At 66.8% G+C, this 57,671-nt stretch carries 46 protein-coding genes, 1 tRNA gene, 2 pseudogenes and 1 other annotated feature (1 of these 50 running past the window's edge); of the genes and pseudogenes, 18 read left to right on the forward strand and 31 right to left on the reverse strand.

The genetic code is table 11. The annotated features are described in order from the left end of the window. Positions 1-137, reverse strand: a pseudogene (locus AC6EUL_RS16380) (PhnA-like protein); the annotation flags it as partial. Positions 138-184: 47 nt separating this feature from the next. After that, positions 185-514 (reverse strand): CsbD family protein, encoded by a 330-nt coding sequence (locus AC6EUL_RS16385; RefSeq protein ID WP_499871342.1) that lies wholly within the window; start codon positions 512-514, stop codon positions 185-187. A gap of 932 nt (positions 515-1,446) precedes the next feature. Between AC6EUL_RS16385 and AC6EUL_RS16390 the strand changes: the two genes are divergently transcribed. The 3 genes and pseudogenes from AC6EUL_RS16390 to AC6EUL_RS16400 all read left to right on the forward strand — a co-directional run bounded on the left by AC6EUL_RS16390 (position 1,447) and on the right by AC6EUL_RS16400 (position 5,927). Then, positions 1,447-2,223 carry a calcium-binding protein gene (locus AC6EUL_RS16390; RefSeq protein ID WP_499871344.1) on the forward strand — a complete coding sequence of 259 codons (777 nt, stop codon included), beginning with the start codon at positions 1,447-1,449 and terminating at the stop codon, positions 2,221-2,223. A gap of 339 nt (positions 2,224-2,562) precedes the next feature. Continuing rightward, a pseudogene (locus AC6EUL_RS16395) lies at positions 2,563-3,762 on the forward strand (IS3 family transposase). Then, positions 2,843-2,959 (forward strand) — a sequence feature (AL1L pseudoknot). It overlaps the preceding pseudogene by 117 nt. 494 nt (positions 3,763-4,256) lie before the next feature. Beyond that, complete coding sequence (locus tag AC6EUL_RS16400) at positions 4,257-5,927, forward strand: right-handed parallel beta-helix repeat-containing protein (protein WP_499871346.1); 1,671 nt, start codon at positions 4,257-4,259, stop codon at positions 5,925-5,927. A 414-nt stretch (positions 5,928-6,341) separates the two neighbouring features. Here AC6EUL_RS16400 and AC6EUL_RS16405 read toward each other — a convergent pair whose 3' ends face one another. From AC6EUL_RS16405 to AC6EUL_RS16435, 7 genes are all read right to left on the reverse strand, one after another. Beyond that, positions 6,342-7,727 (reverse strand): tetratricopeptide repeat protein, encoded by a 1,386-nt coding sequence (locus AC6EUL_RS16405; protein WP_499871347.1) that lies wholly within the window; start codon positions 7,725-7,727, stop codon positions 6,342-6,344. Positions 7,728-7,763: 36 nt separating this feature from the next. Beyond that, positions 7,764-8,084 (reverse strand): cupin domain-containing protein, encoded by a 321-nt coding sequence (locus AC6EUL_RS16410; protein WP_499871349.1) that lies wholly within the window; start codon positions 8,082-8,084, stop codon positions 7,764-7,766. Positions 8,085-8,088: 4 nt separating this feature from the next. Beyond that, on the reverse strand, positions 8,089-8,817 hold the full coding sequence (locus AC6EUL_RS16415) for a glycosyltransferase family 2 protein (RefSeq protein ID WP_499871351.1): 729 nt from the start codon (positions 8,815-8,817) through the stop codon (positions 8,089-8,091). Then, complete coding sequence (locus AC6EUL_RS16420; protein ID WP_499871353.1) at positions 8,814-9,443, reverse strand: HAD family hydrolase; 630 nt, start codon at positions 9,441-9,443, stop codon at positions 8,814-8,816. The genes AC6EUL_RS16415 and AC6EUL_RS16420 overlap by 4 nt, the downstream gene beginning before the upstream one ends. Then, positions 9,436-10,053, reverse strand: a complete 618-nt coding sequence (locus AC6EUL_RS16425; RefSeq protein WP_499871355.1) for a PI-PLC domain-containing protein — start codon at positions 10,051-10,053, stop codon at positions 9,436-9,438. Before AC6EUL_RS16425 ends, AC6EUL_RS16420 begins: the two co-directional genes overlap by 8 nt. Continuing rightward, a complete protein-coding gene (locus AC6EUL_RS16430) occupies positions 10,050-10,811 on the reverse strand; it encodes a glycosyltransferase family 2 protein (RefSeq protein ID WP_499871357.1) in 762 nt (253 codons plus the stop codon). Before AC6EUL_RS16430 ends, AC6EUL_RS16425 begins: the two co-directional genes overlap by 4 nt. An 857-nt stretch (positions 10,812-11,668) precedes the next feature. Then, positions 11,669-11,743, reverse strand: a tRNA-Val gene (locus AC6EUL_RS16435). A 421-nt stretch (positions 11,744-12,164) separates the two neighbouring features. Between AC6EUL_RS16435 and AC6EUL_RS16440 the strand changes: the two genes are divergently transcribed. From AC6EUL_RS16440 to AC6EUL_RS16455, 4 genes are all read left to right on the forward strand, one after another. After that, positions 12,165-14,354, forward strand: coding sequence for a glycosyltransferase family 2 protein (locus AC6EUL_RS16440; protein ID WP_499871359.1), 2,190 nt, complete (start codon positions 12,165-12,167; stop codon positions 14,352-14,354). A gap of 507 nt (positions 14,355-14,861) precedes the next feature. Continuing rightward, a complete protein-coding gene (locus AC6EUL_RS16445; protein ID WP_499871361.1) occupies positions 14,862-22,283 on the forward strand; it encodes an SDR family NAD(P)-dependent oxidoreductase in 7,422 nt (2,473 codons plus the stop codon). 25 nt (positions 22,284-22,308) lie between these two features. After that, positions 22,309-23,685, forward strand: a complete 1,377-nt coding sequence (locus tag AC6EUL_RS16450) for an aminotransferase class I/II-fold pyridoxal phosphate-dependent enzyme (protein ID WP_056221203.1) — start codon at positions 22,309-22,311, stop codon at positions 23,683-23,685. A gap of 218 nt (positions 23,686-23,903) precedes the next feature. Further along, positions 23,904-24,053, forward strand: coding sequence for a hypothetical protein (locus tag AC6EUL_RS16455; RefSeq protein ID WP_156389572.1), 150 nt, complete (start codon positions 23,904-23,906; stop codon positions 24,051-24,053). A gap of 22 nt (positions 24,054-24,075) precedes the next feature. Here AC6EUL_RS16455 and AC6EUL_RS16460 read toward each other — a convergent pair whose 3' ends face one another. The 3 genes from AC6EUL_RS16460 to AC6EUL_RS16470 form a co-directional block, all read right to left on the reverse strand. Beyond that, complete coding sequence (locus AC6EUL_RS16460; protein WP_499871364.1) at positions 24,076-25,452, reverse strand: Nramp family divalent metal transporter; 1,377 nt, start codon at positions 25,450-25,452, stop codon at positions 24,076-24,078. 165 nt (positions 25,453-25,617) lie between these two features. Continuing rightward, positions 25,618-27,315 (reverse strand): methyl-accepting chemotaxis protein, encoded by a 1,698-nt coding sequence (locus AC6EUL_RS16465; RefSeq protein ID WP_499871366.1) that lies wholly within the window; start codon positions 27,313-27,315, stop codon positions 25,618-25,620. Positions 27,316-27,628: 313 nt separating this feature from the next. After that, complete coding sequence (locus tag AC6EUL_RS16470) at positions 27,629-27,874, reverse strand: hypothetical protein (RefSeq protein ID WP_499871368.1); 246 nt, start codon at positions 27,872-27,874, stop codon at positions 27,629-27,631. A gap of 567 nt (positions 27,875-28,441) precedes the next feature. On the opposite strand from AC6EUL_RS16470, the gene AC6EUL_RS16475 reads away from it, so the two are divergent. Then, positions 28,442-29,113, forward strand: coding sequence for a DUF2865 domain-containing protein (locus AC6EUL_RS16475; RefSeq protein ID WP_162248661.1), 672 nt, complete (start codon positions 28,442-28,444; stop codon positions 29,111-29,113). An 86-nt stretch (positions 29,114-29,199) separates the two neighbouring features. Further along, positions 29,200-30,117, forward strand: coding sequence for an MBL fold metallo-hydrolase (locus AC6EUL_RS16480; protein ID WP_499871371.1), 918 nt, complete (start codon positions 29,200-29,202; stop codon positions 30,115-30,117). Positions 30,118-30,124: 7 nt separating this feature from the next. Here the strand turns inward: AC6EUL_RS16480 and AC6EUL_RS16485 are convergent, their stop codons facing one another. Further along, positions 30,125-30,904, reverse strand: a complete 780-nt coding sequence (locus AC6EUL_RS16485; RefSeq protein WP_056221188.1) for a DUF1499 domain-containing protein — start codon at positions 30,902-30,904, stop codon at positions 30,125-30,127. Between the two features lie 139 nt (positions 30,905-31,043). Between AC6EUL_RS16485 and AC6EUL_RS16490 the strand changes: the two genes are divergently transcribed. After that, positions 31,044-31,526: a MarR family winged helix-turn-helix transcriptional regulator gene (locus tag AC6EUL_RS16490; protein WP_056221185.1), complete on the forward strand. Its 483-nt coding sequence runs from the start codon at positions 31,044-31,046 to the stop codon at positions 31,524-31,526. On the opposite strand, the gene AC6EUL_RS16495 is transcribed toward AC6EUL_RS16490, so the two are convergent. Together AC6EUL_RS16495 and AC6EUL_RS16500 are read right to left on the reverse strand one after the other, a co-directional pair. After that, the gene (locus tag AC6EUL_RS16495) at positions 31,523-32,251 is read right to left on the reverse strand and encodes an HAD family hydrolase (RefSeq protein WP_499871374.1); all 729 of its coding nucleotides are present in this window, start codon (positions 32,249-32,251) and stop codon (positions 31,523-31,525) included. The genes AC6EUL_RS16490 and AC6EUL_RS16495 overlap by 4 nt on opposite strands. After that, entirely contained in the window at positions 32,241-32,780 is a 540-nt protein-coding gene (locus AC6EUL_RS16500; RefSeq protein WP_056221180.1) for a hypothetical protein, read from the reverse strand. The genes AC6EUL_RS16495 and AC6EUL_RS16500 overlap by 11 nt, the downstream gene beginning before the upstream one ends. A 102-nt stretch (positions 32,781-32,882) precedes the next feature. Between AC6EUL_RS16500 and AC6EUL_RS16505 the strand changes: the two genes are divergently transcribed. The 3 genes from AC6EUL_RS16505 to AC6EUL_RS16515 all read left to right on the forward strand — a co-directional run bounded on the left by AC6EUL_RS16505 (position 32,883) and on the right by AC6EUL_RS16515 (position 35,907). After that, positions 32,883-34,280 (forward strand): aminotransferase, encoded by a 1,398-nt coding sequence (locus AC6EUL_RS16505; protein WP_056350075.1) that lies wholly within the window; start codon positions 32,883-32,885, stop codon positions 34,278-34,280. Positions 34,281-34,569: 289 nt separating this feature from the next. Then, complete coding sequence (locus AC6EUL_RS16510; protein ID WP_056379443.1) at positions 34,570-34,785, forward strand: hypothetical protein; 216 nt, start codon at positions 34,570-34,572, stop codon at positions 34,783-34,785. Between the two features lie 168 nt (positions 34,786-34,953). Beyond that, a complete protein-coding gene (locus AC6EUL_RS16515) occupies positions 34,954-35,907 on the forward strand; it encodes a metallophosphoesterase (RefSeq protein WP_056379440.1) in 954 nt (317 codons plus the stop codon). Between the two features lie 55 nt (positions 35,908-35,962). Here the strand turns inward: AC6EUL_RS16515 and AC6EUL_RS16520 are convergent, their stop codons facing one another. The 7 genes from AC6EUL_RS16520 to AC6EUL_RS16550 form a co-directional block, all read right to left on the reverse strand. After that, complete coding sequence (locus tag AC6EUL_RS16520) at positions 35,963-36,091, reverse strand: hypothetical protein (protein WP_274534750.1); 129 nt, start codon at positions 36,089-36,091, stop codon at positions 35,963-35,965. A 113-nt stretch (positions 36,092-36,204) separates the two neighbouring features. Beyond that, on the reverse strand, positions 36,205-37,737 hold the full coding sequence (locus AC6EUL_RS16525) for an acyl-CoA carboxylase subunit beta (protein ID WP_056221169.1): 1,533 nt from the start codon (positions 37,735-37,737) through the stop codon (positions 36,205-36,207). Positions 37,738-37,853: 116 nt separating this feature from the next. Continuing rightward, complete coding sequence (locus AC6EUL_RS16530; RefSeq protein ID WP_499871378.1) at positions 37,854-38,648, reverse strand: ATP12 family chaperone protein; 795 nt, start codon at positions 38,646-38,648, stop codon at positions 37,854-37,856. 65 nt (positions 38,649-38,713) lie between these two features. Continuing rightward, positions 38,714-39,391, reverse strand: coding sequence for an HAD-IA family hydrolase (locus tag AC6EUL_RS16535; RefSeq protein ID WP_056221163.1), 678 nt, complete (start codon positions 39,389-39,391; stop codon positions 38,714-38,716). A gap of 630 nt (positions 39,392-40,021) precedes the next feature. Further along, positions 40,022-41,452 carry an RluA family pseudouridine synthase gene (locus tag AC6EUL_RS16540; RefSeq protein WP_056271736.1) on the reverse strand — a complete coding sequence of 477 codons (1,431 nt, stop codon included), beginning with the start codon at positions 41,450-41,452 and terminating at the stop codon, positions 40,022-40,024. A gap of 91 nt (positions 41,453-41,543) precedes the next feature. Continuing rightward, positions 41,544-42,791: an Hsp70 family protein gene (locus tag AC6EUL_RS16545; protein WP_499871381.1), complete on the reverse strand. Its 1,248-nt coding sequence runs from the start codon at positions 42,789-42,791 to the stop codon at positions 41,544-41,546. A 229-nt stretch (positions 42,792-43,020) separates the two neighbouring features. After that, entirely contained in the window at positions 43,021-44,517 is a 1,497-nt protein-coding gene (locus AC6EUL_RS16550; protein WP_499871383.1) for a carboxypeptidase M32, read from the reverse strand. A gap of 306 nt (positions 44,518-44,823) precedes the next feature. On the opposite strand from AC6EUL_RS16550, the gene AC6EUL_RS16555 reads away from it, so the two are divergent. Then, entirely contained in the window at positions 44,824-45,201 is a 378-nt protein-coding gene (locus AC6EUL_RS16555) for a hypothetical protein (RefSeq protein WP_156394290.1), read from the forward strand. 70 nt (positions 45,202-45,271) lie between these two features. Here the strand turns inward: AC6EUL_RS16555 and AC6EUL_RS16560 are convergent, their stop codons facing one another. From AC6EUL_RS16560 to AC6EUL_RS16590, 7 genes are all read right to left on the reverse strand, one after another. Next, positions 45,272-46,588, reverse strand: a complete 1,317-nt coding sequence (locus AC6EUL_RS16560; protein WP_499871385.1) for a replication-associated recombination protein A — start codon at positions 46,586-46,588, stop codon at positions 45,272-45,274. A gap of 140 nt (positions 46,589-46,728) precedes the next feature. Beyond that, a complete protein-coding gene (locus tag AC6EUL_RS16565) occupies positions 46,729-47,028 on the reverse strand; it encodes a hypothetical protein (RefSeq protein WP_499871386.1) in 300 nt (99 codons plus the stop codon). Between the two features lie 18 nt (positions 47,029-47,046). Beyond that, positions 47,047-47,358 carry an EndoU domain-containing protein gene (locus AC6EUL_RS16570; protein WP_499871388.1) on the reverse strand — a complete coding sequence of 104 codons (312 nt, stop codon included), beginning with the start codon at positions 47,356-47,358 and terminating at the stop codon, positions 47,047-47,049. A gap of 105 nt (positions 47,359-47,463) precedes the next feature. Next, positions 47,464-48,927 (reverse strand): Do family serine endopeptidase, encoded by a 1,464-nt coding sequence (locus tag AC6EUL_RS16575; protein ID WP_056221146.1) that lies wholly within the window; start codon positions 48,925-48,927, stop codon positions 47,464-47,466. A 119-nt stretch (positions 48,928-49,046) separates the two neighbouring features. Next, positions 49,047-49,730: a hypothetical protein gene (locus tag AC6EUL_RS16580; RefSeq protein ID WP_499871390.1), complete on the reverse strand. Its 684-nt coding sequence runs from the start codon at positions 49,728-49,730 to the stop codon at positions 49,047-49,049. 221 nt (positions 49,731-49,951) lie between these two features. After that, positions 49,952-50,314 (reverse strand): phasin, encoded by a 363-nt coding sequence (locus AC6EUL_RS16585; protein ID WP_056271717.1) that lies wholly within the window; start codon positions 50,312-50,314, stop codon positions 49,952-49,954. Between the two features lie 127 nt (positions 50,315-50,441). After that, entirely contained in the window at positions 50,442-51,695 is a 1,254-nt protein-coding gene (locus AC6EUL_RS16590; RefSeq protein WP_499871392.1) for a glycosyltransferase, read from the reverse strand. 142 nt (positions 51,696-51,837) lie between these two features. On the opposite strand from AC6EUL_RS16590, the gene AC6EUL_RS16595 reads away from it, so the two are divergent. Together AC6EUL_RS16595 and AC6EUL_RS16600 are read left to right on the forward strand one after the other, a co-directional pair. Beyond that, positions 51,838-53,112, forward strand: a complete 1,275-nt coding sequence (locus tag AC6EUL_RS16595) for a glycosyltransferase family 4 protein (RefSeq protein WP_499871394.1) — start codon at positions 51,838-51,840, stop codon at positions 53,110-53,112. A 211-nt stretch (positions 53,113-53,323) separates the two neighbouring features. Continuing rightward, the gene (locus tag AC6EUL_RS16600; protein ID WP_056221130.1) at positions 53,324-53,506 is read left to right on the forward strand and encodes a hypothetical protein; all 183 of its coding nucleotides are present in this window, start codon (positions 53,324-53,326) and stop codon (positions 53,504-53,506) included. 84 nt (positions 53,507-53,590) lie between these two features. Here the strand turns inward: AC6EUL_RS16600 and AC6EUL_RS16605 are convergent, their stop codons facing one another. Both AC6EUL_RS16605 and AC6EUL_RS16610 read right to left on the reverse strand, forming a co-directional pair. Beyond that, on the reverse strand, positions 53,591-55,273 hold the full coding sequence (locus tag AC6EUL_RS16605) for an acyl-CoA dehydrogenase family protein (RefSeq protein WP_499871397.1): 1,683 nt from the start codon (positions 55,271-55,273) through the stop codon (positions 53,591-53,593). Between the two features lie 213 nt (positions 55,274-55,486). After that, positions 55,487-56,359, reverse strand: a complete 873-nt coding sequence (locus AC6EUL_RS16610) for a DMT family transporter (RefSeq protein WP_499871439.1) — start codon at positions 56,357-56,359, stop codon at positions 55,487-55,489. A gap of 140 nt (positions 56,360-56,499) precedes the next feature. On the opposite strand from AC6EUL_RS16610, the gene AC6EUL_RS16615 reads away from it, so the two are divergent. Both AC6EUL_RS16615 and AC6EUL_RS16620 read left to right on the forward strand, forming a co-directional pair. After that, positions 56,500-57,384, forward strand: coding sequence for a YihY/virulence factor BrkB family protein (locus tag AC6EUL_RS16615; protein ID WP_056271704.1), 885 nt, complete (start codon positions 56,500-56,502; stop codon positions 57,382-57,384). A gap of 133 nt (positions 57,385-57,517) precedes the next feature. Beyond that, positions 57,518-57,671 carry the start of a transglutaminase-like domain-containing protein gene (locus AC6EUL_RS16620; RefSeq protein ID WP_499871399.1) on the forward strand. 671 nt of this gene lie beyond the right edge of the window, so only the first 154 of its 825 coding nucleotides appear in the window; the start codon lies at positions 57,518-57,520; its stop codon lies beyond the right edge, outside the window.

Consider the following 57,671-nt stretch of genomic DNA (forward strand, 5'->3'; position numbering starts at 1 on the left):
ACCATGTTGAGGATGACCTGGGTCACCAGGGCGGTGACGGCGCCGGCGAAGATGGCGCCCCAGGAGACCTGGTTCAGCAGCACGGTACGGGTGTCGGCCGAGACGGCCGGGGTCGCGAGAAGGGGGGACGTGGACACGGGATACTCCGAACGTTCGGTGGGTCTGGAAAAGCGGCGTGGACGGGTCAGAGCTTGCTGACGAGGAGGCCGAGGCCGAAGCCGACGAGGCCGGCCACGAGAAGCGAGGCGTGCGGCCAGGCGACGGACCGCTCATGGACCTCGTGCAACTGGCGCTTGCCCTGGTCGTAGGCGTCCTCGGCATAATCCGAGACCTCGTCGGCGACGTTTCGGACGACGTCCTTGGCCTGGCCGTAGAGGTCCTCGGCCGAGCCCTGGGCTTCGCGCAGGCGCCCCTTCACCGAATCATCCCGGGACCCCGCAAGATCGCCGATGGTGCCCTGCGCCTTGCCGGCGAGTTCCTTGGCGGTACCGGTCACACGGTGGGTGTCGATCATGATGGTCTCCCGTCGTCGTCTGCCGAAGTGGCTTCGCAAGCGTGGCTGCATCCCGGAAGACGATCGCCGGGTGCGTCAGCAACTGTGCGCAAACGGATCGTGCGCAATCCTGTTCCGGTCACGCTCGCGATTTCTGGTACGGACGCACTAGGGGGGCGGTCAGAGGGACCGCCGTGCGGGCCGACGTGCGGATCGGCCGAATGTCCTGTGCCGATCGGGTTCTCGGCATCCATCTGTTCCTCGAATGAGTCTCGGTCGCATCGACCTGCGACGCCACGCACCCAGTGTCGTGACACGGACGGAGTCGTGCGACGCGAGCCTCCGTGCAGGGGCGCGCGCGGCTGCGCGCCCGATCCTGCTGCAGGCTCCCCCTCCCCTCGCAATGTTGTGATCACATTCGCGTGGGCCCTTTTATTGATCGCCCGCCGCATGCAGCAACGCAGCAACGGGCCAGTCGCCGGAATGTCCGTCCGCGACCCTGGCCGGTTGATGGCCGGCGGCAGAAGATTGTCACCCGCCAAGTCTGATCGGGCACTGCGGCAAACGTCACAGTCTAAATGTTCATTCAGCGTCTCTTCCAGATCCTGTTCCGTTCATGTCTGGCTGATTGTGCGGAGAATTCACTTCGGAACTATCCGGCCAGATGAGGTCGCCCTTCGTCAAAAACTATCCGCTGGGCGCAGTTGGGAGCCAACATCCTATGCCAGTTCTCCGCCGTCTAAGTAGTTTGCCTATGAAAAGACAACTGCCGACACCAGATGCCTACGCAGCTTAAGTTCGCATGGCCGGCGTCAGGCCCTTTGGCTTTGGCTTAAAATTCTATTAAAGCTCCCGCCACAGCACGGGGTGCAATTGCTGCGAGGGTTAGTTCTCTCTCGGGCGGAGTATTACGTAGTCCGTGCCGTACAAGTTTTTCAGGTGGGAATTTGAGTATGGCTTTCGGATACTTCGATCGCGGCACCGACGGTGACGATGTTCTGTACGCCTCGCTGACCCAGGCCAGTCGTCTGGAAGGCGGTGCTGGTGATGACACCTACTATGTGTACCACCGGGACGATAGAATCGTCGAATTCAATGGTGAGGGTGGCGGAATCGACAACGTTCACTCGACCGTCACTTGGGCGCTCGGAGTCAATCTCGAGAACCTCTACCTGGAAGGGTCGGCCAATATCGGCGGTTCCGGCAACGACGGCGATAACATCCTCGTCGGCAACAGCGGCATGAACAGCCTGCGTGGGGGAGCCGGCAGCGACACGATCGACGGCGGCGCTGGGGACGACGTGATCTCCGGTGGGTCCGGTCGCGATGTCCTCGCCGGCGGTGCAGGTGCGGACAAGTTCATCTTCGGCGCGTCTCTGACGTCGGGTAACCTGGACCACATCACCGACTTCCAGGTTGGACTCGACAAGATCGTCCTCGACAGCTCGATCTTCGGTGTCTTCAACAACAGCACGCCGATCTACAATGGCTATGCTCAGCTGGTGGACGGCACCGGAGTGGACAATCACTTCATTCTGCGCCCCGGCAACGAGATCTCCCAGAAGGGAGCGCCGACGATTATCTATGACAGCACGAGCGGAAACGTTTCCTTCGATGCCGATGGGACCGCTGGGGCTGGCAAGGCGGTGGTCTTCGCGACGCTCGACACGAAGCCCGTCGAACTCCATGCGGACGATTTCCTGGTCTACACCGCTCCGCTCTACGCCTGATTGACGGCAGCCTGACCAAACGGCCGCACACTGGTCCGCGGACCGGTGTGCGGCCGCTCATCGACAGCCGTCGTCTCCCCTCGGGGGCGGCGGCTGTTCGCTTTCGTGAGGCCTCCCGCGATCGGATTCGCGCGCGCGTGTTCCGGGGGGGCGCCTGGTCGCGCGATGCTCGGGCGGGAAATGTCTGGGGGATGACGCGGTTTTCGCGGCTGCGTGATCGGACGCGCGTGACGCCTTGGTTCTTCCCCGGAGCCCCACCAGTCTCCAGGCGATCCGTCGTGCGGCTCCGTCAGGTGGAGCGGGCGCGCGGTCGTACGACGAACTTGAGAGGACGGAGCCATGACGAAGCAAACCGCATCCTTTTCGCCTGAGGTCCACGAGCGCGCGGTCTGGATGGTGTCCGAGCATTGGGGCGAGCATAGCTCGCAGTATGCGGTGATTCGCTCGATCGCGGCCAAGATCGGCTGTTCGGGCGAGACACCGTGGAACGGGGTTCGGCAATCCGAGTGGGACCAGGGCCGGCGGGCCGGACAAACGACGGGCGAGCGCGAGCGGGTCAAGGTTCTGGAGCGCGAGAATTGTGAGTTCGCCGAGCCAACGCGATCCTGCGCACAGCCGCGACATATCTTGCCATGGCGGAGCTCGACCGCCGGTCGCGGACATGATCGCCTTCATCAATGATGACCGGGAGGCTTACGGGGGCGAGGCGATCTGCAAAGTTCTGCCGATCGCCTCGCCGACATACCATGCTCATGCCGCGCGGCGTGCCGATCATAGCAGGCTGCCGGCCCGGGCTCGCTCGGATGCGACGCTGATGGCCGAGATCCGGTGCGTGTACGAGGACAACCTCTCCGGCTACGGCGTGCGCAAAGTCTGGCGGCAACTCGACCGTGAGGGGATCATGGCGGCCCGCTGTACCGTCACGCGGCTGATGCGAGCGATGGATCTGAAGGGCGTCGTGGGGGGCAAGACGGTTCGCACGCCGATCCCCCATCCGGCTGCGGCCTGCCCGCTCGACCGGGTCAACCGCCAGTTCAAGGTGGCCTGCCCTAACAGGCTGTGGGTCGCGGATTTCACCTGCGTAGCGAGTTGGGGCGGCTTCGACAATGGAAGCCGTCGTGATCGACGTCTTCGCCCGCCGAATCGTGGGATGGCGTGTATCGCGTTCGGCCCGGGCGGAATTCGTTCTCGATACCCTGGAATAGGCCCTGGTCGAGCGTCGGCCCTTCGCTGCCGATGGCCTCAAGTGTCGCTCGGACCGCGGATCGCAATATGTGAGCCTCCGCTACACTCAGCGCCTTGAGGAAGTGGGCATCGAACTCTCCGTCGGCACCGTCTGCGACTCGTTCGATCATACTTCGGGCTGAAACGTTCATCGGCCTATTCAAAGCCGCGGCGGTCCATCGGCGCGGCCCTTGGCGCTTATTCGAGACAGTCAAATTCGCTACGCTCGAATGGGTCGACTGGTCTAACACCCGTCGCCTGCTCGAATCCATCGGAAGTATCACTCCGGCCGAGGCGCAATCCTTGGCCCCCTGACCCAGACCAAATGGCCTTCGAGAAATTTCGGGGCGGTTCACGGCACGCCTTGAGCGTTCGGCTGACCACGCTCGCGATCACCCTGCCCGGCGCCGAGGTCGCGATGTCGTGCCTCGCCGACAGCTTGCCGAACCGGGCCTAAGGGCGCCTCCCGCGGCAGCCGCTCTGCTCAACGGCAGCGACTCATAGGGCTGGGTCACACCGCCGTTGCGGACAAGAACTATCCGGCGCTCGCCAACGACAGCTTCGGTCGGCTTCTGATCGCTCCGTGGGCTGCGCACCGTCACCCTGTTTAATGTCGACACTCTGCCGCTCACGTCGGTTCTCTTCAACACTGACGAGGGTGGCCAGAGCTCCGTCGACCAGACTATCACGATCGCGGTCGCCCCTGGTTCGGGCGATACCACCGCCGGCCTGCCGGCCATCCGGATTACGGACGCCCAGCAGGGCATCGGCCTGCGGAGCAGCGTCGCCAACGTGTGGATCACCGTTCGATGAAGATCACCGGCCTTTCTGTCGCGCTTTCACTCGCCTTCGTGTCAATCTCTCCAGCTAGTGCGTTTGACCGGCCGGTGAACAATGCTCGGATCAAAGACAACGGAGATGTCTGCCCGCCGGACAAACTGAAGATCGGCTGTTTCAAGGGTGGAAAGCTCAAGTTCGACGGAGATGCCTCGGACACCGTCGTCACACCGGACCCCATGCCCGCAGCCAATGTCCTCAGTCGCTCACTTTTCGAAAGCTTGCAGGGCACGACCTTCTACGTTCGCCCGTTTCTCACCGACCTTAACTGCAAGTCCGATCAGACCGCGAACATCAAGGCTGCTCTTCTTGCGGCACCTGCACGAGCGAAGATTCAATTTCCTCCCGGATGTATTGTCCTGACACAGACTCTTACGAATACATCTCAGCTATGGGAAGGAACTGGGAGTTTTGGCGGAACGACGATAGCGTACAGCTCGCCCAAGGGCGTTGCCTTCAAGCTGATGGGCGACGCCGCTACTCTGCGCGGCTTCCACATCTACAACAGCGTGGGCGCTGCGGATGCGACTGGCATCGTTCAGTCGAATGTAGCGGAGAACCCGACGCGCCAAGCGTTGGAAGACATCTATATCCACGACTTCACGACCAACATCTACGTCGAGAGTGGACATTTTTGGTCGTGGAAGAGGGTCTGGTCGCGGAATTTCAAGAAGTACGGCGGGCTTGTCCGTAACCTGAATTATTCGGATAACGGCGACTGGTCGATCTCCGACTATGTTGCGCAGTACGATGGCTCGACCCCCGCGGCCAACACGGCCGGATTGCGTGCGGAGAGCGGCGGTTCCGGTAAGATCTCGAATTCGAAATTCCTCGGTGCCCAATACGGTGTCGACTGGAGCCAGCAGGACGCGCAGATCAATGTCGCTCCGGGGACGGGCATTCTCCAGTTCACGAACAACTCTGTCGAGAACCAGAGCGTGATTGGTCTGCGGGCGAGAGGCGGTGACACATCGACCTTCGCTTCGATCAACATCGCGGCGAATGAATTCTTCGATCAGCCGACGAGCATCGAGATCGGGAATAACGCGTCGAATGTCTCGATCGCGGGTAACGTTTTCCCCCGGACCGATACGGGCATCAGTCTCGTGAGGGGCTCTGCCAGCATCTTCGTGGGCGGTAATACATTCCTCAACTTTGGAACCGCCGGTGTTTCGATCAGCGAAGGCGCATCGGCCGTCGTCGTTGGCGAGAACAACTACGGAAATGTTCTCAACAAGTGGCGTGTCGTCGATCAGCGTGACAGGTCGAACGGATCGATCCACAACAGCGAGATCCGGTCTGTTCTGTTGCCTGCGGGTGCGGCTGTGACCCCCATCTATCGTGTGGATACACGAGCGCTCCGCAGCGCACGCATGCGGCTTGTCCTTGAAGGGGTGACGCAAGGCGTGAGCGGAGGATCGAGGATCTACGAGGTTCTTCTCTCGAACACCGGCAGCGCGGTGACGATTACACCGATTTCGGATGTCTCCAGCCCTGGTTCGCTTCCTGTCCTGACGCTTGCTCCGGCCAGCGACGCTTCGACATCGATCGTCATTTCGGTGACCGGCGCAGCCAGTGCCTTCGACGGGTCGCTGTCGATCACCCTGGAAGGCAAAGCGGTCGGGCTGAAGTTACTTCGGTAGCCCCTCAAGGGCGGCCGCATCAATTCCCCACCCGCCTCCGGGCGGCGTCTCTATGGGTTGGTTCAGGTCGAGCGGAATCGATACTGTTTCGTTGGCTTCCGTGCGGGGGGATGAGGGCGTTTAGGGTCTTTTCATCGCACTCGCCCCCCATCACCTTTGAAGCGAGAGAACTCGACATGGCCGTCTTCAAAGACGTCGATCTCCAGACGCTCACTGAATAATGTGACGGTGATCACAAGCGCTGGACCTGTCAGCGATGCCTCCTTGGAGGGAATGATATAGTGAAAATAAACGCGGATTAACGGAGAGTAGCGCTAAATTTATACTCTATCTTCGAATTCGTGTTGGAGAATGATCATCGAGGCGTTCGCCTCTACTCCGCACCGAAGGGTCTCACAGCAGCATTCCGATACATCAGAAATTCTCGACAGGATTCAGAGTTTTAGCCTTCGCTAATAGTGGTTTGTCGTGATACCACCGGCCCGATATCATGTCCGAAAAATAATCCTTCCTAGCGGTGTCTTCGAAATGCATAGCGCAATTTAAGACGTGGTCGGCAACGGTACGATTTTCTCCATGGAATTTAAGCAAATCATTCAATATCAGGTACAGGGCAGCTTGATCTTTTAGCTCGACTAAAGCTGCAGAAAGATAAAACAGGTGATAAAACGTGCGCCCGCCATCTGAATGTAAACTTCGCAGAATTTCATAGGACCGGTTCATGTCTCCGGTCTTAAAATAAGAGATTCCGATACGCTCAAGTAGGTCCGGATCCCGCTCGTTACGGATGACTGAGGACTCAAATGTATTGATCGCTCCCTTATGATCTTCTTTTGAAAATTTTAACGCAACGAGTGACTTCAAATTTTCGATTTGCTCATAGGACTCGCGAGATCTGCCGTCGACAGGTTTCGATTGCCCGTTTTTAATTCTCTCAATCAGATTTGTGATAGCCGAAGTTGCCTCGGCCATGGTAGTCGGTCCAACATTTCCTTTCGCTTCTAGAATGTATTGTGTGAAATTAGATCTTTCCTGTACATCGGGAGCAATAGCATCTTCAAAAAATGAGATGCGGCTCGACAGAACGTCTCTGTAGCATTCCAACGCGACAACGAGTTGTGTGCGTGAAAGCCAACGGCCGATGTCGCGCATGTCATTCAATTGATAGCGAAGGCTCCGGACGTCAGTGCCAATCAGGCAATCGAGATCCTTCGATTCTTTCTGAAACAAGGGTGCGAAAAGTGCGAACTCCGGGAAAAAATTACGATGATGAAGTCCAAGTAGAGCAGAAAATGAAAATGATTTAAGCAAGGCGATGTGTTGGGGGGAAATGATATAAAGACGATCATCCAGAAAGCAAGGAACCTCCGCAGTTGAGGCTTTCACGACAGTTGTAATTTTACCAGTAGATCGCCAATAAGCATTGACAGAAGAAATAACATCCGTCAGATTTAGGCTCCCACATAGTAAATCATCCGCCCTAATACGTAGAATTGGGTGCCGATCGTTAAAATGGTCAATTCCCCGGAATAACTGCCGCGATTGAGCGAACACCCCGATAATATCGCGATTTAACACTGGTGAAATAGGAAGCAGATTACCTGCATCGAGTACATCCAGTATGTCCTCTGCCAACGTAATCTGATCAGCGTTCGACTGGATCTCCTGTGTCCAAGTAGAAAAAGCAAGCTTTTTGAACACCATCCGATGAGAATTAACGTTCGCTAGCAGACGCTCGAACGCAATGCGATCACGAATTTGCCCGGTTACCAAGAGGTTTACGTCACAGAATTCGGACAACACAGTCTCCGGGTTGGTGATGCAGCGTACGATCGGTCAGATGATGAATTTGTCGTTGGTAACAGACGGGAATTTGACAACAGCGAGGGTCACATCACTCAAAGCATGGAATTGGATAGTTTCATTTGGCTCAACGACAATAATGTCGCCAGCATTCCATTCCCGACCGCCCATGATAGCTCGTCCCGTGATGATCACGGTGATCTCGGTTCCAATCTTATGGAAATGTTCGGCGTCGGTATCACCCGCTTTGTATTTCTTGATACCGACTTCAAAGTCTTTTGTCCGGTGGACCGTTGGCTCAAAGTCTCCAACAAACCAGCCTCCAACCATATCCGCTAATTTCGCTTCTTTCATCAATTCAACCCTCAATCAGCGCATGCTCGAGATTTTCGACTTGTTTGTCAGACTTGAGCGGGTGATATTGTTCGGATGATAGGGGGAACACGGAAACCCTTTTTTGCCTAAGAATTAATTCGTTTAGCGCAGGACATATATAAAATCGCCCCTGAACATGGGCATCCTTGATTATCATCTCTTTTAGGCCATCATAGAAATCAGCGGCTTTCGAGAACCAGTAAAGACCTGTACTCGCCGATCTGCTTATCGGCCGCTTCTCGGAACTTTCCACCACCCATCCGTCGGCGTTTGTGCGAACGTAGGAATAACGCGGATGCAATGAAGGGAACGTCAGGACACCCGCGTCCGCGCCCTGTGACCGGAAACGCTCCACAACAGATCCGATTTCAATATCAATCTGATCGGTAGCGCTTGCAACGATGAGTTCGCTCGACAAGTCGATTTCATTAATTGCCAATAGCGCAGAACATGCTGCGCCAGCTGTTTCACCCCGAAGTCCAATGACAGCTGATCCCGGCGCGATCTGATCGACAATGTTATTTAAGTAGTATGTATCAACATCCTGCTGCCGAAACAAAAACACGAAACGCTTAGGGTTTGCCTTCTTTAAAGATAGTACCTGGCGCTCGATAAGTAGCGTGCCATCCATATCCGCTAACCAAGTTGGATAGGAATGAGCCTGCTTATCGCTGGCTGTTTGCTCTCCGGCGGCTAATATCAGAACGTTCAATTTGAGCTCCCGTTTATGATTGAAATATGATTGTCTATATTTGCAATATTGACTTCTTCAACTGATTTTACTACTAATACATGAGCGCCGGAATCCCGCGCAGCGCGGATTCCGTGTTCATTGTCTTCTACGACCAATGTTTCGCTCGGATCTATGCCCAGTCGCTGAACGGCAAGGGTGTAGATCTCTGGGTCGGGTTTGGCCTTCTTTACGTCCTGATTCGATAGCATCACATCAAAGTATTTTGTGAGACGCGAATATCCCATCATTGCTTCGACAGTCGGGCGAATCGAATTAGAGGCTACCGCAAGTTTGATGCCGCGACTCTTCAATGTAGAAAGCGCCATTTCGTGCATGAAGACTGGTTTGCACCGGACACTTACGAGTTCCATCGTGTAAACTTGTTTTAATTCGTTCAAAAAACCATGAAGTTCAGCCGGAAGATTTTCTGTCGTTGAGAGCAGCTCGAGCTTGCGTTTGGTCGGCAGTCCGTCGAAGGTCGTTAAATGATCGGCTCGGCTAATTTCCGTACCAAATAGGCGAAGGGCACGGTTGAGAGCGTCATAATGCCATTCCTTGGCATCTATGAGCACCCCGTCCATGTCGAACACGACTGCTTTAATCATGGCGGAATACCTGTCGCGCTATGTCTGGCTTGTCGGTACAAAGAATGACGCCCGGTACGTCGGCGAGCACCATGAGTTCCTGCCACAAAGAATGTGGATCTCGGCCGTGAAGCTCAGGTGACACGACACAGACTGATTTACCTTTGTCGAGGTGAGCAATGATGGTTCGCTGGTCGAACCATTGGCAATCAAATGCGTCGAGCCATACACCGCTAGCTTCGTCATATAGAATTGGATTTGGTTCAACGTCGCTGTGGCGAGTATAGTAAGGGAGCCTCGCCTTCCGATATCTAACCATCTCGGGACCAGACATGTCGAACGCAAACCAGTCGATGGTTCGGCCAGAGAATGCATCCCCCAGTTTTGTCGCCAATCCATCTGACTTTATGTTGACTGCTAACGTTAAGCCGCTGTGATCGAATTTATCTAGCAGTTCTTCCCATAACATTTCTCCGCCATGCGGAGGATCATGCGAAACTACAAGCTGTCCATTCAGATCACGGACGTCGGTTTCCGTTCCAAAGCCAGACAAGATCGTCCGTTGAAAGGCAGTCTCAGTATTCTTCTCCTCCGGCGTTTGCCAGAAGCCTCGATGGCTCAAGATCTTCATCGGATATTTTCTGTAGCGCGGAGTGCGACAGGCTGGCTTAGAAAGTAGTCAAGGTCACCTGGGGTACCTAAGCCATACATTCCCGTCGTATCGGATCCTACATTGAAGATTTCGATCTGGGCACTGTCTGCAATAATTTCATTGTAAACAGGTGCGACGTAGAATTCGCCATTGACGCGCTTATCGCTAGCGATCATGCGACGTGCGCCGTTAATAAAATCTTGGCCGTCGGAGAAATTGTATATGCCGACGGTCGCTTCGTTTGAGATCACCTCTTTTTCGACGACTGTCGTAACGAGCTTATTCTCATCCAAGCCTACGAATGACCACTTCGGATCGTTTGCAGTCATAGTCATTATTAGGCCGTCGCTCCAGGGTGACTGCTTCTGGAGGTAATCATCTATGCTGACATCTACATATTGATCGCTGTTGGCGATCATCAATGGATTTTGACCGATGTAATCGGCAGCTTCTAGCACAGTGCACGCGGCACCTTCTGTGACGCCATCGAGCTGTACGATTCCGCAGCCTGGTGCCCATTGAGGCAATAGTTCGGCTAAGCCGTAATCTGAAACGTGATCTCTTTGGCAGATGAAGACAAATTGGTGCTGTTGCTTCGGCCGCAAATTTTCGATCACCAGCCGAATCATCGGGACGCCGTTGATCGGGATCAAAGGTTTCGGGTCGGAATAGCCGGCAACCGCAAAACGGCTGCCTCTGCCTGCCATAGGGATGATGATCGTCAGAAGATCCGTCACATTCTGTTCCTCGGTTCGTCACGCGTTTAGCGTGTGGCCCATTACGAGGCAACACCATCTCTAGATGAGGCCCCGTTTCGGAAAGCCATGATGAGGCGTCCGACCAGGATTGTGGCAGTGGCCTGACAAATAAGGCGAGCGCGGACGAAAGGGGTGAAAACCGTAGGCGCTGGCAAAGCTTCGACAGTGGGCGATGTGATCGAGCGTGAGCTCAATCACGCGACGTCGGTGCTGGGTGGTCAGGCGATGATAGGCCTTATCCAGCGGAAGGATCCCCGCTGCGCTGGCGCTGGCCGAGCCGGTCCACTTTGCCTCATAAGCTTCTCAGCAAGGTGATAGCCATAGGCCGGGTGTCGTCAATGTCGGTGAGTGTGCGCAGCTTGCGACTAATGAGGCGCCGGACTGTATCGCAGTTGCGCTCGCCCTCGACGCCGGCGGCAACTCGAGATCGCAGACTGCGCATCGAGCTAAGGACGGCGCGGGCTGGCTTTGGACCCGGTGCGCTTGCGATCGGTCAGCTCAAGGGGGTAGGCTCTTCGCTCGGAAATGCCGACCTCCCACAAGCGCGGAAACCAGCTGTAAGCCGTGAGGTAAGGTGAAAACTCCGGCACGAAACGTCGCCGATAGGGGACGACGGTCGATCACAGGTCAACGAAGCCCTCGCGCCATCGCTGTGCGTCGGCAGGGGGGGGCGATCCTCGTCCGCGGCGGGCATCGGCTCTCGTGCGTCAGGTCCGGAAGGAACACGAACCTGCGGCAGAGCCATAGCGAACCTCAATCAGGTTCGCTGAACCTGCGATCAGTAACCGCAGGCCTATCTCCCGGCAGGTAAAAACCTGTGACATCAGAGAGATAGATGGTGGGCGCGACAGGGATCGAACCTGTGACCCCTACCATGTCAAGGTAGTGCTCTCCCGCTGAGCTACGCGCCCTCACCGGTGCCGCTCGGCGCCGGTGGAGGGGGCTATAGCCTGGGGTTTCGGGGTACGCAAGGGCCCGCGCCGCGCGAATGTTCGGCCTGCCGGTCGGGCGTCCCCGGCCCCGGCATCGGCCCTGTGTGACCCGCGAAAATGCGCTAAGCCGGGCCCGGTCGCCTTCCGGTGGCGCGGGTCGGTCCGGTGCGCCGACCGGGGCTGCCGGCCGGAACAGGCGGGTTGGGGCTTGCGGTGGAACGATGCGGGGCGGAAACGACGGTGGGCGCGGGAAGGCCGTTCGCGCTTGGGGCGGCGACGCCGACCGGGGGAGCGGGGGCGATGATCGGGCCCGCCCTGCGGTGTCCCGCCGTTCGATGACGCTCGCGGGAAGGTCCGGCCCTGCTGCCTCGGGTACGGTCCGCGATGGAGTGAGCCAGGGATGAAGACCCCGAACCGGTCCGGCTCGCTGCCGGCCGTCTCGCTCCCCCGGATTCGCAGGGGGCCTTCGACGCGGCGCTTCGTCCCGGATGGCCCCGGCTTCGACCTCGACCTCGCGGATGCCGGTCTCGGCGGGACCTGGGCGACGATCCGGTTCCGGGACGTCGGGAGCGCGGGCGTCTGCCGGCTGGTCCTCAGCGCGCGGGTCCTCGGCCCGGACGGTCGGCCCGGCATCGTGGCCCTCTCCGAGGAGGCGGAGGGCGGGGATCGCTTCGTCTGGACGGGGCGCTTGCCCGAAGGGCTGCGAGCCCTGCACCTGGCGCCCCTCGCCCGCGAAACGGGGTTCCACCTCGACGGTTTCGCGATCCGCCGGGTCCGGCGGATCGGCCTCGTCGCGCGCGCCCTGCGCCGGAGCCCGGCCCTCGCCGCGCGCGCCCTGTACTGGCGCGCCCTCGGCCTCAAGGTTCGCGGGCGGGCGCTGCTCCTGCGGGCCCTCCACGATCGGACGGAGACCGGCTACGCCACGTGGATCGCCCGATTCGATACCCTCTCCGAGGCCGATCGGCGGCGCATCCGCGACGCGATCGATGCTTGGCCGGACGCGCCGCGGATCTCGGTGGTGATGCCGGTGCACGATCCCGCCCCGCGCGTCCTGGACGCCGCCATCCGGTCGGTCCGCGCGCAGCTCTATCCGAACTGGGAGCTCTCGATCGTCGACGACGCCTCGACGGATCCGGCGATCCCACGCCTCCTGGCCCGTCACGCCCAGCAGGATCCCCGCATTCACGTCGTCCGGCGTGCGGAGAATGGTCACATCGCCCGCGCCACCAACGACGCCCTCGCGCAGGCGACCGGTCCTTTCGTCGCCTTCCTCGACCACGATGACGTGCTGGCCGAGGGGGCGCTCTACCACGTCGCGACCGCGATCCGTGCCGCGCCCGATCTCGTTCTGATCTACAGCGACGAGGACAAGATCGACGGGCGTGGGCGTCGCTTCGAGCCGCACTTCAAGTCGGGGTTCGATCGCGAGCTGCTCTACGGCCAGAACTACATCAATCACCTCACGGTGATCCGCACAGAGGCGATCCGGGCCGTGGGCGGCCTGCGCCCGGGCTTCGAGGGCAGCCAGGACCACGATCTCCTCTTGCGGATCACGGCGCGTCTGACGCCGGATCGCATCCGGCACATTCCGCGGATCCTCTACCACTGGCGTGCCGCCGGCGGCTCGGGGACGTTCTCGGACCGGGCCCTGGAGCGGAGCGAGATGGCGCGGCTGCGCGCGCTGGCCGAGGTGGCCGCTCCCCTGCGGGCGACGGCGGTGCGCGGCCCCCTCGGGTTCAACCGGCTCGTCCGTCCGGTCCCGGAGCCGGCTCCCCTCGTTTCGGTGGTCATTCCGACGCGCGACCGCGCGGACTTGCTCGCCGTGGCCCTCGCGGGTGTTCTCGACGCGACGGACTATCCGGCCATCGAGGTGCTCATCGTCGACAACGACAGCCGGGAGCCCCGCACGCGCGACCTCTTCGCGCGCTATTCGAACGACGCGCGCGTTCGTGTCGTGTCGGTGCCCGGACTCTTCAACTTTTCCGACCTTTCCAACCGAGGCGCGGCAGCGGCCCGGGGGCCGCTGCTCCTGTTCCTGAACAACGACGTCGAGGTCATCGAGCCCGGCTGGCTGCGCGAGATGGTGTCCATCGCGCTGACGCCGGACATCGGCGCGGTGGGCGCGAAGCTGCTCTACCCGGACCGCACGCTGCAGCACGGCGGCATCGTCCTCGGGATCGGCGGCGTGGCCGGGCACAGCCATCCCGGGCTGTCCGAGGACGACCCCGGGTACTTCGCCCGGATGGTCCTGACGCAGGAGGTCTCGGCCGTGACCGGCGCCTGCCTGCTCCTCCGGGCGTCGGTCTTCTCGGAGAGCGGGGGCTTCGACGCGGACGACCTCGCCGTCGCGTTCAACGACGTCGACCTCTGCCTCAGGCTGCGTGCGCAGGGGTATCGGATCGTGTGGACACCGCATGCGCGGCTGATCCACCACGAATCGAAGAGCCGCGGCGCGGAGGACACACCCGAGAAACTGGCCCGGTTCGAGCGCGAGGTCCGGGTGATGCAAGACCGATGGGGGGCGGTTCTGCGGGCGGACCCGTACTACAATCCCAATCTCTCGAAGATCGCCGCGCGCTATCGGCTCTGATGTTGCGGCGCAGCGTCATCCCCTCGCACCGCAAAGTCGCCGTAATCAGCCGGTCTATCCGCCTTCCCTGGATGGCTTCGGCACAGCGATGAACCGTTGCGAAACAGGGTGGCAGCGGGGTCTGAATCACAGGGGGCGACGCTGGTCCGCATCCTTCCTGCCTCCAGGTCCCTCCCTTGCCAGGATGCCGGCGTAACGGGCCGGTGACTTCGGTCGGCGATGGTCCATAAGTCAGGTCGGGGAAGCCGTCCCGGTTTGTGGCATTTGTTTGGAATTCCTGCATGTGATCGAGCAGTCGTCGTCGTGAGGCGCGGCACTTTGCTCCCTCATCTTGCCGGAATGATCGATGAATACGTGCAACAGGGTCCCTGTGTCCGGTCGGTGATTGCCCTGATTCCCGGCGCTCCGGTTGGACAGTAGCCTGGAGCCATACTAAGGATCGGGCTGGTTGCCACCGGTGGTACAAGTCGGTCCTGTCCCCCGTTCAAGAGCGTGTGCGAATCGAACGTGACACAACGTACAGACATCGCGATCATCGGCCGTGCCTGCCGGCTTCCCGGCGCTTCGAGCGTCGACGGGCTCTGGCAGCTCCTGACCGAGGCGCGATGCGCCGTCGGTCGCATCCCGGATGACCGCTGGTCCCTGGAGCGGTTCGGACACCCGCGCGCGCAGGAGCGTGGCAAGAGCTATACGTGGTCCGCCGGCGTCCTCGACGACATCTGGTCGTTCGATCCGGGTGTCTTCGGCATCTCGCCCCGTGAGGCCGAGCAGATGGATCCGCAGCAGCGCCTGCTGCTGGAACTGACCTGGGAAGCCCTGGAAGATGCCGGGCTGCGCCCCTCGGACGTGGCGGGGACCCAGATCGGCGTCTTCGTCGGCGCCTCCTCCCTGGATTACGGCAACCTGCGCGTCCTCGACACCTCGTCGGGCGACGCCTACGCGGCCACCGGGAACACGCTCTCGATCCTGTCGAACCGCATCTCCTACATCTACGACCTGAAGGGACCGAGCTTCACCGTCGACACGGCCTGCTCGTCCTCGCTCGTCGCCCTCGATGCCGCGGTGGCGGCCATCTCCAGCGGTCGGATCGACACGGCGGTCGTCGCCGGCGTGAACCTTCTCGCGAGCCCCTTCAACTTCATCTGCTTCTCGAACGCGCAGATGCTCTCGCGCACCGGCCTGTGCCAGGCCTTCTCGTCGAGCGCCGACGGCTACGTGCGCTCCGAGGGCGGTGTGGTGCTCGTGCTGAAATCCGCGAAAGCGGCCCTGCGCGACGGCAGCACCGTGCGCGGCGTCATCGCGGCCAGCGGCGTCAATTCGGACGGGCGCACCACCGGTATCTCCCTGCCCTCCGGCTATGCCCAAGGTGCGCTTCTGGAGCAGGTCTACCGCGAGGCCGAAATCGACCTCGACGCGGTGGTCTTCGTCGAGGCCCACGGCACCGGTACGCCGGTGGGCGATCCGATCGAGGCGAGTGCCATCGGCGGCAAGCTCGGTCGTCCCCGCAAGGCGCCGCTGCCGATCGGTTCGATCAAGAGCAACATCGGCCACACCGAGCCGGTCTCGGGCCTTGCCGGTCTCCTGAAGGCCAGCCTCGCTCTCGAGCACGACCTCTTCCCGACCTCGCTTCACGCGGCCGAACTGAATCCCGAGATTCCCTTTCGGGACCTGAACCTGTCGGTGACGAACAAGCCGCTGCCGCTGGCGCGCGATGGCAAGGCGCGCTTCGCGGGCGTCAATTCCTTCGGGTTCGGTGGCACCAACGCGCACGTCGTTCTCACGGACGGCCCGCCGGTTCGTGCCGCCTCGGTCGCCCCCGATGCGGCCCGGATGCCGGAAGTGCTCCTGCTCTCGGCCCAGAGCCGTGCCGCCCTCAACGAACTCGCCCTCGATTACGCCGAGCGCTTCGACGGCGCCGACAAGGCCGAGATCGCACGGATCGCCGCGGCCGCCGCCCATCGCCGCGAGCGTCTGTCCTCGCGCCTGGCCGTCTCCCTGGATGCCGATCTTCCGGGGGTCCTGCGCGCCGTCGGTGAGGCCGAGGATGCCCCCGACGCCCTTCTGGGGACCGCCGTGGACCGCGCGGCGGAGGTCGCCTTTGTCTATTCCGGCAACGGGAGCCAGTGGGCCGGCATGGGTCGTGAGGCCTATGACGAGAACGCCGTCTTCCGCGAGGCCTTCGACCGCATCGACGGCCTGTTCCACACCCTTTCGGGCTGGTCCCTGAAGGAGGCCCTGTTCGCCGAGGATCTGGAGGAGCGCCTCGCCCTCACGCGGGTGTCGCAACCCCTGATCTTCGCGATCTCGAGCGCCTCGACGACGGCGCTGCGGGCCCACGGCCTCAAGCCGAGCTACGTCCTCGGCCACAGCGTCGGCGAGATCGCCGCGGCGGAAGCCGCCGGGATCTTGAGCCTCGAACAGGCCGTGAAGGTCATCTTCTACCGGAGCAAGCACCAGGAGACGACGCGCGGCTTCGGAACGATGGCCGTGCTGCTCGCCCCTGCGGACGAGATCGAACTGTTCCTGAAGGATTACCCGAGCCTCGACATCGCCGCCTATAACAGCCCCAAGGCCATCACGGTGGCGGGCCCGGTGGAGGATATCGATGCGGCCATGAAGGCGCTGACGCGCAAGCGTCGTCGCGGGCGCAAGCTCGACCTCGAGTACCCCTTCCACGGCCGGTTGATGAACCCGACCGAGAAGCCGCTGCTGCGGGACCTCGCTGGGCTCAAGCCGCACGCTGCAACGACCGCGATGGTATCGACCGTCACCGGCAAGGTGCTGGCCGGAGATCAGTTCGGGGCCGGTTACTGGTGGCGCAACATCCGTGAACCGGTGCGCTTCTGCGAGGCCGTTCAGGAGGCGACCCGACAGGGCGCCCGCGTTTTCATCGAAGTGGGCCCCCGCGCGACCCTGCTGTCGCATATCGGCGACGCCATCGAGCCCCTCGGCATCGAGAACGCCACCATCGGCGTCCTCCACCGCAAGCCGGCGGGCGGCGATCCGATCGCCCGCACCGTCGCGGCCGCCCTCGTGCAGGGCGCCGCCGTCGATGAGGCGACGGTCTTCGGGGCGAATCCGACAGGCGACGTGTCGCTGCCGCTCTATCCGTGGCAGCGTCGCTCCTTCCGGCTCGCCGAGACCACCGAGGGTGTCGGTGCGGCGACGCCGCGTCCCTATCATCCGCTCTACGGCTCCCGCGTCGCACCGGACGGCCTCGAATGGCACGGCCACGTCGACATCGCGACGGTGCCGGACCTCGATGATCACCGCATCGACGGGCAGGCGATCCTGCCCGGCGCGGCCTTCATCGAGATGGCCCTCGGTGTCGCCCGCGAGGCGATGAAGACGGACAGCGTCACGCTCGCGGACTTCGAGATCCAGTCGCCGATGGTGTTCGGCGAGGAATCCCTGCGCGAGGTCGCGGTGCGGGTCGCCGGCTCGGGCAACGCCATCCAGATTCTCAGCCGCCCACGCCTGACCCAGGCCGCCTGGCAGCTCCACGCCGCGGCCAAGATCATCGATGGGACCTTCCCGGCGCCCGCCCCGGTGGACCTGCACGTTCCGGCCGAACACGCGGTGGCGGGCGAAGGCCTCTACCGCCTGGCCGCCGCCTCGGGTCTCGGCTTCGGCCCGAGCTTCCGTCAGGTCGCGGCGAGTGCGCGCCTCGACGAGACCACCATCGTCTCGGAGCTCCTGCCCGCCGAGGCCGACGGGCGCTTCGGGCTCGTCCCCGCGCGCCTCGATTCTTGCTTCCACGGCCTCATCCTGCTCTTCGCCGGTCTGATGGGCGAGGGGTCGACCAAGGCCTATGTCCCGGTTCGCTTCGGCGAAATCCGCCTCGTCAAGCCGGGGGCCGTCATCGCCCGGGCGATGATCCGGACCCGGCGTGCCAACGAGCGCAGCATCCTGGCCGATTTCACCCTGGTGGATGCCGAGGGCGCCGTCATCGCCACCTTGCGCGAGGGGCGGTTTCAGGCGCTCCGCTCCAAGAACGGCAGCGATCTCGCCGCGTACGCCATCGCGCAGCGGCCCGAGCTTGCCACCGAACCCACCGCCATCGCGATGGAGCGCGGAAAGCGCGTCGCCGACGAAATCCGTCCGGCCTGCAAGGCCGCCGTCGCACCCGCCGAGGCGCCGCTGGCACCGGGGCACCTCCTTCTCGAAGGTTGGGCGACGTCGATGGCCTACCGCCTGGCGGAGGGCCTCCAGCGCTCCGGCACCGTGGCGATCGACGACCGCGTGCCGGAGGCGATGCGCCCCTGGCTCCTGAACGCCCTCTACGCCCTGGAGAGCAGCGACCTCGCCACCCTCGACGGCGAGCGCTGGACCCTGCGCAAGGACGTGTCCCTGCCGGCACCCGACGAGATCATGCGTTGGATCGCGGCGGATCACCCCGAACTCTCGGCCGAACTCGTGCTCACCGCCGATATCGGCGCCGTCGTCGGCCGGCTGCTCTCGGGTGATCTGACGGAGGCTCCGACCCTCTCGCAGAACGCCCTCGACGCCTTCGTCCTGCGCAGTGCGACGGCCCGGGCCGCGGCCGACGTGATCGCGGATCTCGTCGAGTCCGGCCGTGCCGCCCTGCCCCGCGACCGTGCGTTGCGGGTGCTTCAGGTCGGATTCGGACCGCTCTCGGCGCAGGCCGCCGCCTTCACGGACGGCATCGAGGCGCAGCTGACCGTGTTCGAAGCCGATCGTCGTTTAGCGGAGCGGGCGCGCCTCGCCCTGCCCCGCGGCGTCACCGTCATCGAGGATACGGCCGAGCTGTCGGCAGGCAGCTTCGATGTGATCCTGGCCAGCAACGTCCTGCATCGCTCCGAGCGAGCCCTGCTCGGCAAGGTCGCCGACGCGCTCGCGACCGGTGGCTTCCTCGTCGCCGTCGAGCCGGGAGCGTCGCTGTTCCGCGATCTGGTGTTCGGCTTGACCCCGGATTGGTTCGAGGCCACGGCCGACCTGCCGGTGGGCCGTCTCGACGACATCACCGGGTGGCAGCGTGCGCTGAGCGACACCGGCCTCGTGCGGGTGGCCGTCGATCGCGCCGTCTCCACCAACGGGGACGATCTTCTGTTCATCGCCGAGGCGCCGGTGCGCGCCAAGCCGGCGCCCGGCCAGACCTTCGCGTTCGTGATCGGCTCGCACGACGCTGTCGCGGCGGAGACGGCCTCGTCCCTGGCGACCCTGCTGGTGGCGAGCGGCGTCCACGTCTCGATCATCCTCGACTCGGAGCAGTCGCTGCTCGAACTGGAACGCGAGACCCCCGACACGGTCGTCTTCCTCGCGGGCGCCTTCAACCATGCCGGTGCCGCGGCGGACCGCCTGCGGGAGCGCTGCCTGAGCCTGAAGCGCTGCGTCGAGCATCTCGGCAGCCGCCAGACCCGGCTCTGGGTGGTCTGCCCCGGCGCCACCCGCGATGCGGGGGATCCGACCGGCTCCGTGGAGGCCGGCGTCTGGGCCTTCAGCCGGACGCTTGCCAACGAGGTGGCGAATCTCGACGTACGTCGGATCGACCTCGCCGAGGCGCTCTCGACCAAGGCCGCCGCCGAGCGGCTGCGCGACCTCATTCTCTCGGGCACGCTCGAGACAGAGATCATCCTCGACGCAGACCGGACCCGCGTGATCCGGTTCTCGCCGGGCCAGCTCTCCCGTCGTCCCGGCGCCGATGCGGTTCCGGCCGAGGCGGCCCGCCTGGAACGCAGCAACACCGGCGGCCTCAACGAGATGGCCTGGGGGCCGGCGACCCGCCGGGCTCCCGAGCGCGGCGAGGTCGAGATCGCGGTCGAGGCCACGGGTCTCAATTTCCGCGACGTCCTCTGGGCGCTGTCGATGCTGCCGGAGGAGATCCTGGAGGATGGCTTCGCGGGTCCGCGCCTCGGGCTGGAAGTGGCCGGCCGGGTCCTCTCCGTCGGCAAGGGCGTCGACGCCTTCAAGCCCGGTGATCGCGTCGTCGCCTTCGCGCAGTCGGGCTTCGCGACCCACATCGTGGTCCCCGAGCTCGTCGTGGCCCCGAGCCCGCCCGGCCTCGATCCGCAGGCCGCCGCCACCGTGCCGGTCGCCTTCCTCACGGCCTATTACGGCCTCGTCAGCTGCGCCCGCCTGCGCCGCGGCGAGTGGGTCTTGATCCATGGCGGAGCCGGCGGCGTCGGTCTGGCCGCCCTGCAGATCGCCAAGATGAAGGGTGCGCGGGTCATCGCTACGGCCGGCTCGCGGGAGAAGCGCGCTCTAGTCAAGGCGTTGGGGGCCGAGCACGTGCTCGACTCGCGTTCCCTCGCCTTCGTGGACGATGTCCGCCGCATCACCGGCGACGGCGTCGGCGTGGTGCTGAACAGTCTGTTCGGCGAGGCGATGGAGCGCAGCCTCAACGTCCTCAAGCCCTTCGGCCGCTTCATCGAGCTGGGCAAGCGCGACTACGTCGCCAACACCCATATCGGCCTGCGTCCGTTCCGCCGGAACCTGTCCTATTTCGGCGTCGATCTCGACCAAGTGCTCCAGCACCAGGGCGAGGACGGGGCCCGGCTGTTCCGGGAGGTGATGTCCCTGTTCAAGGAGGGCGGGCTGAAGCCTCTGCCCTTCCAGCCCTTCACGGCGGACGAGGTCTCGGACGCCTTCCGGCTGATGCAGCAATCGGGGCATGTGGGTAAGATCGTCATCGCGCCGCCGAAGCCCGGCAGCGTGATGCAGACGGAGAAGTCCGCCTTCACGATCTCTCCCGAGGGTGTCCACCTCGTCACCGGCGGTCTCGGCGGCTTCGGCATCGAGGCGGCGCGCTGGCTCGCGGACCGGGGTGCGAAGCACATCGTCCTCGTCGGCCGCAACGGGGCCGCGAGTCCCGAGGCCAAGCAGGTCGTGGCCGATCTCGGCGCCCGCGGCGTCGCCGTGGCCGCGATGGCCTGCGACATCACCAGCCGCAAGGCGGTGGATGCGCTGCTGGCCGATGTGGAGCGTGGGGGCCGGTCGCTCGCCGGCGTGATCCACGGCGCGATGGTGCTCCAGGATGGCCTCATCGCCAACATCGACGCCGCCGCCCTCGACACGGTCATCCGTCCGAAGGTCATCGGCGCCGAGCATCTCGACGCAGCGACGCGCGCGCGCGCGCTCGACTATTTCGTGATGTTCTCCTCGGCCACGACGTTCATCGGCAACCCCGGACAGGGCGCCTACGTGGCTGCGAACGGCTTCATGGAAGGCCTCGCCCGCCGCCGGCGCAAGCTCGGCCTGCCGGCGCTGGCCGTCGCCTGGGGGGCCATCGGCGATGTCGGCGTGCTGGCCCGTAACCGTGCGGTGATGGAGACCTTGGCGGGTCGCGTCGGCGTGACGCCGATGGATGCCCGCCACTGCCTCGACCTCATGGCCGACGCGCTCGAAGGCCAGGGGTCGAGCCCGGACGACGCCGTGATCGCCATCGCGTCGATGCATTGGGGCAAGGCGCGCGAGCGCCTCGCCACCATGAAGAGCCCGAGCTACGCCGAGCTCGGTTCGGACCAGCAGATGGAAGCCGGAACGGTGGCGGCCATCAATATCGGCCTGCTCCTAAAGACGCAGGACATCGACTCGGTGCGCAAGACGGTGGCCGACGCCATCGTGGAGGACATCGCCCGGATCCTGCGCCTGCCCAAGGACGACATCAGCCGCGTGCGCCATCTCTCCGAGATCGGTCTCGACTCGTTGATGGGCGTCGAACTCGGCGCGAGCCTGCAGGAGCGCTTCGCCCTCGAGGCACCGCCGTCCGGCATCTCCTCCGGCCTCACCGTCAACGAACTCACCGAGACCCTGATCCAGTCGATCGCGGCTCCGGTGGACGAGGCGGCGGCGGCCGTGATGAGCCTGGCCCAGCGTCACGCCAGCGAGGGGGTGGATGTCCGCACCCTTGAGCCCTTCCACGCGATGGTCGAAGAAAACAGCCTCGCGATCAAAGAAATCCTCCCGTGAGCGATTCCCCCTTGAGGCATGCCGCATGAGCAATTCCGCGAGACCGGACGGCGGACGCGCGGCCCTGGCGGGCTTCGTCACGAACCGCCTCGGGCGAAACGCCAACCGGACGGCTCCCGCCCGTCCGGCGCAGCGCCCGGCGGGCGATGCGTCCGTACAGAACTTCGAGTCCCTGCCGGGATACCGGGAGTTGCGCCTCCAGCGCTCGGCGGCCGATCTGATCGGCCTCGGCAATCCGTTCTTCCGGGTGCACGAGACCAAGGCCGGCGCCACGACGCGCATCGCCGGCAAGTCGTTCGTCAACTTCTCGTCCTACGACTACCTCGGTCTGAACGGGCATCCCGACGTCAACGCCGCGGCGGCCCGTGCGATCGAAACCTACGGCACGTCGGCGTCGGCCAGCCGGATCGTGGCCGGTGAGCGACCGGGACACCTCTCCCTGGAGAAGGCCCTGGCCGACCACTACGACACCGAGGCCTGCGTGGTGATGGTGAGCGGCCACGCCACCAACGTCACCACGATCGGCGCCCTGCTGGAGCCGGGCGACGTGATCTTCCACGACGCCCTCAGCCACAACAGCATCGTCACCGGCGCTCAGCTCTCCGGCGCTCAGCGCCGCTCGTTTTCCCACAACGATCTCGACGCCCTGGAGACGTTGCTCGGCGCCACGCGCCACGAGCATCGCCGGGCGCTGATCGTGGTGGAAGGCCTCTACAGCATGGACGGCGATGCGCCGGACCTCGCGGCACTCATCGCCCTGAAGCAGCGCTACGACGCCTGGCTGATGGTCGACGACGCGCACGGGCTCGGCGTCCTCGGGCGGACCGGCATCGGTCTGGCCGAACATTGTGACGTCGATCCCCACGGGGTCGATATCTGGATGGGCACCCTCTCGAAGACCCTGTCCACCTGCGGCGGTTACGTCGCCGGACCGGCGGCGTTGATCGAGTACCTCAAGTGCACGGCTGGCGGCTTCATCTATAGCGTCGGCATCTCGCCGCCTCTCGCGGCCGCGGCCGAAACGGCGCTCGAGATCATGCATGCCGAACCGCACCGGGTGGAGCGTCTGCGGCAGAACGGCCACCTGTTCCTGTCCTGCGCGAAGAAGCATGGGCTCGACACCGGGACCAGCCTCGGCCTCGCGGTGATCCCCGTCATCGTCGGCGACTCCCTGAAGTCGGTGACGCTGTCGGACCGCCTCTTCAAGCGCGGCATCAACGTTCAGCCGATCATCCACCCGGCCGTGCCGGAGAGAGCGTCGCGCCTGCGCTTCTTCATCACCTCGGAGCATACGCCGGAACAGATCCGCGAGACCGTGGACGCGGTCGCGGAGGAACTCGCTGCCATCGAAAAGGGCGGTTCGCTGATCGAGCAGCTCATGGCGAAGCGCGGCAAGCCGTAGGGTCCCCGGGGCCCTACGACTCCACCATCCTCCGCCTGCATCGGGTCTGGGCACCGGCGTCAGCGCGCCGGTGTTTTTTTACGCGTTTCGCACAAATGCGGCCGATTGCCCTCGACCCCTGAGCAAGCGACACTGATGTTGCTATCTGTGTCTCATCGCAACCGGAACCCGGCCCGGGATGCGACGTTCGTCCTCAGCCCGTCGGTCAGGAGCCCGTCATGAGACAATCGACTGTCGCCTCCATCGCGCGACGTCTGATCAAAACCGTCGCCGAGGCCAGTCGCTCGTTGATCGGTGCGATCCTCGAAGGGCCGATGCCGGCGCCTCAGCCGATTCCGGTGCGCGTCCGCGCCGACCGTCGACGCTGAGGCCTGCCAGAAGGGCGTCGTTTCAGGTGCCCATCACGGTATCGAACAGCAGCTTGCCGTTCAGGACGACGATCAGGGCCGCGATGGCCCAGGACACGACCTTGAGCCAGGGTCTGATCGTGTGAACCCCCATCTTCCCTCTGTCGGAGACGAAACCGACCAGGGGGATGATCGCGAAGGGGAGCTGCATCGACAGCACCACCTGACTCAGCACGAGCAGCTTCGCCGTACCCTGTTCTCCATAGAGTGCCGTGACGCCGACGACCGGCACGATGGCGATCCCGCGGGTGACCAGGCGTCGGGCCCAGTCCGGGATGTGCAGGCGCAGGAATCCTTCCATCACGATTTGTCCCGCCAGCGTCGCCGTGACGGTGGAATTGAGGCCTGAGGCCAGCAACGCCACCGCGAACAGCGTCGAGGCGATGCCGGCTCCGAGGAGCGGTGAGAGCAGTTCGTAGGCCTGCTCGATCTCCTGGATGTCGGTGCGTCCCTGGGCGTGGAACACCGAGGCGGCCATGATCAGGATGGCGGCATTCACGAACAGGGCCAGCATCAACGCGATCGTCGAGTCGGCCACCGCGAAGCGGATGGCCTCACGTCGGCCGTCGTCCGTCCGAGGATAAGCCCGCGTCTGCACGATGGAGGAATGCAGGTAGAGATTGTGCGGCATCACGGTGGCGCCGATGATGCCGATGGCGATGTAGAGCGCCGCCGGATTCCGGACGATCTCGGATGTGGGCAGGAAGCCGCCGAGCACCGCTTGGAGCGGTGGTGCCGCGAGTGCGATCTGGATCCCGAAGCTCACGAAGATCACGGCCAACAGAGCGATGACGAAGGCCTCGAGCGCGCGAAAGCCCCGCCGCATCAGGAGCAGGATCAGGAAAACGTCGAGCGCCGTGAGGGTTGCGCCAACGACGAGGGGCAAGCCGAACAGGAGCTTGAGGGCGATGGCCGTCCCGATGACCTCGGCGAGGTCGCAGGCGATGATCGCCGCTTCGCAGGCGAGCCACAACATCAGGCTGATGGGGCGCGGGTAATGATCCCGGCAGGCCTGGGCGAGGTCGCGACCCGTCGCGATCCCGAGCCGAGCGGCGAGCGCCTGGAGGACGATGGCCATGAGGTTGGACAGCAGGATGACCGAGAGCAGCGTGTAGCCGAACTGGGCACCGCCGGCGATGTCCGTCGCCCAGTTGCCGGGATCCATGTAGCCGACCGAGACCATGTAGCCGGGGCCGATGAAGGCCAGCAGTCGCCGCAACCAGGTGCCTGTCGCCTGAACGGGAACGCTGCCGTTCATGCGTCCGAGGCTCGGGTGGTCACGAGTCTCCCGGCTGAAGCGCCAGGATCCTTCCGTGCGCGTTCCGTTCGCCAGGGTACCCTCCGGTGCCGAGACAGGCATCGGAGCCGTCAGAGGTTCGTGTCGAGCCATGCCCACGCGTGTTTCCGGGAAGAGGACCGCCGGGCGCCTGGAAGCAGCCCACTGCTTTATAGCAGGAGCTATAAAAAGAGCAAACGGCTAAGTCGGACCCGACGCGATGGTTGCTCCTCCCGGACCCGCAGGCCGTCAGGATGCCAGAGCTTGCAGGTTGCGATCGATATCGGCCACGCCGTGAGCCGCCGTCTGCATGCTCATCGAGATTTCCTGCGTGACCGCGCTCTGCTCCTCCACCGCAGAGGCCACGCCCGTGACGAAGCCGCGAACCACGTCGATCGCCTGTCCGATGGCCGTCAAGGAGACGACGACGTCGCCGGAGACCGTCTGCATCGTCTTGATATCCTCGGCGATCCGTGCCGTGGCGTTCGTGACCTGGTTGGAGAGGTTCTTCACCTCGCCCGCCACCACGGCAAAGCCGCGCCCCGCCTCGCCAGCGCGGGCGGCCTCGATCGTGGCGTTGAGGGCCAACAGATTGATCTGCCCGCCGACGCCCTGGATCAACTGAACGATACCGTTCATCGACGCGGCGGCGTCAGCGAGCTGGCCGGTCGACCGGTCGGCTCTCTGCGCGCGCTCGTCCATCTCGTCCACCTCCTGGCGGGACCGGGCAAGGCTGCTGGCGATCTCGCCGATGGAGGCGTTCAATTCCTCGGCGGCCGAGGCCACCGCTTGGACATTCACGAGGGTCTGCGACGAGGCGCCGGCGGCCTCGATCTGCGAGCGCATCCGCGCCGTGATATCGGTGGCGTACTTGACCACCTTGAACGGCCGGCCGCTCATGTCGAGGATCGGGTTGTAGGAGGCCTGGATCCAGATCGTGCGGCCGCCTGCGCCGACGCGTTGGAAGATGCCGCTGCGGAACTCGCCCCGGCGCAGGGCGGCCCAGAAGGCATTGTACTCGGCCGAGGCTCCATAGGTTGGGTCGACGAACATGCGGTGGTTCTGGCCCCGGATCTGAGCGAGATCGTAGCCCAGAACGGCGAGGAAATTCGCATTCGCATCCAGGACGTGTCCGGCGAGATCGAAATGGATCACACCCTGCGAGCGGCCGATCGCTTCCACCTGGCCCTGCAGCTCTGCAGTCCGCAGCTTCTCGGCCGTGACGTCGGTGGCGAACTTGACCACTTTGACCGGGCGCCCGGCCAAGTCGAGGATCGGATTGTAGGTGGCTTGCAGCCAGATCGCGCGGCCATCCTTGCCGACTCGCCGAAACTCGCCGCTCTGGAAGACGCCCCTGGCCAATCCCTCCCAGAGGACACGATAGGCGGCACTGTCCCGTTCGGGGCCGTCGACGAACAGGCGGTGATGCTGGCCCCTCACCTCCTCGAGGCTGTATCCCACCACATCGAGGAAATTTCGATTGGCATTCACGATCGTGCCGTCGAGGTCGAACTCGATCACGCCCTGCGACCGGCCGATCGCTTCGATCTGGCTCCGCGTATCGGCACTCCGCTGCTTCTCCTCCGTGATGTCGGTGGCGAATTTGACCACGCTGGTCACGCGGCCGTCCCGTCCCCGGATGGGATTGTAGGTTCCCTGCAGCCAGATCTCGCGGCCACCCTTGCCGATCCGCCTGTACTCGGCACGCTGGAACTCTCCTCGGGCCAAAGCGGCCCAGAAGGCCTCGTAGGCCGGACGGTCCTGATCCGCCGCGTCGACGAACATGCGATGGTGCCGGCCTTTGATCTCCGCGAGTTCATAGCCCACGGTCTTCAGGAAATTCTCGTTGGCGGCCACGATCGTGCCATCGGGAAGGAACTCGATCACGGCTTGGGACCGGTCGAGCGCCTCGAGCTTTGCCGCGGTGCGGGTGTTGAAGAACGTCATGGGCCAATCCTCGGCTGCGATGCGTTCCACTGCCGTGCGGACACCTCTGCGCCCTCCGTGGTGCCCGTGGGACGGGCCCGACCACCGGTGAGGAAGCGCGGCGCGATTCCTCGAGGGAACTGTGCTGTCGACTCGACGATCCGGAGCGCTCGACATCCCCTGTGGGGTGTTTCGACGACAGCGTGGGAACCGCTGCCGGCACCCTCCCCGGTGCACACCGATTGAAGCCGGAAAGCCTTAAATCCGAATGAAACCGTAGATAAAATCCCCGTGATGATCCGGAGAAATCTGTAGTCCGGGTTTCCATCAAAGGTTAGCTTCGAGGGAAGAGCAGTCTTAGCTGTTTGGGCGAATTGCTCGTTCTGGTCGTCCGCGCGACCCGGATGTCGCCGGTTCCGTCCGATTGCCGTGAGCCGATGTCGAAGTTTCGATGAAAGACCGCATGGCCGTAGCCTTCCCGCGACACCGGGATTTCGATCGGCGGTCGGTCCTTCACCGCGGTTTCATTGCCAACAGGGCGATCAGGCACGACGCCATCGATCACGCGACTGAGGAACATCGAGCAATATGTTTCAACGGCATGGCTGTGCGTCGTTGAAACTGCACCGCCCTACCGGCCGTCGAAACCAGCCAGGATGCCGCCGCTCCGTCGTCACGCGCGCCCGTCTCGGTTGTTTGCCGCCGTTGCGCCGGGTCCGCGATGATGTGTACCTGAGGAAGCCGTGCCCCGTGAGAGGCGGCCAAAACGATCTCAGCGACGGAAGCGGAGCCGGCGGGTATGAAGTGGCAGCGTCTCGCACCGGCCGGTACGCGACAGCAGATGATAGGGACGGCACTGGCCGGCCTCCTTCTGGGTCTCGGTGGGGTCACGGCGGGGACGACGATGGTCAGGGCCTCGGAGCGGGGGGGCCTCTTCAATTTCCTCGAGACGCTGTTCCGTGAGCCGGCCCCTCCGCCGGCGGCATCGATTCCCGCGCGCCGGCCCGGGCATTACGTCTCGCTTCCCGACGCCCGGCGGGTGAGCACCGTGCGGCCGATGCGCCAAACGCCGCGCCCCCTCGTCGAGGCGACCGCGGCCCGACCGATCCGGAACCGGCATCCCCGAGGTCCGGCCGCGAGAAACCAGGTGGCGGCTGTGCCGGCCGCCGCGCGCACCGTATTGGGGGCCCGCACCGTCTGCGTGCGATCCTGCGACGGCTACGTCTTCCCCCTCGGACGCCTCGGGGCCCGGTCCGACCTGCCGGTTCACGAGGCCGCCTGCGCGGCGGCCTGCCCGAACACGCCGACGCGTCTCTTCACCCTGGGGGCGGGGGAGACCGAATTCGACCGCGCCGTCGGTCTCGACGGACAGCCCTACCGCAGCCTCGCCGTGGCCAACCTCTATCGGACGAAACGGGTGGAGCAGTGCAGCTGTCAGCCCGAGCAGGGCGTGGCCGCGCCGCTCTCGATTCTCCAGGACATGACCGTGCGCGCCGGCGACGTCGTCGCCACCGAGGCGAGCGCGGCCGTCGTCGTACCGGCCCGCGCCGGCGGTTTCACCGTCGTCGATTTCCGCGAGGCGCGCGGCCTGTCGCGCCGCGCGCGGCGCGACATCGATGCCAAGGTCGATGTGGTCCGCCGCGAGGCCGATGCCCGAGCCCTCCGCCAGGGTGTCCGCAGAGCCGATCGGGCGCTCCGTGTCCGGGTCGCCGCGTCCGACGGCTTCGAGCCGGGGCCGCTGCCGATCGACGTCGAGCCGCGCTTCGGTGCGGTCCGGGCGCCGACCCGGGTCGTGATGGCATCGCCCTTCGTCTATTGAATCGGCGGCCGGTCGCGTGCCGCGCGTCGTCCCTCGGCCGATGGCGGCGGAGGGGCCGGATCGATCCCACCCGCTCAGGAGCCGCTATGAGCGAGACGCAGTCCGATCCCGACCTCGACGGCTCGCCGCCTCCCAGCGGCGAGACGGTCCGGCTCTCCGCCCTGGTCCGGCGGCGGATCGCATCGAACGGCGGACCGTTCACGGCGACCGGCACCTGCAGCTACCTTGTCGGCGACGAGGCCGTCGCGATCGTCGATCCAGGCCCGGCGGACGAGGGGCACATCGCGGCGCTCGTCGCGGCCTGCGCCGGGGCCCCCGTGACGGCCATCCTGGTCACCCATACCCACCGGGATCACTCGCCGGGAGCCCGGCTGCTCCAGGCGCATACGGGCGCGCCGATCCTCGGCTGCGGTCCGCACCGGGCGGCGCGCACGCTCGGCGCGGGCGAGATCCCCCATCTCGATGCCAGCGCCGACCGGGACCACGTCCCCGACCGGCAATTGCGGATGGGCGACACCGTCGCGGGGCCAGGCTGGACCCTCGAGGCCGTGGAGACCCCGGGCCACACCATGAACCACCTCGCCTTCGCCCTGCGGGAGGAAGCGGCCCTGTTCTCGGGCGACCACGTCATGGCGTGGTCGACCACCATCGTGGCGCCCCCCGATGGCGCGATGCGCGCCTACATGGAGTCCCTCGAGGCTCTGCGGGACCGTGACGAGACGATCTACTGGCCCGGCCATGGCGGACCGGTCCGCGACCCGCGCCGCTTCGTGCGCGGTCTCGCCACCCATCGCCGTCAGCGTGAGAGCGCGATCCGCGGGCGCCTGGAGGCGGGCGACCGGGATATCCGCGCCATCGTCGCGGCGATCTACCAGGGCCTGAACCCCGCCCTGCGCGGCGCGGCCGCCCTGTCGGTCTTCGCCCACCTCGAGGATCTGGTCGAGCGCGGGGTCGTGCGGAGCGACGGCCCTGCCCGGCTCGACAGCCGCTACGCACCGGCCTGACGCCCGTTCACTTCACCGCGATGGCGAGATTGGCGACTTCGTCGAGATAGGCGCGGATGCGGTCGGCGTTGCTGCCGAAGTCCCGCGTGCCGAGGCGCGAGGCGGAGCGGACGTCGATGCGGGCCCCGTCCGCCCGCGGGTGGACCCGCACGGTGACGTCATCGGCGAGGTTCAGGATGGGACCGCGCGACACCGCCTCGATGCGGCCGTTTCCGACACGTCCGCCGGGGCGGATCGCCTCGACGATCTGCCAACGGCGGTTCACGGCCGCCTTGCGTGCGAGCTCGAAGGCCTCGTCGGCATCGAGGTCGAGGGTCAGCGGCGCGATCTGCGGATAGGCCGCGCGTTGCGCGGCGCGGGCGGCGGGGCCTGGATCGGGCGGATAGCGACCCTCGCGGGCAGCGAAGGCGGTGCGGGAGCGCGAGAAGGCCGGGGGATTGTCGGTGTCGGTGGTCACGTCCGCGAGCGCCGGCAGCCTCAGGGCGCGCAGGGCCGCGTAGGCCGGATAGGCGAGGACGAGGCCGGCCAGGAACAGGCCTGCCAGGGCCGCCCCGAGGCCCCGCGCGCCTTCGCGCCAGACCCGGACGAAGGCGACGAGGGCCAGGAACACCGCGACCCCCGCCAGAACGAGACCGGCGCCGAGGGTCGCCAGGGCGGGGCCCGCCTCGGCGCGCGGATCGCGCACCAGGACCAGGGCGAAGAGGCTGACGAGGAGGGCCAGCACCGCAACGGTCCGCGAGACCGGGCCGGCGCGGGTGATGGGATCTTCGTAGGGCAGACGACGCATGCTGTGACGAGATTCGCTGTCCGGACGATCCGCGGGGCCGTATGCCTGGAGCTTTACCGGTCCGCGCTCCCCGGCGCCACCCGGGCTGTTGTCGCGAAGCTTCCGGGAGTGGCGCCGTGTCTGCTATAGCCGCCCGACGATGCCCGCGCCCCCACCCGCTCCGACCCCCGCCGAGGCTGCCGATCCTCTGCGGGTCTGGTTTCGCTTCATCCGCCTCAACCGTCGGGTGACCGCCGCGATGGCCGGGGAATTGCGCGGATTGGGATTGTCCATCCCACAATTCGATGCCCTCTCCACCCTCACCGAGCGCGAGGGCATGACGCAGCAGGACCTCGCGGCGCGGCTCTACGTGACCAAGGGCAACGTCTCCGGGCTGATCGATCGTCTCGTCGAAGCCGGCCTCGTCGAGCGTCGTCCGATCCCGGGCGACCGGCGCTCGCACGCCCTCTATCTCACCCCCGCCGGAGCGGACCTCGCCACGCGCGGCATCGTCGCGCAGAAGGCGTACGTCGCCCGCACCCTGGGGCAGTTGCCGGCCCAGGACATCGCGGATTTCGAGCGCCTCGTGTTGAAGTGGCGCGATCTGGCCCGTGAGCAGCCGGTCACCGGCGAAGCGGGCTAGAGCCCGAGCAGCGCCGGCAAATCCGCAGCCGAGTCGAGGATGTAGTCGGCGAGGGGGTCCAGCTCGTCCCGGGCGGCGGCACCCAGCGGGCCGCTGAGCACCGCGATCGCGATCGCCCCGGCCGCGCGGGCTGCGACGAGGTCGTAGGGGGAATCCCCCACCATGGCGATCCGCTTCGCCGGCACCCCGAGATGGTCGGCGAAGGCCGTGACCATTCCGGGCTTCGGCTTGGCGCCGTGACCCGAATCATAGCCCACCACGAAGGCGCAGTGCGATGCGAGGCCGAGGGCGGCGCATTGGGCCCGCGCCGAAGCCTCGGCGTCGTTGGTGGCGATCCCGAGGGTGAAGCCGCCGGCCACGAGGCATGCGGCGAGGTCCGACGGTGCCCCGATCGGCGTCAGCGCCGCGAGGCCGGCCGCGCGGAACAACGCGTCCATCTCGCCATAGAGCGCCGGGCCGGCGGGCCGGTCCAGGACCTCGGCCCAGAGGGGGCCGTAGCCGGCCGAGGAGCCGGCGATGAGCGGCGAGGTCGGCGCGAAGCGCTGGCCGACCTCGTCGTAGTGGCTCACCCGCATGAGCGCATCCAGCCGGGACCGGTCCCCGCCCGACAGGTCGGACATCACCGAATAGGCGGCCGGCCCCCAGGTCCGGTCGAAATCGACGAGGGTCCCGTCCTTGTCGAACAGGATCCCGCGGATCGTGGTCCCGAGAATCTCAGGCCGCATCGCGGACCTTCTCGACCTCGATCACGACCCCCTGCGGGGTCATACGCTCGCGCGCCACCATGCGGTCGCCGGGCTCGAAGACGCCGAGGGCCACGTCGCGGTCGGGCAGCACCACGGTGGTGGTCCGGTTGAGATGGACGAGGACGTGGCGCTTCTGGGCCAGGGACGACACCGCCCAGCGTTTGAGCTGGCCGTAATAGGGCTCGCGCCGCCAGGCATTCGGCTGGCCCGGATCGACCTGCACGTTCATGTGGCGCGAGATCGGATCGAGGCTCAGCACCATCTTGGCGCGCTCGGGCTTCCATTCCGGGCCCATCCAGCCTTCGGTCATCCAGAGGCAGTGAAAGGCGCGACAATGATCGGGCCGGGTGGCGTGGATGGCGCAGCCCCGCCCCTGCCGGGTGTGCCGGCACCATTGCCCGGCAACGGACTCCACCGCCGGGACGTCGTAGACCTTGCAGCAGAGGGTGCAGGTTCCGCAGGCGCGGCCGGGGGCGGGTTGAGCCACGATGGTGGCGGGGTCGAGCATGGGTTCGGGTCCGGTTGCGACGTCGCGCGGGTTTCTACGGCGGGCGCCCCTCGTTACAGTCTCGCACCCATGTCGGCCATCGGCCAACCGTCAGGCAAAACTATGCTCTCGAACCTCGCGACCCGCGACGTCGAAACCCTGATCCATCCCTACACCAACCTGGAGACCTTTCGCGAAACGGGGCCGCTCGTCATCGAGCGCGGCCACGGCGTGTGGGTCTACGACAGCGACGGCCGACCCTATCTCGAGGGCATGGCCGGCCTGTGGTGCACGGCGCTGGGCTATTCCAACGAGGAATTGGTGGAGGCGGCCAGCGAGCAGATGGCGCGCTTGCCCTTCACGCACCTCTTTTCGGGGCGGAGCCACGACCCGGCGATCGAATTGGCCGAGACCTTGAAGGAGCTCATGCCGGTTCCGACCTCGAAGATCTTCTTCACCTCGTCGGGTTCGGAAGCCAACGACACGCAGGTCAAGCTGACCTGGTACATGAACAATGCGCTGGGCCGACCCCGCAAGAAGAAGATCCTCTCGCACATCAAGGGCTACCACGGGGTCACGGTGGCCACGGCCTCGATGACGGGCCTGCCCGCCAACCACGCCGACTGGGACCTGCCGCTGCCGGGTTTCCTGCATGTGGGCTGCCCGCACCATTATCGCTTCGGGCAGGAGGGGGAGAGCGAAGAGGCCTTCACCACCCGCCTCGCCGCCGAGCTGGAGGCGGTGATCCTCCGCGAGGGCCCCGAGACCGTCGCGGCCTTCGTGGCCGAGCCGGTGCTCGGCGCCGGCGGGGCCATCCTCCCGCCCGCGGGCTATTACGCCAAGATCCAGGCCGTGCTCGACCGGCACGACGTGCGCTTCATCGCCGACGAGGTGATCTGCGGTTTCGGGCGGCTCGGGACCTGGTTCGGATCCGAGGCGATGGGGATGCGGCCCGACAGCCTGTCCTTCGCCAAGGCGCTCACCTCCGGCTACCTGCCGCTCGGCGGCATCTCCGTCGATGAGCCGCTCTACCGTCTGATGGTGCAGCAGAGCGCCAAGCTCGGGACCTTCGGACACGGCACCACCTATTCGGGGCACCCCGTCGCCTGCGCCGTCGCCCTCAAGACCATCGCGATCTACAAGCGCGACCGCATCGTCGAGGGGGTCGCCGAGAAGGCGCCGCAGTTCCAGGCGCGTTTGGCGGCGCTGGGCGATCACCCCCTCGTCGGGGAGGCCCGCGGCATCGGGCTCATCGGCGGCATCGAGCTCGTGGCGGACAAGGCGTCCCGCCGGCAATACGAGCCGAAGGCCGGCGTGGCGGCGCGGGTGGTCGCCTTCGCCCAGGCCGAAGGGCTGATCGTGCGGTTCCTCGCCGGGGACCGCGTCGCGGTTTGCCCGCCCCTGGTGATCGCGCCCTCCGAGATCGACACCCTGTTCGACCGCCTGACGCGAGCCCTCGACCGGACTTCGGCCTGGATCGCGGAGCAGAAGCTCGAAGCCGCTCCGCGTCCCGTGGCTTGACCAGCAAGATTGCACCGCGAAGGTATTCTTCGCAGTGCATGATGTCTTTTGCGCTGCAAGCGCGGCCCTGCTTAAGTGTTCTCGAGATGGGACGCGCGGTCGATTTGGGCTTTGGTCAAGGGATCGTGAGAGCCTTAAGCTTTCATTCAGGTTGGCGGCGGCTCTATGGTTGTCACGTCGCTCGATCGGCGTCCGGGTGAAACCAAACGGTGCCCGCGAGACGTTCATGGCTCAAGATTAGGCACAAGAACCTGACAGAGCCTGTCGAGCACAACAGGACACCCGTTACATGCACCCGCGCTCACAGACTTCAGGCACCGCTCGACGTTCCGACCGCTCCACCATCATCGTCGATCATCAGGCTGAGACGTTCCGGCCCGTCGCACTTCCGGCCCTGGCAGCGGCCGTACAGGCCGTGTCCAAGGCGCAGAAGTCGGCCCGGACGGGGCTCCTGAGCGGCACCCGCTCCTCCCGCTTCGAGCACGAGGACACGCCACTGTCCTGACGTCTCGACGGTGGGTTGCGTCGAGGGGCGCGAGTCCACCCCTGCGGTAGTCCTTCCTCAACGCCTCGGGCTTAACCGTCACGCTGAGCGCGGCACGCTCCTCGCTTTCGTCATCTTTTGTGGCGAGAGGGACGCGCCGCGTCCTTCGCGCGACCGAGGAGCCTGACCATGCTGATCCTGCCGAGCCGCCGGCAGTTCCTGACCGGGCTCGGGGCGAGTGCGGGTGTCGTCGGGTCGACGGGTGTCTACGCCTTCGGCATCGAGCCGCTCTACCGTCTCGTGGTCACGCCTTACGCCCCCGTCCTTCCGAACTGGACACCCGGCCTGTCGCTGCGCGTGGCCGTGCTGGCCGACTTCCATGTCGGCGAGCCGTTCATGCCCCTCGACCGGATCGCCGAGATCGTCGACACCACGAACGCGCTGAAGCCCGATCTCATCCTGATGCTGGGGGACTACCCGGCCGGACCGAGCGTCACCTACCGAAAGATCCCGCTGCCGGAATTCGCCCGGGTGGTGTCGGCGCTCCGCGCCCCGCTCGGGGTCTACTCGATCCTCGGCAACCACGATTGGTGGGACGACAAGCAGGCGCAGGCGCGCCGCGACGGGCCCGTGGAAGCGCAGCGGGCGCTGGAGAATGTCGGGATTCCCGTCATGGAGAACGACGCCCTGCGTCTCGTGAAGGACGGCAAGCCGTTCTGGATCGCGGGCGTCGGCGACCAGATTCCGTTCCTCTTGGAAGATGACGAGGGCGGGCGCGACGACCTGCCGGGCACGCTCGCGAAGATCACCGACTCCGCACCCGTCCTTCTGATGATCCACGAGCCGGACCTGTTCCTCGACGTGCCGGACCGCGTGTCCCTGACCCTGGCGGGCCACACCCATGGCGGTCAGGTTCGCCTCTTCGGCTATTCGCCGGCCATTGCGGCGATCCACGGCAACAACGATTTCGCCTACGGCCATGTGGTCCGGAAAGGCCGCCAGATGATCATCTCGGGGGGGTTCGGCGTGAGCCGCATTCCGGTGCGCCTGGGGGTCCCCCCGGAGATCGTCCTGTTGAATCTCGGAAGCGCGTCCGATCCGGCGGGCAAGACCGTTCAGGGACCCGGCCTCATCCAGGGCTGACGCGCCTCGGGGGCACCCCGGCGCGGGCTCGGGCCCGCACCGGTGCCCTGCGGGCCTACTTCTTGCCGGCCTTCGGTGCCGCGACCACCGTGCCCTTGGTCGAGGGCGCCGCCGCGATCGTCTTCGTCACGGGCTTCTTGGGCTTCTTCGCCTCGCGACTTCCGCGCTTCTGTTCCGCCGCCATGATCTGTCTCCTTCCGATTGTGGTTGGGGGATCATGGCAGCCTTCCGGGAATAGGCCACCGGAATGTTGCGCGACGCCGGCCCGGCGAGGCGCCGGGCCGGTGGTCCCCGCCCTCAGAGCGGGATGTTGTCGTGCTTCTTCCAGGGCTGCTCCATCTCCTTGGTGCGCAGCATGCTGAGGGCCCGGGCGACGCGCTTGCGCGTCGAGTGGGGCATGATCACCTCGTCGATGTAGCCGCGTTCGGCGGCCACGAACGGCGAGAGGAAGCGGTCCTCGTACTCGCGGGTGCGCTCGGCGATCTTCTCGGCATCGCCGATCTCGCTGCGGAAGATGATCTCCACGGCGCCCTTGGCGCCCATCACGGCGATCTGCGCGGTGGGCCAGGCGTAGTTGAGGTCGGCGCCGACGTGCTTGGACGCCATCACGTCGTAGGCCCCGCCGAAGGCCTTGCGGGTGATGATGGTCACCAGGGGCACCGTCGCCTGCGAATAGGCGAAGAGCAGCTTGGCGCCATGCTTGATCAGGCCGCCGTATTCCTGCGCGGTGCCCGGCAGGAAGCCCGGCACGTCGACGAAGGTGACGATCGGGATCGAGAAGGCATCGCAGAAGCGCACGAAGCGGGCCGCCTTGCGAGAGGCGTCCGAATCGAGCACGCCGGCCAGCACCATCGGCTGGTTCGCCACGAAGCCGACGGTGCGGCCCTCGATGCGCCCGAAGCCCGTCATGATGTTGCGGGCGTAGGTCGCCTGGATCTCGAAGAAGTCGCCCTCGTCGGCCACGCGCCGGATCAGCTCGCCCATGTCGTAGGGCTTGTTCGGGTTGTCCGGGATCAGCGTGTCGAGGCTCATGTCGAGGCGCAGCGGATCGTCGAAGCTCTCGATCTCCGGCACGCCGTCGATGTTGTTGGCGGGCAGGAAGTCGACGAGGCGGCGGACCTGCAGGAGCGCCTCGACGTCGTTCTCGAAGGAGCCGTCGGCGATGGAGGACTTGGTGGTGTGGACCTTGGCGCCGCCGAGCTCCTCGGCCGTCACGACTTCGTTGGTGACCGTCTTCACCACGTCGGGGCCGGTCACGAACATGTAGCTCGTGTCGCGCACCATGAAGATGAAGTCGGTCATGGCCGGCGAGTAGACGTCGCCGCCCGCGCAGGGGCCCATGATCACCGAGATCTGCGGGATGACGCCCGAGGCGGCGACGTTGCGGCGGAAGACCTCACCGTAGCCGCCCAGCGCCGCGACGCCTTCCTGGATGCGGGCCCCACCGGCATCGAAGATGCCGATGATCGGCGCGCGCATCTTCAGCGCCATGTCCTGGACCTTGACGATCTTGGCCGCGTGCGCCTCGGACAGGGAGCCGCCGAATACCGTGAAGTCCTTCGAGAACAGGAAGACCGTGCGTCCGTTGATGGTGCCCCAGCCCGTGACCACGCCGTCGCCGGGGATCTTCTGCTTCTCCATGCCGAAATCGGTGGAGCGATGCTGGACGAACATGTCGAACTCCTCGAACGACCCGTGGTCGAGGAGGAGCTCGATGCGCTCGCGCGCGGTCAGCTTGCCGCGCTTGTGCTGGGCCACGACGCGGTTCTCGCCGCCGCCGAGGCGGGCCTGGGCGCGCCGCTCTTCCAGCTTCTCGAGAATGTCCTTCATGCGCGCTCGACCCTGGTTGGAGAAATGAGGTCGCGTCCCGCACGAACTTGAGCGGTAACCTTGGCGGTCGCGATTTGAACCGGCCTTAGCACGCGGCGCTTTCCGCGAAAATCGATTTAACGGCTCAAGTGTGCCAGCCGGGCCGCGGCCTCGAACTCGGCTTGCCGAAGGGCGTGACGCGCCTCAGCCTCCGCGTCACGGCCCCAGACGCTCGCCTGATAGGTCTCGTCCACATGGGCCGCCGCCCAGGCTTCGGCCGGACTGGCCTGCTCGCGCAACACCGCGAGGGCGAGGACGAGCGATCCGGTCAGCGTCGTCAACGTGTGAAGGGCGGCCAACCGGAACGGGCCTTCGGTTTCGCCGATCGCCCGGCGCAGCGCCACCACGGTGGTATCCGGCTGGGTGACGTGCATGACGCCTTCGCCGAGGATGAAGCGGGCGCCGAGATCGCTGTGCGCCCAGTCGAGGATCGGGTCCCAGGCCTCGGCCTGGGCGCGCACGAGACGCTCCGGATCGCCGGCGCGGTAGGCCAGCAGGTCGGTGCCCGCATAAGCCGAGAGGTCGTCCACCACGGCCTCGCGGCGCGGCGCGACCCCGTCGATGGCGGTGTTGGCGAGGCGCGTCAGCGGCATGGTGGCGGGGTCGATGACCGCGACCTGCGCCGCCCATTCGGCCGCCACGGCCTCCGCGAGGGCGCGCGTCGGCAGGGCGAGAGGATTGCGGGCCGGCGTGTTCGCCGGGCGCCCGTCGAGGGTCAGCCGGAAGCCGTCGCCGTGCGCGGCGAGGCCGGCCTCTCCGTAGAACCGTTTCGGCAGGGCGGGCTTGCCGGGGCCGCGTGCCGCACGGGTGGGATCGGGCTGGGTGGGGTGTTCAGGCTCGCCGAGCCAATCGGGTTTGGGATCGTCGCTCATGGTCCTGCAGATAGGGCATCGCGGCGCGGGCTGCGAGACACGGCGTCTCGCGTCTGGCGCCGGGGTCAGGCCTGGGCCGCCGCCCGTGCGCGCGGATCCCCGGAGAAGAGGGCCCCGAGATCATCCGCGGTGTCGACGACGATGGAGGCGCCGGCACCGAACAGCGCCCCGACGGGATGGTAGCCCCAGGCCACGCCTACGGCCGCGGCACCGGCACTGACCGCCATCGTCATGTCGTAGGTGGTGTCGCCGATCATCACGGTGGCGTCCGGCGCGGCCCCGGTCTCCGCCATGGCCTGGAGCAGCATGGCGGGGTCGGGCTTGGAGGGCGCGTCGTCGGCGCTCTGGGTCGTGGCGAACCATCCCCGCCAGCCATGGGTCTCGATCAGGCGATCGACCCCGCGCCGCGCTTTTCCGGTGGCGATCCCGAGTTGCACGTCGTCGCGGGCGTGGAGGCGTGTGAGCAGCGCTTCCATGCCGGGGAACAAGGGCTCCTCGTAGTTCGGGTCGAGGCGCAGGATGTTGAAGGCGCGCTTGTAGCTCTCGGATAATCCCTCGATCGGGCCGTCGTCACCGACGAGGCGCCGGAAGGCCTGCGGCAGGGACAACCCCACCACCGAGAGCGAGTCCGTACGGCTCGGCGCCGTGAGGCCATGCTCGGCAAAGGCCATGCCCTGCGCGGCCACGATGAGGTGCTGGCTGTCGACGAGGGTTCCGTCGACGTCGAAGACGATGAGCTTCACGGATTCGGGCTCGTGCTGCGAACGGCGTTCCTCACGGCTGCCGCGGGCCCTGGGTCTGACCGTTCCGGGGGCGATCGTAGCCGAGCTTGCACCGGACGAGGAACCGGCGCCGGGCTCCGCCGCGCAGGCCGCGCGTGTGCGAGATCCGGTTGCAGGCGGCGTAGGACCGCCTCCGGGGCCGGCCGACCTGTGCCGCGCCGCGCCCTCCGGCCGTACCGACCGCCTGACTGGCTCCCGCCGGCCGTGATCCCTGCCCCTGTGCGCCCGGTCCCTGAAGCGGGACGGCCGGTGCCGCTTGTGGCTGCGGTCCTGAATTCTGCGGCGTCGCCGGCGTCTGCGGCTGCGCCCTTGTCTGGGTCTGGGCCGGTGGAGTCGCCTGCGCTGTCGCGGCGGTGCTGAGCGTGCTGCCCGCGCCGATCGCCGCGAGTGCCAGGAGTGCGAAGCCGATCGCCGGCGTCAGGATCGTGTCTCGATGCATCGTGGCGCGACGGTCCTTGGCCGGTGGCAACGCGCCCGCCGGGATGGATGGAGAGGATAAGGCATGGCGGGCGCTTGCCAAGGTGCAACCGTGGCGCCCTGCCGCCTCGTCCTCCGGCGAGGTGCCGCACCTCCCGAGCGCGGGAGGGGGCGTCAGGCTTCCGGCGCCTCCACGATGGGATCGTAGCGGGATGCGTCGAACCCGAGCAGGTTCCAGCTCTGCGCCATATGCGGCGGAAGCGGGGCCGTGACGTCCACGGGCTGTCCCGTCCGGGGATGCGGGATCACGATCCGTCGCGCGAGGAGATGCAGCCGATTCTGGATGCCGCCGGGCAGCTCCCAGTTCTCGATGCTGAAGTATTTCGGGTCGCCCACGATGGGATGCCCGATATGGGCGGCGTGCGCGCGCAACTGATGGGTGCGCCCGGTCACCGGCTTCAGCGACAGCCACGACAGCTTCTGGGCCGCGTTGTCGACCATGGCGTAATACGTCAGGGCGTGCGCGGCGCCCTCGTCGCCGTGCTTGGCCACCCGCATGCGCGCATCCGCGTCCGTGGGCTCCTCCTTGGCGAGGTAGGTCGAGATCCGGCCCTGCGCCACCCGCGGCACGCCGGCGGTGAGGGCCCAGTAGACCTTCCGGGCCGAGCGCGAACGGAAGCTCTTGGCCAGGGTCGCGGCGGCCAGCCGCGTCTTGGCCACGATGAGGCAACCCGCGGTGTCCTTGTCGAGGCGGTGGACGAGGCGCGGCTTCTGCCCGTCCTTGCCCGTCAGTGCCTCCAGGAGGCCATCCACGTGCCGCACGGTGCCGGAGCCGCCCTGGACCGCAAGGCCGAAGGGCTTGTTCAGGATCATCATCTCGGCATCCTCGTAGAGGATGAGCGAGCGGATGAAGTCGGCGTCCGTGGCGTCCTTCGCGGCCGAGCGGGGACGCTCGCCCTGGGCCTCGAGCTTGAGCGGCGGCACGCGCACACTCATGCCCGGATCGAGCCGATCGTTGGGCTTGGCGCGTTTGCCGTCGACCCGGAGCTCGCCCTTGCGCACGATGCTCTGGACGCGCGTGAAGGGAAGCTGGGGAAAACGCGTGGTCAGGAAGCGGTCGATCCGCATCCCGGCCTCGTCCTCCTCCACCGTGAGGGTCTGGACGCCGGAGGCCAGGGTGGCGGAGGCGGCCGCGCGCTGCTCGCGCCGGGTCGGTCCCTCTGGCGCCGGTGCGGTCTCGCGCGAGGCCGCGCCCGGGCGACGCGCCGGCGCGGGACCGGCCGGCGCCGGTCGCTCGGCGCGGGTGCGCGGCGCCCGCCGGGGGGCTTCGGTCACGGTCTCGAAGCCGTCCTGGGGGCCGGCCTCGCGGTCGCTCGCCTCCTGGCCGGGGCGCCAGGGGGCGTGCTTGGCCGCGGCATCGCCGCGCCCTTGCGCCGCGCGCTGGGCGGCATCGAGGGCACTGGTGCGCGGCCCCGTGCGCTCGCGGTCCGGCCGCCGGAAGGCACCCGGTTTGCCCGGCCGGGGGGAGCGGCCGGGCGGTGCGCCGCGGCCCGTGCCGGCGCCCTTGCGCCCGGAGCCGCCGCGTGAAGGTGGTCGTGTGGTCATGGCCTGCTCGTAACACCCACGGGCGCCACGACAAAGGGCACACGGAGCGTGTCGCCCGACCGGGTCGATCTTTCTGGGCTCCGATCCGGCCTCAGGCCGCGCGCCGGGCCGCCTCGAGGGTCAACCCGGTGCCCACGGAGCCGAAGGTGTCGCCATCGACCACGCGGGCGTTCGGGACGCCGATGGTCAGGGCGGCGCGGACATGGGGCAAGCCGGTGGAGCCCCCGGTGAGGAACAGGGCGTCGATCCGGTCCGCCGTGAGGCCGGCTTGCGCGAGGCATCGGTCGATCCGCTCGGCGATCCGCCGCGCGAGTTCGTCCGTATGGACGACGAGGCCCTGCCGGTCGATCTCGGCCTCGAGCCCCGCCTCGACCCAGTCCAGGGCGATCCTGCCCTGACCGGCCTCCGAGGTCGCGATCTTGGCGCCCTCCACCTCCATCGCCAGGGAATGCCCGCGCTCGGCTTCGACGACGGTGTGGAGCCGCGCCAGCAGGTCGGGACGCTGCGCGTCGCGGCGGACCTCCTCGATCTCGCGCAGGGTCTTGGCATTGTAGAGCCGGTTGATGCTCGACCAGGTGGCGAGGTCGTGGAAATAGCCCGTGGGGACATCGATATCGCCCCGCGTCATCGCGCTGCCGAGGCCGAGCAGCGGCATCACCGTGCCGAGGCTCAGCCGGCGGTCGAAGTCGGTCCCGCCGATGCGCACCCCGTCATTGGCCAGGATATCGCTGCTGCGATCGGGCTGCGCATGCCGCTCCGGCGAGAGGCGCACGATGGAGAAGTCCGAGGTGCCGCCGCCGATATCCGCGATGAGGGCGATCTCCTCCGCGCGGACCTGCTGCTCGTAATCGAGGGCGGCCGCGATCGGCTCGAACTGGAACGAGACGTGGCGGAAGCCGATGCTGGTGGCGATCGCGCGCAGGGCCTCCTCGGCGCGGGCATCGCCCTCCGGATCGCCGTCGACGAAGTGAACCGGGCGGCCGTGGACCACGGTATCGAGGACGCGGCCGGTCTCGGTCTCCGCCCGCGTCTTCACGGCCGCGAGGTAGCGGGCGATGACGTCGCGGAACCTGATGCGCTCGCGCCCGACGGGGGTCGTCTCCTCCAGGAGGGACGAGCCCAGCACCGACTTGAGGCTTCGCATCAACCGGCCCGGCGTTCCCTCGAGGTACTCGGCCATGGCGGCCCGCCCGACGAAGGGCGCCTGCCCCGGCGGAAAGAAGATCGCGCTGGGGATCGTGACGTGGCGCCCCTCCAGGGGCACGAGCTGCGGGCGCTGTCCGGTGACGAGGCCAAGGGTGGTGTTCGAGGTGCCGAAATCGAGGCCGCAGGCCGCCATGAGGATCTCCGGACGTCAGGTCCGCTGGTGGAGGGGCCGCCGGCCTACAGGCTGACCCGCGTCCGGTCCACCGTCCGTGAACCCGAAACGACGGACCGCGCCGGCGCGAGGCGGTCGGCGAACCGAGCCGGGCGGCGGTTTCGGCGACGGCCTCGCCGCGCGCCGGTGCACTTCGGCCGCCGCCGCGAGCCCCGCGCGGACAGGGCGGCGATCGCCCGGCGCAGGCGTCTCAGCCCTCTCCGAGATACCGGAGCCGCAGGTGAGCCATGAAATCCTCCGCGCCGAGGGGTTTGCCGGTGGCGGCGACGAGCAGGTCGTCGGTCTCGAGCAGGGAGCCGCGGGCGTGGATGGCCTCGCGCAGCCATCCGCGCAGGGCCGTGAAATCGCCCCTGGTCAGATCGGACGGCAGGCCCGGCCTCTGGTCCCGAGCCGCGCGGAACAGCTGCGCCGCCGCCATCGCGCCGAGGGTGTAGGTCGGGAAGTAGCCGAAGCTTCCGCTCGGCCAGTGGATGTCCTGCAGGCAGCCCAGCCGATCATCGGGGACGGTGAGGCCGAGGAGATCGCGCAGGCCGTCGTTGAAGGCGCCCGGCAGGTCGGCGAGCGCCAGATCGCCCGCGATCATCGCGGTCTCGAGTTCGTAGCGCAGGAGGATGTGGGCCGGATAGGTCACCTCGTCCGCATCGACCCGGATGAAGCCCGGCGCCACGCGCGTGTAGCACCGGTAGAGGTTCTGCGCGCTCCAGGCGGGTCCCTCCCCGCCGAAGGCCTCCGCCAGGATCGGCGCGAGATAGGCGCAGAACTCACCCGAGCGACAGGCCTGCATCTCCACCAGCAGCGACTGGCTCTCGTGCAGGGTCATGCCGCGGGCCGTCCCCACCGGCTGGTGATACCACGCGGCGGGCAGGCCCTGTTCGTAGAGGGCGTGGCCGGTCTCGTGCAGCACGCCCATCAGGGCGCCGGTGGCATCGGCGGCATCGTAGCGGGTGGTGATCCGCACATCGTCGGTGGCGCCGCCGCAGAAGGGGTGGAGGCTGACGTCGAGCCGGCCCCGCGCGAAATCGAAGCCGACGGCGCGCATCAGCCGTTCCCCGATCGCCTTCTGCGCCTCCACCGGGAACGGGCCGGTCAGGGGCAGCGGGGCCGGCTCCCGCGCCTGACGCGCCTGAACCGCCGCGATCAGGTCCGGCAACGCAGCGCGCAGGTGGGCGAACACCGGATCGATCGTGGCGCGGCGCATCCCGGGATCGTAGCCGTCGAGGAGGGCGTCGTACGGATCGAGGCCGAGGGCGGACCCCTTCGCCGCGCCGACCTCCCGCTGCAGGCGCAGGGTCTCGCCCAGGGCCGGCGCCAGCATGGCGAAATCGGCGCGCGCCCGCGCCTCCCGCCAGATCATCCCCGACTGGGACGACGCCTTCGAGCTCGCCGCCACGAGATCGGCCGGAACCGCGGCGGCATGCAGATAGGCCCGGCGCATCTCCCGCAGGTTCGCCCGTTCCCACGGCCCGAGGCTCGCGACGTCGTCGAGGGACCGGGCGATCAGGTCGCCGGTCTCCGGGGCCGTCAGGATCTCGTGGCCGATGACCGCGAGCTGGGCGAGCTGCTCGGCCCGCATGTCGGCCGCACCCGCGGGCATCAGCGTCTGGCGGTCCCAATGGAGAAGCCCCGCGGCGTCCCCGAGGGCGCCGAGGCGCGCGAAGCGGGCGGAGAGGATCGGATAGGTCTGCATGCTGGCTCGAAGGGACCTGCTGGATCGTGGCCTGGGCACGGAGCGTGACCGAGGACCGCTGGGACGTCGGTCCGGGGTGTCACGCACCCGGCCGCGCGGCGAGACCGGAGACGCGAATCCCACCATGGCGGCCACCCGGTTGCAAGGCCGGGCCGCGCGATCGCGCAGCTCCGGCGCCTCGCGCCGAGCCGAGACGTCGGACGCCCCGCAAGACTGGCCGCCGGCCCGGCCAGACCAGATCTGCCCCGGCCTGGGCAGTTAAGACGGTGTTAGCGGACTCGGTCCAGTTTGAGCGACATGGAACCCGTGCTTGTCCCGCTCAGCGACGACTCCGCCGCCTTCGATTTCAGCGCATTCCCGCTGGCGCCGAGCGGCGCGGCGCCCGCGACCTCCCGGGCGGCGGCTGTCCCGGACGTGCCCGCCCGGATGCTGGACGGAACGTCGGCCGGCTCACGGCCCCATTCCCTCCACCGGACGCTGCTTCCCTGGATCGGCGGTCAGGTCGCTGCGGCCATCGGTCTCGGCACCTGCCTCGCGCAGGCGATGCCGCCCGTCTCCGCCAAGCCGCTGCCCACCGACGAGATGGCCTTCGCCCTGCGCGTCGGCGATCCGGCGGAGTTCACGGGGCCGGTCCCGAGTGCGATCCGGGACGGCTTTCATCTGCGCCTCGTCTCGAGCGACTAGATTCCCCTCGTCTGCCTGAGGCAGCGGGCGCGCGACGCGTCGCGAACTTTCGACGGAGGAGACGCGGGCTTCAGTCCTCGTCGGCGCGTCGCTGCCGGCGCAGGGCTTCCCAATGGGCCAATCGCTCGGTGTAGCGCTGCTCCATGCCGCGATCCGTGGGCGCGTAGAAGTGCTGGCGCCCGAGCTTTTCGGGCCAGTAATCCTGGCCCGAGAAGGCGTCGGGCTCGTCGTGGTCGTAGCGATACCCCTCGCCGTAGCCGATCTTGCGCATCAGCTTCGTGGAGCCGTTGAGAATGGTGCGGGGCGGTGGCAGCGAGCCGTGCGCCTTCGCCACCCGCGTGGCGGCCTTGTAGGCCTCGTAGACCGCGTTCGATTTCGGCGCGCAGGCGAGGTAGATCGTGACCTGGGCCAGGGCCAATTCCCCCTCCGGCGAGCCGAGGAAGTCGAAGGCGTCCTTGGCGGCCGTGGCCACCACGAGGGCCTGCGGGTCGGCCAGGCCGATATCCTCCACCGCCATGCGCACGAGGCGGCGGGCGATGAAGAGGCGGTCCTCGCCGCCGTCGAGCATCCGGCAGAGATAGTAGAGCGCCGCGTCCGGGTCGGAGCCGCGCACAGTCTTATGCAGGGCGCTGATGAGGTTGTAGTGCCCCTCCTGGGACTTGTCGTAGATCGGCGCGCGGCGCTGGATGATCGCCTGCAAGTGCTCCGCGTCAAAGGTCTCGCCCGGTTTGGCCGAGCGCCAGACCTCCTCGGCGAGGGTCAGCGCGGCCCGCCCGTCCCCGTCGGCCATGCGCACCAGAACGCCCCGCGCCTCCGCGTCCAGGGGAAGCGGCTGGCCGGTCAGCGCCTCCGCCCGCACCAGCAGCTTGGCGACGGCTGCGTCGTCGAGCGCCCGGAAGAGGAGGACGCGGGCGCGGGACAGGAGGGCGGCGTTCAGCTCGAAGGACGGGTTTTCCGTGGTGGCGCCGACCAGCGTCACCGTGCCGTCCTCCATCACGGGCAGGAAGGCGTCGAGCTGCGCCCGGTTGAAGCGGTGGATCTCGTCGACGAAGAGCAGGGTGCCCCGCCCCGTGGCCCGGCGCCCGCGCGCCGCGTCGAACACCTTCCGGAGTTCGGCGATGCCGGAGAAGATCGCCGAGATCTGCTCGAAATGCAGGTCGGTCTCGTGCGCCAGGAGCCGCGCCACCGTGGTCTTGCCGGTGCCCGGCGGTCCCCAGAACACCAGCGAGCCGAAGGAGCGGGCATTGAGAAGGCGGGTCAGGGCCCCGTCGGGCCCGGTCAGGTGCTCCTGCCCGACCACCTCCGCCAGGGTTTTCGGACGCAGGGCATCCGCGAGGGGGCGGGGGGCGGTGTTGGCCAAGCCGGCGGAGGCGAACAGGTCGGACATCGGCGCATCAAAGACGCGGGCGGCGCCGCTTAGCAACCGAACCGTCGCACCTGTCACCAGCGATCCGGCGCATGGCCCAGGCGCGGTGCTCCGCCTCCGCCAGAAGCGCCCGGCGGAAACCGACGTCGGAGATGGGTCACCTACATGCGAAGGGGTGTTCGCTTTCGGTCTTGCCGCAGCACCTCCTCAGATACCTTGGGATCGAGGTCGCCGAAGGTGTTGTAGAGGTCTTCCACGGCGGCGAGCTGCGCGACGATCGTCTTGTCGAGTCGGAGGTTTTTCGCGGCAATCGCCGAAAAGAGCGTATCGGCCGCCAAACCGTACTCGCCCGCTGCGATGAACGAGCGAATGTCCGTCGCATCGTGGTTGTCCAGATCGCCCTCGATGGCCCCGAGGATCCCTGCAAGAATCTCGGATTTTGGGTGAAGGACTTCGATCATGACCGAGCACCAAGTTGTCTAGAGAGGGAATCCCGTGATGACCTGGCCGTTCCCGTCGACGACCACCCTGACATGAACGCCCGATCGCACTCCTTCGACGATCAGGCGGCCCTGGTAACTCGGCCGCTTCATAAGTGTCGGATCCAGAGCGATCTCGGAAATCATATCCATGATCGTCTGATCCGACCATGATCGTGGAAAGTATGACTTTCCGGGTTTTCCGGTTCGTGGTGAGTGACCACCTCCGCTTGCGTCCCCGTGAAGGATATGGGCGGCGCGTTCCGCCGTGATGTTCGAGGGCAGCCTGAGCGACACGCCCATCTCCGGCATCCAGCGGACCAAGGGCAGCCCGCCGGAATCAACTAACGGTTGTTTCTATTCGCGAAGGTTCGCCGGGGCAAGCGGCTCGCGCGGGCGCGCGGAGCCTTGGATGCGCTACCCCCCGAACATCGAGGTCATGACCTCGCCGCCGCGGTTGATCGAGACCTCCCACATGTTGAGGCTGTTGCGGGTGATCCGTTCCAGGTCCTTGGTGGTGGCGATCGGCATGCCGTTGATGGCGACGATCATGTCGCCCTTCTGCAGGCCGGCGCGCGCGGCGATCGAGCCCTCGTCGATGCTGGCCACCGCGACCCCGTCCGACGGGAAGTCGGCCTGAAGCTCTTCCGCCACGGCGGGTGACGTGTTCACCAGGGTCGCGCCGAGGAAGGGCGAGCGGGTGCGCACCTTGAGGGTGTCGCGCGGACGCGTCTCCGGCGCGGGGCCGAGCTTCACCGCCACGGTCGAGCGCCCGGTGCCGCGCAGGATGCCGAACTGGGTCTGGCCGGTGAGTCCCTTCAGGGCGAAGCGGTAGCCGAAGGCTTCCGGGTCATCGACGCTCTTGCCGTCCACCGTGAGGATGAGGTCGCCGCGCTTGAGGCCGGCCTCCTCCGCCGGGCTCTTGGCCTGGAGGCTCGCCACCAGCACGCCGGTGGGGTGATCCAGGCCCATGCTCTCGGCGATGTCGGGCGTCACGCTCTGCACGCGGGCGCCGAGCCAGGGACGCCGCACGGCGCTCGCCCCGCCCTTGGCGGTCTCCACCACGGCGCGGACCATGCTGGCGGGGATGGCGAAGCCGATGCCGTGGCTGCCGCCCGATTGCGAGTAGATCGCGGTGTTGATCCCAACCAGTTGGCCCTGGAGGTTGACCAGGGCACCGCCCGAATTGCCGGGATTGATGGCCGCATCGGTCTGGATGAAGAACTGATAGTCGGAGGAGCCGACCTGCGTGCGCGCCAGCGCCGAGACGATGCCCTGCGTCACCGTCTGCCCGACCCCGAACGGGTTGCCGATCGCCATCACGAAGTCGCCGACTTCGAGGGACTCGGAGTCGCCGAAGGCCATCGGGCTCAGCCCGCCGGACGGGCTCTTGATCTTGACCACGGCGAGATCGGTGCGGGGATCGCGCAGGACGATGGTGGCTTCGAACTCGCGCCGATCGGCGAGCGCGATGCGCACTTCGTTCATATTCTCGATGACGTGGTTGTTGGTGATGACGAGGCCGGATTCGTCGACGATCACGCCGGAGCCGAGGGACTTCTGGGCGCGTTCGCCCGGCGCGCCGCCGCGCCCGCGTCCCGCGCCGTTGTCACCGAAGAAGCGCCGCATGAACTCGTCCATGGCGCTGCGGCTCTGACCGCGCGTGTCCACGTGCGAGGCATAGACGTTCACCACGGAGGGGGCGGCCCGCTTCACCACCGGGGCGAAGGACAGTTGCACCTGGCCCTTGGCGAGGGGCACCACCTTCTCCGGCGCCCCCGGCTCGGGGACCGCCGGCGACTTCATCATCTGCGCCGTGGCGGGCGCGGCGGCGAGCGTCGCGGTCAGCAGCGGGACGAGCAGAAGGGACGTGCGCGGCATGGGAACTCCCGGGACGAGGGCGCGGCGGCCCTGCCCCGGTCTGGGACGGCGCCGCGACGGATTCCCGGATATCTAGACGCGTCGAGCCGCCGGCGCGAGGGGCGCCGGAGCCGGATCTTTCAGCGCCGGCCGATCGTGCCGGTGAAGCGGCTCGCCCGCTTGGCGAGGGCCGCGAAGCAGCTCAGCGACGCGTCGGCGGCGCGCTGCATCTCGGTGACCTGGAGGCGGATGGCATCGGCCGGGGTCTTGGCGCCCGAGAGAGCCTGCCAGTGGGCCACCGCCGCGGCGCCCTCGCCGCGAAGATAGGTGAGCACGGTGGTGTTCACCTCGCCGAGTTCACCCATCACCTCGGAGATCCGCGGCGACTTTGCGAGGTCCGCGAGCTTGCCGAAGGAAGCCTGGGAGCCTTCGAGGACGGGCCGCGCCGCCGGCAGGGGCTCGGCCATGGTCGCGGGCAGGGTCTGAGCGATGGTCTCCACGGCGTCGGTCGCGACTTCGACGGTGTCGGTCGCGACTTCGACAGCGTCGGCCGCGGCCTGGACCGTCTCCCGCCCGCCTTCGCCCGGTGCCGCCGTCTCTTCCGGGACCACGGTGAGATCCTCGACGCGTTCGGAGGTCTCGGTCGTCGCGGTGGCGGACTCGGTCACGACCGGGACCGGCGTGCCGTCGCTTCCGGCTGCCGCCGCCAGAGCGTCCGGGGACACGCCTTCGAGGAGCGCGTCATGGAGGTTCGGCGCATGGTCCGACCCCGATGGATCGTTCGGGTCACCCATCTCGACGGCCTGCACGGTGTCGATGTTCATCGGTCCATCCTCCTGGCTGCCGGCGGTCTGCGGGAGCGCTCCGGCTCGGTCCTGCGCTTTGGAGGGGGGTCTGCGCCGTCTTGCCATGGCTTCTGTCTCCTTGCCGCTTCGAGGGGAAGAATAACCCGAAACGGCGGGATGTCTGCGGGGCGCCGCGCGGGCGGGCGGCACCCCGAGGCGCTGAAGGGGGCCGGCCGCGCGTTTCGGGCCTTCGGCCGGGTTCAGGCGGAAGGGCGCAGGGTGTTCTGAGCCAGGGCGCCCAGATCCTTGGCCTGGGCCTGCAGGGTGGCGATCTGGCTGCGGATGAATTCGCCCTGCAACGCCATCGCCTCGCGGACGTCGCGGGTCCGGACCAGCTTCTGGGCGAAGTCGAAGGTCGCGGCGGCATTTTCCTGAGCCTGGTCGAGACCCTTCGCGACGACGGTCTGCATCGACTCCTGCACCGACTTCGACGTCGTCTGCATCTGCTCGGCCGTCTTGACCGCGGTGCCGATGAAGGTGCTCACGGCGGTGCGGGCCTGATCGACGCTCTTCTCGGCGAAGGCGCGCATTTCGGCGGGGATTTCGAAGGTCTGACCGGTCATCTCGCTTCTCTCCAGGCCGCACCGACTCGTTCGATGCATTGCGGGGAATCTATGTTGCGATGCAACATGGGCGTCAAGATCATCGGTCTGGAAAGATGCAGAATTTTGCCAACTTTCTGCGCCGCCTTCAAGCCGCCGAGGCAGCCGCGTCCGCGGGCAGCCGTTCGACGGCCCGGGTTGCGAGAATGCGTTCGTAGACCGCGATCAACGCATCGGTATGAACCCCCAGCGTCATCGGGCTTGCCCAGTAGCGGGCATGCGCGGCGGCGCCGAGGCTGGCCGTGCGTGCGTCGTCGTGGAGCGTCGCGGCCGCCCGGGCCCAGGCCTCGGGCTCCGGCGAAACGGAATAACCGTTCACCCCGTCGAGGATCTTCTCGGACGCTCCGGATCGGTTCGACGCCATCACCGGGATGCCGTTGGCCAAGGCCTCGTAGACCGTCAGGGGCCCGGTCTCGTACCAGCGGGACGGCGCGGCGATCGCCCGGGCCCGGCGGCGCAGGAGAGACCAGACCGCGTCCGGTGCCTGCCAGCCCACGAGTTCGACCCCGGGGCGCGCACGAAGCTCGTTCTCCAGGGGACCGGTGCCGACGAACAGGGCCGGAAGCCCGGCGGCCCGCGCGGCGTCCGCCACGAGGTCGACGCCCTTCTCACGGGTCAGGCGGCCGACATAGGCCAGCGCATCGCCCCGTGCCGGATCGGCCGGCACCTGCTTCGTGACGCGCACCGGATTGTCCACCCGGTGATGGGTGACCGTCAGACCCTCCAGGAGCGTACCCATCCGCGCCACGCTCGCGTCGCAGACATGGATGACGTCGAGGCGCTGCCGCTTCAGGGCCGCGCGCAGGAAGACCGAGCGGCCGACGCGCACCAGCTTGTGGAGCCGGCTCCGGCCGTCGCAGGGCGCTGCGAGGCAGGCGGCCGAGAGAGGCTTCAGAGCACAGGGCTCGGCCTGATCGAAGCGGTAATAGACCCCGTTCGGGCAGGCCAGGAAGTAGTCGTGCAGGGTCGTCACGACCGGGAGACCCCGCGCGAACAGCGCCGGGAAGACGCTGGGCGACAGGCTGCGCGTCCATTGGTGCAGATGGATCAGGTCCGGCCGCACCGGCAGCGCGTCCAAGGCGGCGCCGAGACGGGCGGCGGCCTCCGCGTCCCAGAGCCCGTTGAGCGCGGCGCGATGCGCCGGACGCTGCCAGATGTCCGTGTTGCCGAGGCCGATCCGGCGGATGCGGGGATGGTCTAGGAGGTGATCCACCGGCCCGTCGATGGCCTGGATGTAGGTCACGTCGAGTCCGGCCTCGGCGAGGCCCCGTGCCGATTCGACGGCCACCTTCTCGGCACCGCCGCTCGCCACCGCGAATTCCGCCAACACGACGATCTGCATGGGAGGTCCGAGACTGTGCCGATGCCTGAGGAATTCGCAGCGGACGACCCGACGACCACCGCAAGAACCGGGATTTACCGGAGATCAACGTACGTTCGGTAAAGATCGGGGAAGACCTCGTCGCTGGCCGGGACAGTTCACCATGCACCTCGTCCTTGTCGTGGACCACGCCTTCATCAACGGCGGACAGGCCAAGGTGGCCCTGGATGCGGGGCTCGGGCTGCGTGCCCGCGGCCACAGCGTCACGGTGTTCGCCGCCGTCGGCCCCGCCGACCCTCGCCTGGAGGCGGCCGGCATCCGCGTGGTCTGCCTCGGCCAGGACGACATCGGCACGACCCGGAACAAGCTCGCCTTCGCCGCGCAGGCGATCTGGAACCGTCCGGCCGCCCGGCGTCTGGCGGAGGAACTGCGCGGTCTTGACCCGCGCGACACCGTGGTCCACGTCCACGCCTTCGCCAAGGCGCTCTCGCCCTCGATCGGGCGCAGCCTCGCGGCGTCCGGACTGGCGCTGCTCTATACGATGCACGAGTTCTTCCTCGTGTGCCCGAACGGCGGCTTCTACGAGTATCCGGCCGCCCGGATCTGCCACCGCACGCCGATGTCCCCGGGCTGCCTGACCACGAACTGCGACGCCCGCAGCTACCCGCGCAAGCTCCTGCGGGTGGTTCGCCACCTCGCTCTCGAGCACGTGGCCGGCCTGAAGGCCCTGTTCCCGCACATCGTCACCCTCAGCGCCCTGCAGGAACGGGTCGTCGCCCCGCATCTGCCGAGCGCGACCCGCTTCCACAGGGTCGACAACCCGATCGCGGTGGCCAACGCGCCCCTCCGCTCCGGGGCGCCGGGCGATTTCCTCTTCGTCGGGCGGATCTCCACCGAGAAGGGCGCGCCGATCTTCGCCGAGGCGGCCCGCCGCGCCGGCGTTCGCCCGGTCTTCGTCGGGGACGGGCCGGCCCGCGCCGACCTCGCGGCGCGCTATCCCGAGGCCGTGATGCTGGGCTGGCGCGACGAGGCCGGCGTCCAGGCCCTGATGCGGCAGGCCCGCGCCCTCGTCTTTCCGAGCGTCTGGTACGAGGGCCAGCCCCTCACGGTCTACGAGGCCCTCGCCTGCGGCGCGCCGGTGATCGTCAGCGACGCCTGTGCCGGCCGGGAGGCGGTGGAGGACGGCGAGACCGGCTTCTGGTTCCGCTCCGGCGACCCGGACTCGCTCGCCGCGCATCTCGTGCGACTCTCCGAAGACGGCCTCGCCGAGCGCATGAGCCGGGCGGCCTACGAGCGGTACTGGGCGGCACCGCTGACGTCGGATGCGCATCTCGACCGGCTGATGCAGGTCTACGACTTCGTCCTGCGCGAGGCCCGAACCGCGGGCGCGCCGGCCGGCCGCGTCGCCACGCGCTCTCAGCTTCCGGCCGTATCCTGAGACAGCGGCCGAGATCCATCGACCGCGATGGACTGGCCCGATGCGGGATGTCTCAGACCCGGGAGGGCGTTCTGGCCGGCCTGTCGACCCTTGGGTGGACCGATCCGGTCATCGGGCCCGGTTCCCCCATGGAAACCCCACGCGCGCCCGGCGTTGTTTCGGACGACGTGCCGAGGAAGGCGCTGAATCCCCGAACCGAAGGAGTGCCCGCATGGCCGATCACCAGAAGACACCGGAGAGCGACACGATCTCCACCACGGGCCAGGCCGCCCCGAAGGGGTCGGACAAGAACCGCCCCGAGAACCAGAAGGGCGAACTCGACGCGCGCCTCGACGAGGCGCTGGAGGAGACCTTCCCGTCGAGCGATCCCGTCTCGGTGAAGGTGACCAAGTAGCGCGACCTCGACGACACCCTCTGTGAATACCAGAACGCTGGGGCGATCGGATTTCCCTGGCGTTCTGGCGTCGGCTTGTGCGGCTCAGGCGGCTTCGAGCAGGCGGCGGGCGATGACCTGGGCCTGGATCTCGGCGGCCCCCTCGAAGATCGAGAGGATGCGCGCGTCGCAGAGCACGCGGCTCACGGCGTATTCGAGCGCAAAGCCGTTGCCGCCATGGATCTGCAGAGCGTTGTCGGCCGCCGCCCAGGCCACGCGGGCGCCCAGAAGCTTGGCCATGCCGGCCTCGAGATCGCAGCGCTTGCCCTCGTCCTTCTCGCGAGCCGAGAAATACGTCAGCTGGCGGGCGATGTTGATCTCCACGGCCATCATGGCGATCTTGTCGGCCACGCGGGGGAAGTTGATCAGCGCCTTGCCGAACTGCACCCGGTCCTCGGCGTAGCGCAGACCAAGGTCGAGGGCGTTCTGCGCCACACCGATGGCCCGCGCCGCCGTCTGGATGCGCGCGGATTCGAAGGTCTGCATCAGTTGGGCGAAGCCCTTGCCCTCGACCTCGCCGAGGAGGTTGCCGGCAGGGACCTCGAAGTTGTCGAAGGCGAGTTCGTACTCCTTCATGCCGCGGTAGCCGAGCACGTGGATCTCGCCACCGGACAAGCCCTGGACCGGGAACGGCTCTGCGTCGGTGCCGCGCGGCTTCTCGGCGATGAGGAGCGACAGACCCTTGTGGCCCTTCTCCTCCGGCTTGGTGCGCACGAGGCAGGTCATGATGTCGGCGCGCACGGGGTGCGTGATCCAGGTCTTGTTGCCCGAGATTTTCCAGACGTCGCCGTCCTTGACCGCCTTGGTGCGCAGGCTCGCGAGATCGGAGCCCGTGTTCGGCTCGGTGAACACGGCGGTCGGCAGGGTGTCGCCCGAGGCGATGCCGGGCAGGAAGCGATGCTTCTGCTCTTCGGTGCCGCCGCACAGGATCAGCTCGGCGGCGATCTCCGAGCGGGTGCCGAGGGAGCCGACGCCGATATAGGCGCGCGACAACTCCTCGGAGACCACGCACATGGAGATCTTCGGCAGGCCCATGCCGCCGTACTCCTCCGGGATCGTCAGTCCGAAGACGCCGAGCTCGGCCATCTTGGTGACGATCTCCATCGGGATGTAGGCGTTCTGGCTGTGCCACTCGTGCGCGTGCGGCACGACCTCGGCGAGGCCGAAGCGACGCATCTCGGAGCGGATCGCCTCCATGTCCTCGTCGAGGCCGGACTTGCCGATGGTGGCCGAGCCGCCGTTGTCGCGGATCCGGGCCACGAGGGCAGCCCGGTTCTCGGGGGTGTTGCCCTCGGCGATCAGGGTCTCCACCGCTTCGGTACGGAACTTGGCGACCTCGCGCGAACCGAGGCCGAGGGAGCCTGTCGGCCGCACCATCTCGCCCTGGCTCATCGGAATGCCCGAGAACATCTGGTCGAGGTACTCGCCGAGACCGATCCGGACGAGGAGGCTCTCGGTCTCGCCGAACTCTCCACTCTCCGTCAGACGCTGCGCGTACGCGCCGAGCTCACGCACGCCCTCGGCATAGGTCGCGATCCAGGCGAGACCATGCGTGGCGTGCTGCTGGGTCTCCATCTTCTCGGCCGAGATCTTGCCCTCGTCCGACAGGATCGTGGTGCGCACCCGCCGGGTCGCCTCGGCGACGAGGGCTTTGGCGGCCTCGGCCGCCTCGCGGGCCAGGGTCACGAGGTCCTGCGGTTCGGTCGAGACGACGGGAGAGGCTGACATGGCAAACTCGCTGGCAAAGGAACGATACTTTGCAGTCCATTATAGGGAGGTTCGTCGCCCCTGTAGAGGCGTCTCGCCGCACTGCGGCACTATCCCGCCTGAATTCATTATCCGTGGGCGTGGAAAACCCTGATTTCTCTTTGCTAACCAAGGGATGATGAATTTTATTGAGACGCCTCTCAAAGAAAAAGTCACCGCCGCACCGGCGGGGGCTCATCCGCGACTGGCCAGAGCGACACCGAGGGTGGCGATGGCCATGCCACTCATCTGGACCGGCGCGAGCGACTCTTCGAACATGAGGTACGCCATGACAGCCGAGACCGGCGGTACCAGGAACAACAGCGACGCGACACCCGCCACGGCGCCGCGCTTAATCAGCATCAGAAGCAGGAGGATGCCACCGACGGAGTTGACGAGGACCGACCAGGCAAGGCCGAGCCAGAGGGGCGTGGAAGCATCGAATCCACCCGTCCCGAACAGGAGGGCGATTGGAACGGCAAGGAGTACGGCGCCCGCGAACTGAATGGCGGCATTGCTGAGGAGATCCGCACCAGCCCCATGTCGCTTCTGCCAGAGGGTTCCGCCGGTCATCGCCACCATCGCGAAGAGGCAAGCAGTCAGGGCCGGAACCGGGATGCCGGCAGGATCCGAGGCGCCGATCTTCGGTGCCAGGACGAGAAGCGCACCGGAAAAGCCGATGCCGATACCGAGCCAGCGCCGCCGGCTCACGGACTCCCCAAGGACGCGACCTGCCAGGCTCGCGGTCAACAGGGGCTGCAGGCTGCCAACGAGGGCAGCGATGCCGGACGGCAAGCCATGCTGCACCGACCAGAACACGCCGATGACGTAAACCCCCTGCATCAGCACGCCGGCGAACGCGGCATGGAGCCAGCCGGTGCGGTCGCGTGGCCAGCGAGCTCGGAGCAGGAGTGCCAGGGTCGCCAGCACCAGCGCGACGGCAACGACCCGGATTGCCACGAAGGTGAAGGCCTCGGCATGGGGAGCCACGAAGCGGGCCGCGACGAAGCCCGTCGCCCAGATCAGAACGAACAGGGCGGGGACGAGGAACGGAGCGGGCGCGGGCATGATGGCGGCCACGCATCACAGGGTCGCGATAAATTCAAGCGGGTAGGGCGCCGCCTCGCGCACGGCACGTTGCGCGAACCGGTCGCGTGACGTTTAGAAGACACGCCCGCCTGCCCCGTTCGAGGACGAACCCCCGCCCCGTGAGACGTCTCCGCAAACCTTTCGAGATCGCAGGCGTCGCCGCCCAGCGTTTCGTCGCCCATGACGGCTGGGCCATCGCCAGCCACATCGCCCTCTCGAGCCTGACCGCGCTGTTTCCGTTTCTGATCCTGCTCGCCGCCCTGGCTGGTCTGTTCGGCACGAAGTCGCTCGCCGACGAGGCCAGCGTCCTCATCTTCGATGCCTGGCCGCGCGAAGTGGCCAAGCCCATCGTCAATGAGGTGCATCGGGTGCTGACCGAGCAGCGCGGAGGCGTGCTGACCCTGGGTGCCTTGCTGGCGCTTTACTTCTCCTCCTCTGGGGTCGAGAGCCTGCGGGTCGGGTTGAACCGTGCCTACGGCCTGCGCGAGGTACGGCCCTGGTGGCTGACGCGTCTCGAATCCATCGGCTATGTTGTCTGCGGCGCCTTCGCCATGCTGGCCTTCGCCCTCTTGGTGGTGCTTGGCCCCCTGATCTGGCGCAAAGTCATCAATGTGGCGCCGGGGCTCGAGCCCCTCAGCCTGACCGTCGCGATCGGACGGATCGGAATCACGGCCTTCCTGCTCCTCACCGTACTCGTGATCGCTCATAAGTTTGTCGCGACAGGGCGCCGCTCCGTCCTGGCGGTGGTCCCCGGAATCGCGGTGACCTTGCTGCTATGGTTCCTGGCCGGCCTCGGTTTCGGCTACTACCTCGACCGCTTCTCCAACGCCTACGCCTCCACTTATGGCGGCCTCGCCACCGCGATGGTGTTTCTGGTCTTCCTGTATTGGCTGGCCGCGATGTTCCTGTTCGGTGGCGAGATCAATGGCACCGTCATTGCAGCGCGACGCGTGCGGCTTCAGGCGCGGATGCAGGAGAAGCAGGCCCGGGCTCGGGGGCTCTGAGTCTGTACTGCTTCATCTGCGCGCAGGGCGCGCGATGACATCCGCCTGTGACCCTGGCGGCCTAGTGTCCCGGTTCGGGCACGGGCAGTGATGGCGTAAGCGGCGGCGCTGCGGCCGGCCCGGGGGAGCTTCGATGCGGATCAGGTTCGGTTGCGAGATGGGCTATGATTTTCCGCAGCCGACGCCCGTCATCGCCCGCCTGAACTCCTATCCGGTGAACGGCTTGGCTGCCGTACCGCCGGACGTGCTCACCCTCGATCCACCGCTGCCCCTGCGTACCTTCCGTG

The organism is Methylobacterium sp. 001424705 (assembly GCF_059816145.1).

Bases quoted from the DNA above. Each gene is read 5' to 3' on its own strand.
- AC6EUL_RS16390 (WP_499871344.1), top strand. From the start codon at position 1,447: ATGGCTTTCGGATACTTCGATCGCGGCACCGACGGTGACGATGTTCTG.
- AC6EUL_RS16560 (WP_499871385.1), bottom strand. From the start codon at position 46,588: ATGTCCGACCTGTTCGCCTCCGCCGGCTTGGCCAACACCGCCCCCCGC.
- AC6EUL_RS16610 (WP_499871439.1), bottom strand. From the start codon at position 56,359: ATGCCCGCGCCCGCTCCGTTCCTCGTCCCCGCCCTGTTCGTTCTGATC.
- AC6EUL_RS16450 (WP_056221203.1), top strand. From the start codon at position 22,309: ATGAGCAATTCCGCGAGACCGGACGGCGGACGCGCGGCCCTGGCGGGC.
- AC6EUL_RS16455 (WP_156389572.1), top strand. From the start codon at position 23,904: ATGAGACAATCGACTGTCGCCTCCATCGCGCGACGTCTGATCAAAACC.
- AC6EUL_RS16460 (WP_499871364.1), bottom strand. From the start codon at position 25,452: ATGCCTGTCTCGGCACCGGAGGGTACCCTGGCGAACGGAACGCGCACG.
- AC6EUL_RS16570 (WP_499871388.1), bottom strand. From the start codon at position 47,358: ATGCCGGAGATGGGCGTGTCGCTCAGGCTGCCCTCGAACATCACGGCG.
- AC6EUL_RS16400 (WP_499871346.1), top strand. From the start codon at position 4,257: ATGAAGATCACCGGCCTTTCTGTCGCGCTTTCACTCGCCTTCGTGTCA.
- AC6EUL_RS16385 (WP_499871342.1), bottom strand. From the start codon at position 514: ATGATCGACACCCACCGTGTGACCGGTACCGCCAAGGAACTCGCCGGC.
- AC6EUL_RS16510 (WP_056379443.1), top strand. From the start codon at position 34,570: ATGCACCCGCGCTCACAGACTTCAGGCACCGCTCGACGTTCCGACCGC.
- AC6EUL_RS16520 (WP_274534750.1), bottom strand. From the start codon at position 36,091: ATGGCGGCGGAACAGAAGCGCGGAAGTCGCGAGGCGAAGAAGCCCAAG.
- AC6EUL_RS16425 (WP_499871355.1), bottom strand. From the start codon at position 10,053: ATGAAGATCTTGAGCCATCGAGGCTTCTGGCAAACGCCGGAGGAGAAG.
- AC6EUL_RS16565 (WP_499871386.1), bottom strand. From the start codon at position 47,028: ATGATCGAAGTCCTTCACCCAAAATCCGAGATTCTTGCAGGGATCCTC.
- AC6EUL_RS16540 (WP_056271736.1), bottom strand. From the start codon at position 41,452: ATGACCACACGACCACCTTCACGCGGCGGCTCCGGGCGCAAGGGCGCC.
- AC6EUL_RS16550 (WP_499871383.1), bottom strand. From the start codon at position 44,517: ATGCAGACCTATCCGATCCTCTCCGCCCGCTTCGCGCGCCTCGGCGCC.
- AC6EUL_RS16595 (WP_499871394.1), top strand. From the start codon at position 51,838: ATGCACCTCGTCCTTGTCGTGGACCACGCCTTCATCAACGGCGGACAG.
- AC6EUL_RS16420 (WP_499871353.1), bottom strand. From the start codon at position 9,443: ATGATTAAAGCAGTCGTGTTCGACATGGACGGGGTGCTCATAGATGCC.
- AC6EUL_RS16500 (WP_056221180.1), bottom strand. From the start codon at position 32,780: ATGCTCGACCCCGCCACCATCGTGGCTCAACCCGCCCCCGGCCGCGCC.
- AC6EUL_RS16590 (WP_499871392.1), bottom strand. From the start codon at position 51,695: ATGCAGATCGTCGTGTTGGCGGAATTCGCGGTGGCGAGCGGCGGTGCC.
- AC6EUL_RS16410 (WP_499871349.1), bottom strand. From the start codon at position 8,084: ATGAAAGAAGCGAAATTAGCGGATATGGTTGGAGGCTGGTTTGTTGGA.
- AC6EUL_RS16495 (WP_499871374.1), bottom strand. From the start codon at position 32,251: ATGCGGCCTGAGATTCTCGGGACCACGATCCGCGGGATCCTGTTCGAC.
- AC6EUL_RS16585 (WP_056271717.1), bottom strand. From the start codon at position 50,314: ATGACCGGTCAGACCTTCGAAATCCCCGCCGAAATGCGCGCCTTCGCC.
- AC6EUL_RS16440 (WP_499871359.1), top strand. From the start codon at position 12,165: ATGAAGACCCCGAACCGGTCCGGCTCGCTGCCGGCCGTCTCGCTCCCC.
- AC6EUL_RS16470 (WP_499871368.1), bottom strand. From the start codon at position 27,874: ATGTTCCTCAGTCGCGTGATCGATGGCGTCGTGCCTGATCGCCCTGTT.
- AC6EUL_RS16490 (WP_056221185.1), top strand. From the start codon at position 31,044: ATGCCCGCGCCCCCACCCGCTCCGACCCCCGCCGAGGCTGCCGATCCT.
- AC6EUL_RS16465 (WP_499871366.1), bottom strand. From the start codon at position 27,315: ATGACGTTCTTCAACACCCGCACCGCGGCAAAGCTCGAGGCGCTCGAC.
- AC6EUL_RS16505 (WP_056350075.1), top strand. From the start codon at position 32,883: ATGCTCTCGAACCTCGCGACCCGCGACGTCGAAACCCTGATCCATCCC.
- AC6EUL_RS16515 (WP_056379440.1), top strand. From the start codon at position 34,954: ATGCTGATCCTGCCGAGCCGCCGGCAGTTCCTGACCGGGCTCGGGGCG.
- AC6EUL_RS16530 (WP_499871378.1), bottom strand. From the start codon at position 38,648: ATGAGCGACGATCCCAAACCCGATTGGCTCGGCGAGCCTGAACACCCC.
- AC6EUL_RS16580 (WP_499871390.1), bottom strand. From the start codon at position 49,730: ATGAACATCGACACCGTGCAGGCCGTCGAGATGGGTGACCCGAACGAT.
- AC6EUL_RS16605 (WP_499871397.1), bottom strand. From the start codon at position 55,273: ATGTCAGCCTCTCCCGTCGTCTCGACCGAACCGCAGGACCTCGTGACC.
- AC6EUL_RS16480 (WP_499871371.1), top strand. From the start codon at position 29,200: ATGAGCGAGACGCAGTCCGATCCCGACCTCGACGGCTCGCCGCCTCCC.
- AC6EUL_RS16545 (WP_499871381.1), bottom strand. From the start codon at position 42,791: ATGGCGGCCTGCGGCCTCGATTTCGGCACCTCGAACACCACCCTTGGC.
- AC6EUL_RS16575 (WP_056221146.1), bottom strand. From the start codon at position 48,927: ATGCCGCGCACGTCCCTTCTGCTCGTCCCGCTGCTGACCGCGACGCTC.
- AC6EUL_RS16525 (WP_056221169.1), bottom strand. From the start codon at position 37,737: ATGAAGGACATTCTCGAGAAGCTGGAAGAGCGGCGCGCCCAGGCCCGC.
- AC6EUL_RS16600 (WP_056221130.1), top strand. From the start codon at position 53,324: ATGGCCGATCACCAGAAGACACCGGAGAGCGACACGATCTCCACCACG.
- AC6EUL_RS16485 (WP_056221188.1), bottom strand. From the start codon at position 30,904: ATGCGTCGTCTGCCCTACGAAGATCCCATCACCCGCGCCGGCCCGGTC.